This window comes from Flagellimonas amoyensis, from assembly GCF_003058265.1.
Classification (GTDB): domain Bacteria; phylum Bacteroidota; class Bacteroidia; order Flavobacteriales; family Flavobacteriaceae; genus Flagellimonas; species Flagellimonas amoyensis.
Genome location: NZ_QBUK01000002.1, coordinates 402,216 through 456,971, shown reverse-complemented (window position 1 = coordinate 456,971; position 54,756 = coordinate 402,216). Strand labels below are relative to the sequence as shown.

Annotated in this window: 60 protein-coding genes (1 of these 60 cut by a window edge); 22 read left to right on the top strand and 38 right to left on the bottom strand. The window is 45.8% G+C overall.

Annotated elements, in window-relative coordinates:
• Positions 1-51: 51 nt before the first annotated feature.
• Together traM and DB398_RS04570 are read left to right on the top strand one after the other, a co-directional pair.
• The gene (gene traM / locus DB398_RS04575) at positions 52-711 is read left to right on the top strand and encodes a conjugative transposon protein TraM (RefSeq protein WP_108423201.1); all 660 of its coding nucleotides are present in this window, start codon (positions 52-54) and stop codon (positions 709-711) included.
• Positions 712-713: 2 nt separating this feature from the next.
• Entirely contained in the window at positions 714-1,499 is a 786-nt protein-coding gene (locus DB398_RS04570; RefSeq protein ID WP_159076310.1) for a DUF4138 domain-containing protein, read from the top strand.
• Between the two features lie 48 nt (positions 1,500-1,547).
• Here the strand turns inward: DB398_RS04570 and DB398_RS04565 are convergent, their stop codons facing one another.
• Positions 1,548-1,859 (bottom strand): hypothetical protein, encoded by a 312-nt coding sequence (locus DB398_RS04565; protein ID WP_108423199.1) that lies wholly within the window; start codon positions 1,857-1,859, stop codon positions 1,548-1,550.
• A 10-nt stretch (positions 1,860-1,869) separates the two neighbouring features.
• Positions 1,870-2,250 carry a group III truncated hemoglobin gene (locus DB398_RS04560; RefSeq protein ID WP_108423198.1) on the bottom strand — a complete coding sequence of 127 codons (381 nt, stop codon included), beginning with the start codon at positions 2,248-2,250 and terminating at the stop codon, positions 1,870-1,872.
• 140 nt (positions 2,251-2,390) lie between these two features.
• On the opposite strand from DB398_RS04560, the gene DB398_RS04555 reads away from it, so the two are divergent.
• Positions 2,391-2,960, top strand: coding sequence for a 5-formyltetrahydrofolate cyclo-ligase (locus tag DB398_RS04555; RefSeq protein ID WP_108423197.1), 570 nt, complete (start codon positions 2,391-2,393; stop codon positions 2,958-2,960).
• A 47-nt stretch (positions 2,961-3,007) separates the two neighbouring features.
• Here DB398_RS04555 and nadB read toward each other — a convergent pair whose 3' ends face one another.
• Both nadB and nadA read right to left on the bottom strand, forming a co-directional pair.
• Positions 3,008-4,564, bottom strand: a complete 1,557-nt coding sequence (gene nadB, locus DB398_RS04550) for an L-aspartate oxidase (protein WP_313777780.1) — start codon at positions 4,562-4,564, stop codon at positions 3,008-3,010.
• Positions 4,561-5,487, bottom strand: coding sequence for a quinolinate synthase NadA (gene nadA, locus DB398_RS04545; protein WP_108423196.1), 927 nt, complete (start codon positions 5,485-5,487; stop codon positions 4,561-4,563). Before nadA ends, nadB begins: the two co-directional genes overlap by 4 nt.
• A 199-nt stretch (positions 5,488-5,686) precedes the next feature.
• On the opposite strand from nadA, the gene DB398_RS04540 reads away from it, so the two are divergent.
• Positions 5,687-6,130 carry an RrF2 family transcriptional regulator gene (locus DB398_RS04540; RefSeq protein ID WP_108423239.1) on the top strand — a complete coding sequence of 148 codons (444 nt, stop codon included), beginning with the start codon at positions 5,687-5,689 and terminating at the stop codon, positions 6,128-6,130.
• Between the two features lie 56 nt (positions 6,131-6,186).
• Here the strand turns inward: DB398_RS04540 and nrdD are convergent, their stop codons facing one another.
• From nrdD to DB398_RS04460, 16 genes are all read right to left on the bottom strand, one after another.
• Positions 6,187-8,031, bottom strand: coding sequence for an anaerobic ribonucleoside-triphosphate reductase (gene nrdD, locus DB398_RS04535; protein WP_234416055.1), 1,845 nt, complete (start codon positions 8,029-8,031; stop codon positions 6,187-6,189).
• Between the two features lie 8 nt (positions 8,032-8,039).
• Positions 8,040-8,489 (bottom strand): anaerobic ribonucleoside-triphosphate reductase activating protein, encoded by a 450-nt coding sequence (gene nrdG / locus DB398_RS04530; protein ID WP_108423195.1) that lies wholly within the window; start codon positions 8,487-8,489, stop codon positions 8,040-8,042.
• Between the two features lie 239 nt (positions 8,490-8,728).
• A complete protein-coding gene (locus DB398_RS04525; protein ID WP_199913349.1) occupies positions 8,729-9,052 on the bottom strand; it encodes a hypothetical protein in 324 nt (107 codons plus the stop codon).
• The gene (locus tag DB398_RS04520; protein ID WP_108423193.1) at positions 9,033-9,494 is read right to left on the bottom strand and encodes a hemerythrin domain-containing protein; all 462 of its coding nucleotides are present in this window, start codon (positions 9,492-9,494) and stop codon (positions 9,033-9,035) included. Before DB398_RS04520 ends, DB398_RS04525 begins: the two co-directional genes overlap by 20 nt.
• Before the next feature lie 7 nt (positions 9,495-9,501).
• Complete coding sequence (gene ric / locus DB398_RS04515) at positions 9,502-10,230, bottom strand: iron-sulfur cluster repair di-iron protein (RefSeq protein ID WP_108423192.1); 729 nt, start codon at positions 10,228-10,230, stop codon at positions 9,502-9,504.
• A 61-nt stretch (positions 10,231-10,291) separates the two neighbouring features.
• Positions 10,292-10,726 carry an RrF2 family transcriptional regulator gene (locus DB398_RS04510; RefSeq protein WP_108423191.1) on the bottom strand — a complete coding sequence of 145 codons (435 nt, stop codon included), beginning with the start codon at positions 10,724-10,726 and terminating at the stop codon, positions 10,292-10,294.
• Between the two features lie 133 nt (positions 10,727-10,859).
• Positions 10,860-12,062 (bottom strand): hypothetical protein, encoded by a 1,203-nt coding sequence (locus tag DB398_RS04505; RefSeq protein WP_108423190.1) that lies wholly within the window; start codon positions 12,060-12,062, stop codon positions 10,860-10,862.
• Between the two features lie 33 nt (positions 12,063-12,095).
• Entirely contained in the window at positions 12,096-12,878 is a 783-nt protein-coding gene (locus DB398_RS04500; RefSeq protein ID WP_108423189.1) for an ABC transporter permease, read from the bottom strand.
• The gene (locus tag DB398_RS04495) at positions 12,871-13,584 is read right to left on the bottom strand and encodes an ABC transporter ATP-binding protein (protein WP_108423188.1); all 714 of its coding nucleotides are present in this window, start codon (positions 13,582-13,584) and stop codon (positions 12,871-12,873) included. Before DB398_RS04495 ends, DB398_RS04500 begins: the two co-directional genes overlap by 8 nt.
• The gene (locus tag DB398_RS04490; protein WP_417935544.1) at positions 13,581-14,801 is read right to left on the bottom strand and encodes a nitrous oxide reductase family maturation protein NosD; all 1,221 of its coding nucleotides are present in this window, start codon (positions 14,799-14,801) and stop codon (positions 13,581-13,583) included. Before DB398_RS04490 ends, DB398_RS04495 begins: the two co-directional genes overlap by 4 nt.
• Positions 14,802-14,889: 88 nt before the next feature.
• Positions 14,890-15,189: a cupin domain-containing protein gene (locus tag DB398_RS04485; protein ID WP_108423187.1), complete on the bottom strand. Its 300-nt coding sequence runs from the start codon at positions 15,187-15,189 to the stop codon at positions 14,890-14,892.
• 18 nt (positions 15,190-15,207) lie between these two features.
• Positions 15,208-15,639 (bottom strand): nitrous oxide reductase accessory protein NosL, encoded by a 432-nt coding sequence (locus DB398_RS04480; protein WP_108423186.1) that lies wholly within the window; start codon positions 15,637-15,639, stop codon positions 15,208-15,210.
• 3 nt (positions 15,640-15,642) lie between these two features.
• On the bottom strand, positions 15,643-16,257 hold the full coding sequence (locus DB398_RS04475) for a hypothetical protein (RefSeq protein ID WP_108423237.1): 615 nt from the start codon (positions 16,255-16,257) through the stop codon (positions 15,643-15,645).
• 124 nt (positions 16,258-16,381) lie between these two features.
• On the bottom strand, positions 16,382-18,334 hold the full coding sequence (gene nosZ, locus DB398_RS04470) for a Sec-dependent nitrous-oxide reductase (RefSeq protein WP_108423185.1): 1,953 nt from the start codon (positions 18,332-18,334) through the stop codon (positions 16,382-16,384).
• A gap of 37 nt (positions 18,335-18,371) precedes the next feature.
• Positions 18,372-18,953 carry a fasciclin domain-containing protein gene (locus DB398_RS04465; protein ID WP_108423184.1) on the bottom strand — a complete coding sequence of 194 codons (582 nt, stop codon included), beginning with the start codon at positions 18,951-18,953 and terminating at the stop codon, positions 18,372-18,374.
• A 5-nt stretch (positions 18,954-18,958) separates the two neighbouring features.
• A complete protein-coding gene (locus tag DB398_RS04460; protein WP_108423183.1) occupies positions 18,959-19,471 on the bottom strand; it encodes a c-type cytochrome in 513 nt (170 codons plus the stop codon).
• A gap of 116 nt (positions 19,472-19,587) precedes the next feature.
• Between DB398_RS04460 and DB398_RS04455 the strand changes: the two genes are divergently transcribed.
• Complete coding sequence (locus DB398_RS04455; protein ID WP_108423182.1) at positions 19,588-20,019, top strand: RrF2 family transcriptional regulator; 432 nt, start codon at positions 19,588-19,590, stop codon at positions 20,017-20,019.
• 127 nt (positions 20,020-20,146) lie between these two features.
• Here the strand turns inward: DB398_RS04455 and DB398_RS04450 are convergent, their stop codons facing one another.
• From DB398_RS04450 to DB398_RS04440, 3 genes are all read right to left on the bottom strand, one after another.
• Complete coding sequence (locus DB398_RS04450) at positions 20,147-21,001, bottom strand: hypothetical protein (protein ID WP_108423181.1); 855 nt, start codon at positions 20,999-21,001, stop codon at positions 20,147-20,149.
• Between the two features lie 40 nt (positions 21,002-21,041).
• Positions 21,042-23,102 (bottom strand): TonB-dependent receptor plug domain-containing protein, encoded by a 2,061-nt coding sequence (locus tag DB398_RS04445; protein WP_108423180.1) that lies wholly within the window; start codon positions 23,100-23,102, stop codon positions 21,042-21,044.
• 88 nt (positions 23,103-23,190) lie between these two features.
• Entirely contained in the window at positions 23,191-23,568 is a 378-nt protein-coding gene (locus DB398_RS04440; protein WP_108423179.1) for a hypothetical protein, read from the bottom strand.
• A gap of 286 nt (positions 23,569-23,854) precedes the next feature.
• Here DB398_RS04440 and DB398_RS04435 point away from each other — a divergent pair, with 286 nt between their 5' ends.
• The 9 genes from DB398_RS04435 to DB398_RS04395 all read left to right on the top strand — a co-directional run bounded on the left by DB398_RS04435 (position 23,855) and on the right by DB398_RS04395 (position 32,614).
• Positions 23,855-24,943: a sensor histidine kinase gene (locus tag DB398_RS04435; protein ID WP_072880477.1), complete on the top strand. Its 1,089-nt coding sequence runs from the start codon at positions 23,855-23,857 to the stop codon at positions 24,941-24,943.
• Positions 24,944-24,945: 2 nt separating this feature from the next.
• Positions 24,946-26,277: a sigma-54-dependent transcriptional regulator gene (locus tag DB398_RS04430; protein ID WP_072880134.1), complete on the top strand. Its 1,332-nt coding sequence runs from the start codon at positions 24,946-24,948 to the stop codon at positions 26,275-26,277.
• A 210-nt stretch (positions 26,278-26,487) separates the two neighbouring features.
• The gene (locus DB398_RS04425; protein ID WP_108423178.1) at positions 26,488-26,937 is read left to right on the top strand and encodes a GreA/GreB family elongation factor; all 450 of its coding nucleotides are present in this window, start codon (positions 26,488-26,490) and stop codon (positions 26,935-26,937) included.
• Positions 26,938-26,966: 29 nt separating this feature from the next.
• Positions 26,967-27,329: a hypothetical protein gene (locus DB398_RS04420; RefSeq protein WP_108423177.1), complete on the top strand. Its 363-nt coding sequence runs from the start codon at positions 26,967-26,969 to the stop codon at positions 27,327-27,329.
• A gap of 135 nt (positions 27,330-27,464) precedes the next feature.
• On the top strand, positions 27,465-28,085 hold the full coding sequence (locus DB398_RS04415) for an MCP four helix bundle domain-containing protein (protein ID WP_108423176.1): 621 nt from the start codon (positions 27,465-27,467) through the stop codon (positions 28,083-28,085).
• Between the two features lie 230 nt (positions 28,086-28,315).
• Positions 28,316-29,608, top strand: coding sequence for a Glu/Leu/Phe/Val family dehydrogenase (locus DB398_RS04410; RefSeq protein ID WP_108423175.1), 1,293 nt, complete (start codon positions 28,316-28,318; stop codon positions 29,606-29,608).
• Between the two features lie 63 nt (positions 29,609-29,671).
• Positions 29,672-30,091 (top strand): GreA/GreB family elongation factor, encoded by a 420-nt coding sequence (locus DB398_RS04405; protein WP_108423174.1) that lies wholly within the window; start codon positions 29,672-29,674, stop codon positions 30,089-30,091.
• Positions 30,088-30,480, top strand: coding sequence for a hypothetical protein (locus tag DB398_RS04400; RefSeq protein WP_108423173.1), 393 nt, complete (start codon positions 30,088-30,090; stop codon positions 30,478-30,480). The genes DB398_RS04405 and DB398_RS04400 overlap by 4 nt, the downstream gene beginning before the upstream one ends.
• A gap of 250 nt (positions 30,481-30,730) precedes the next feature.
• Positions 30,731-32,614, top strand: coding sequence for a SulP family inorganic anion transporter (locus DB398_RS04395; RefSeq protein ID WP_108423172.1), 1,884 nt, complete (start codon positions 30,731-30,733; stop codon positions 32,612-32,614).
• A gap of 44 nt (positions 32,615-32,658) precedes the next feature.
• Here DB398_RS04395 and DB398_RS04390 read toward each other — a convergent pair whose 3' ends face one another.
• The 15 genes from DB398_RS04390 to DB398_RS04320 all read right to left on the bottom strand — a co-directional run bounded on the left by DB398_RS04390 (position 32,659) and on the right by DB398_RS04320 (position 44,590).
• Positions 32,659-33,252, bottom strand: a complete 594-nt coding sequence (locus tag DB398_RS04390; protein WP_108423171.1) for a Pycsar system effector family protein — start codon at positions 33,250-33,252, stop codon at positions 32,659-32,661.
• A 16-nt stretch (positions 33,253-33,268) separates the two neighbouring features.
• Positions 33,269-34,111: a restriction endonuclease gene (locus DB398_RS04385; protein ID WP_108423170.1), complete on the bottom strand. Its 843-nt coding sequence runs from the start codon at positions 34,109-34,111 to the stop codon at positions 33,269-33,271.
• Positions 34,112-34,121: 10 nt separating this feature from the next.
• Complete coding sequence (locus DB398_RS04380) at positions 34,122-35,015, bottom strand: hypothetical protein (protein WP_108423169.1); 894 nt, start codon at positions 35,013-35,015, stop codon at positions 34,122-34,124.
• Entirely contained in the window at positions 35,016-35,468 is a 453-nt protein-coding gene (locus tag DB398_RS04375) for a DUF2141 domain-containing protein (RefSeq protein ID WP_234416052.1), read from the bottom strand.
• Complete coding sequence (locus DB398_RS04370) at positions 35,465-35,857, bottom strand: hypothetical protein (protein ID WP_108423168.1); 393 nt, start codon at positions 35,855-35,857, stop codon at positions 35,465-35,467. The genes DB398_RS04375 and DB398_RS04370 overlap by 4 nt, the downstream gene beginning before the upstream one ends.
• Positions 35,854-36,621, bottom strand: coding sequence for an LOG family protein (locus DB398_RS04365; RefSeq protein ID WP_108423167.1), 768 nt, complete (start codon positions 36,619-36,621; stop codon positions 35,854-35,856). Before DB398_RS04365 ends, DB398_RS04370 begins: the two co-directional genes overlap by 4 nt.
• On the bottom strand, positions 36,621-37,742 hold the full coding sequence (locus tag DB398_RS04360) for an ABC transporter permease (protein WP_072880113.1): 1,122 nt from the start codon (positions 37,740-37,742) through the stop codon (positions 36,621-36,623). The genes DB398_RS04365 and DB398_RS04360 overlap by 1 nt, the downstream gene beginning before the upstream one ends.
• Before the next feature lies 1 nt (position 37,743).
• The gene (locus DB398_RS04355; protein ID WP_072880112.1) at positions 37,744-38,850 is read right to left on the bottom strand and encodes an ABC transporter permease; all 1,107 of its coding nucleotides are present in this window, start codon (positions 38,848-38,850) and stop codon (positions 37,744-37,746) included.
• 12 nt (positions 38,851-38,862) lie between these two features.
• Complete coding sequence (locus DB398_RS04350) at positions 38,863-39,591, bottom strand: ABC transporter ATP-binding protein (protein ID WP_108423166.1); 729 nt, start codon at positions 39,589-39,591, stop codon at positions 38,863-38,865.
• Complete coding sequence (locus DB398_RS04345) at positions 39,588-40,493, bottom strand: ABC transporter ATP-binding protein (RefSeq protein ID WP_108423165.1); 906 nt, start codon at positions 40,491-40,493, stop codon at positions 39,588-39,590. The genes DB398_RS04350 and DB398_RS04345 overlap by 4 nt, the downstream gene beginning before the upstream one ends.
• A gap of 42 nt (positions 40,494-40,535) precedes the next feature.
• A complete protein-coding gene (locus DB398_RS04340; RefSeq protein ID WP_159076309.1) occupies positions 40,536-41,408 on the bottom strand; it encodes a hypothetical protein in 873 nt (290 codons plus the stop codon).
• A 17-nt stretch (positions 41,409-41,425) separates the two neighbouring features.
• Positions 41,426-42,355, bottom strand: a complete 930-nt coding sequence (locus DB398_RS04335; RefSeq protein ID WP_108423163.1) for an HlyD family secretion protein — start codon at positions 42,353-42,355, stop codon at positions 41,426-41,428.
• A complete protein-coding gene (locus DB398_RS04330; RefSeq protein WP_108423162.1) occupies positions 42,336-43,676 on the bottom strand; it encodes a TolC family protein in 1,341 nt (446 codons plus the stop codon). Before DB398_RS04330 ends, DB398_RS04335 begins: the two co-directional genes overlap by 20 nt.
• Positions 43,673-44,278 carry a TetR/AcrR family transcriptional regulator gene (locus tag DB398_RS04325; RefSeq protein WP_108423161.1) on the bottom strand — a complete coding sequence of 202 codons (606 nt, stop codon included), beginning with the start codon at positions 44,276-44,278 and terminating at the stop codon, positions 43,673-43,675. The genes DB398_RS04330 and DB398_RS04325 overlap by 4 nt, the downstream gene beginning before the upstream one ends.
• Positions 44,279-44,398: 120 nt before the next feature.
• Entirely contained in the window at positions 44,399-44,590 is a 192-nt protein-coding gene (locus DB398_RS04320; RefSeq protein WP_108423160.1) for a LytTR family transcriptional regulator DNA-binding domain-containing protein, read from the bottom strand.
• Positions 44,591-45,984: 1,394 nt separating this feature from the next.
• Here DB398_RS04320 and DB398_RS04315 point away from each other — a divergent pair.
• From DB398_RS04315 to DB398_RS04280, 8 genes are all read left to right on the top strand, one after another.
• Positions 45,985-47,223, top strand: a complete 1,239-nt coding sequence (locus DB398_RS04315; RefSeq protein WP_108423159.1) for a site-specific integrase — start codon at positions 45,985-45,987, stop codon at positions 47,221-47,223.
• 225 nt (positions 47,224-47,448) lie between these two features.
• Positions 47,449-48,018: a BfmA/BtgA family mobilization protein gene (locus tag DB398_RS04310; RefSeq protein WP_108423158.1), complete on the top strand. Its 570-nt coding sequence runs from the start codon at positions 47,449-47,451 to the stop codon at positions 48,016-48,018.
• Positions 48,019-48,206: 188 nt separating this feature from the next.
• Positions 48,207-48,881: a response regulator transcription factor gene (locus DB398_RS04305; protein ID WP_036378998.1), complete on the top strand. Its 675-nt coding sequence runs from the start codon at positions 48,207-48,209 to the stop codon at positions 48,879-48,881.
• A gap of 11 nt (positions 48,882-48,892) precedes the next feature.
• Positions 48,893-50,146 (top strand): sensor histidine kinase, encoded by a 1,254-nt coding sequence (locus DB398_RS04300; RefSeq protein ID WP_470295052.1) that lies wholly within the window; start codon positions 48,893-48,895, stop codon positions 50,144-50,146.
• Positions 50,147-50,222: 76 nt separating this feature from the next.
• Positions 50,223-52,640 carry a TonB-dependent receptor gene (locus DB398_RS04295; RefSeq protein WP_108423157.1) on the top strand — a complete coding sequence of 806 codons (2,418 nt, stop codon included), beginning with the start codon at positions 50,223-50,225 and terminating at the stop codon, positions 52,638-52,640.
• A gap of 97 nt (positions 52,641-52,737) precedes the next feature.
• Positions 52,738-53,211 carry a PepSY-like domain-containing protein gene (locus DB398_RS04290; RefSeq protein ID WP_108423156.1) on the top strand — a complete coding sequence of 158 codons (474 nt, stop codon included), beginning with the start codon at positions 52,738-52,740 and terminating at the stop codon, positions 53,209-53,211.
• Positions 53,212-53,366: 155 nt separating this feature from the next.
• Positions 53,367-53,885 carry a hypothetical protein gene (locus tag DB398_RS04285; protein ID WP_108423155.1) on the top strand — a complete coding sequence of 173 codons (519 nt, stop codon included), beginning with the start codon at positions 53,367-53,369 and terminating at the stop codon, positions 53,883-53,885.
• A 73-nt stretch (positions 53,886-53,958) separates the two neighbouring features.
• Positions 53,959-54,756 carry the 5' end (the start) of an LTA synthase family protein gene (locus tag DB398_RS04280; protein ID WP_108423154.1) on the top strand. 1,179 nt of this gene lie beyond the right edge of the window, so the window shows 798 of its 1,977 coding nt (coding positions 1-798); its start codon is at positions 53,959-53,961; the stop codon falls past the right edge of the window.

Sequence of the window (54,756 nt, the reverse complement as noted above, 5' to 3'; positions counted from 1 at the left end):
TGAGTCGATCTCGTGCACTTGATTTGCACTGCTCACTTTCATCCGCCGCAGGTGGTATACATTGACCGCCCTATCCACATTATTGACAGTGTGTATCAGTCCGGAAATCTGGATCCCAAGAGGGTATCCACCACCTTGAAAAAAGCGGATGGCCTTGACCTGGAGCCACAAGGGGAAAAGACCGAGCATGATGAGCAAAAGAACGAAACCCCCATGACCACCAAAGCGTTGGGATTGGAGCATCAACTCTTTTTTGCCTCCAATCCCAAGAGCCAGACAGTAATGGAAGACGATAAGCCAAAGTTTCAAATATTGGCCTATGTGGATGGGAACCAGGTGGTCAGGGATGGGCATCGTCTGGCTGTGCGTATTGAAGAAGCTATTAAGTTTAATGGAATGTCCCTCGAAAAAGGTACACTGGTCCATGGGTTTGTAAAGATTCGGCCGAACCGGGTGATGGTCGAGTTTCCGGAAGTGGGCCATAACCCTATAAAGTTCAAAGCCTATGATTTTCAAGACGGTAATGTAGGAATCTATGTGGAGAACCATTTGAAGGGGGAGGTTTTGGCGAAGAGTATGGACGAGACCCTAGCGGAGATCAATATCCCCGGTGTACCCCAGTTTAATGGCATCAAGCGGATTTTCCAAAGGCACAACCGTGCCATCAAAGTGGAGATCAAGGACAAATATCAATTCATTTTAAAACCATGAGCATGCATTTGAGAGAAATAATAGTATTGATGATCGGTTTGACTTTTTCGGGTTTTGTGAGGTGCCAAATGACTTTGGACACCTTGGTTGCCAATGATCACAAAAACGTGGCCCTGTTCTTTCCAAATCCCATACGCCAAGCAATCGTTGGCAGTGAAGATTTTGTCTTTTCATACAACAGAGAGGAAGAAGGCTATTTTGGACTGTTGCAGGGTGTGGCCGGAAAAGATAGTGACTTATTGGTGGTCACCTCTGATGGCAATGTGTACGCCTTCATTGTAAAATATGGCGAGGAGCTATCCCGATTGCATTATTTTATCAGGGAGGACGATCGTATTGGTAAGGAACGCCCAGCGGTCAAGTCCCTAAAGAAACGGCCGAAAAACGATGTGGCTTCCTATGAAAATAGCTGTAAGATGCTTTTGCACAATGACTATCGGGCCATAGCGACCAAACGCAGTAGGGGAGTGCGGCTTCGTTTGGAAAACATGGTCTATGCAGGAAAGGAAGTGTATATGGTGTTCGAGATCCAAAACCGGTCCGAAATCGACTTTGAAGTGGATTTTCTGGAAGTCTTCCGGATCAATGGAAGTAAAAAGCGCAGGGCCTCCCATCAAGAAATTGGGATTGGACCCTTATACAGATACAAAAATCCACGTATTGTGCGAGTAGGGGAGGTCCAACGTTTTGTGTATGTGCTGCCCAAGTTTGTCTTGGGGGACAACGAAAGGTTGAAACTTTCTTTGCGTGAGCTACATGGTAATAGGAGGGTGGAGCTCTTCAAATAAAACGGGATACCTCCGTTTTGATTCGTATTGGGAACCGAAAAAGGTCCTTTAAAAATCAATGGATTTGGGAAAAACCAAAGCCCCGGATTCCATATCGTGGATTCCAGGCTCCAGTACCTTGTCCAGATACTCCCTTAGGTCGGTTTTAGTAAGAACCTGCCGATACCCGGACCGTATGTCGGGGGCTTGGGCATAGCATAGATTGTCCGCCCCAGTTTCCCTTTCCATGTATGCCAACCCCAAGTGTTTGGCCAAGCGCATCCCAAACTCGGTTTTGATGCCCAACTCCAACAGGGCCGTTTTGGTATAGCATACCGTATCGGTTTTGTATATGAATATTTCTGAAAGCTTTACGTGCATGGTATGGGGTTTATGTCCCTTTTTGAAAATATTCGATTTTCAATTGGAACATTTCCGCCATTTTTTCGGCACGGAACTTGGCCTCTGCCGCCTTTTCACCGATGAAATTTTCATCAACGGTCTGGATGAAGAGTTGTTTCCAACGGTCGAAGTGTTGCCCTTGGACCGGTAGCTTGGCATGGGGGGCGAAGGGGCTGTCATAATAGGTGTGCTCCCCCAATAGGACCGTTTGCCAAAAGCGGTACATTTTTTCCAAATGTGCCGGCCAATTGTCTTGGATCACCCCATGGAAAATATCCGCCAACAGACCATCTTTTCTGACTTTTCCGTAAAAGAGGTCCACCATTTCCTGAATTTCCCCCAAACCTGTAATTTCCTTTTTCCCTACCATTCCCTACTCGTTTTGGTGAAGCTCAAAAGTCCTTGAACTTTGGTTGGCCATCCTTTTTGACCAGCCCTAAAATTACAAGCAAAGATACGTCGATTCATAAAAATAACGGATATTTTTGTCCGATATAATCAATAGCTGGTATGAACCCTGTCCAGGCACAAAAAAAGGATATCAGAAATCGGTTGTTGGGCCAACGTGATCGTATGCCCCCTTCGGTGAAGGCGGCCTATGACCAAAGGGTCTGCCAATCCCTATGGGACCTCATGGAAGGGAAGGGATACCAAAGGGTGCACACCTACCTTCCCATGGGTTCCGAGATCGATATTTTTCCATTTATTGGGAAATGCCTTCAGCGCCAAAAAACGGTCATTGCCCCACAGACCTTGCCCGGGAGGAGGTTCAATAATTTGGTGCTTACATCCCTTCAGGATTTGGAGACGGGGGTATTCGGAACAGTGCACCCGGCCGGGAACAGGGTATTTGAGGGCCCCTATGACATGATCGTTCTTCCCGGATTGGCCTGTGATCTTGAACGGTACCGATTGGGGTATGGGGGAGGATATTATGATACCTTTCTCGCCGATTGGCCCAAAGCATACAAAGTAGGGGTCTTTTACCCCTTCCAACAGGTCGAAAAAGTTCCCCGTGAACCCCATGACATGCCCTTGGATGAGCTGTTGGTGGAAAGGGATGGTGTCGATTGGGTTTAGCTCAACAGTCTTTTGGGATCACCTTATCCGAGGGTCGTGTATATCGTTTACTTCAAGGCTGTTGGGTGTTCGGCATGATCCACATTGTAATATCCCCCTTTGTTCTCCTTTCGCTGCAAGGATTGGGATACGATCAGTTGGGCAACATCTATCATGTTCCCCAGTTCATAAAGGGAAGGGTCCACCGCTGATCTTGACAACAGTCCACTGACCTTGTCCCGGTGGGTTTGCAATTGTCGGGCAGCTTTTTGGAGATTTGTGGTGTCCCGCACAATACCGACCTTGTTCCGCATCAATGTTTGTAGATCATGGACATGCTGTTCAATCAGGCTGGGATCTACGGGAACTGAACGGTTTTTGTACCTCCTGCCCGGAATTTTCTTTGGTGGGGGTCCCAATGGATGGGAACTTAAACAGGTGTAGGTGTTGTGGGCGTATACCAAGGCTTCCAGCAGGGAGTTTGAGGCCAACCTGTTCGCCCCGTGAAGTCCGGTCCTTGAACATTCCCCACAGGCGAAAAGGTTTGCGATGGAGGTCCTTCCCAGCCCATCCACGGCGATGCCCCCACAGAGATAATGGGCGGCCGGTACCACGGGTATCCAATCCCTGTCAATGGGGATGTTATGGTCCAGGCATTTCCGATGGATTGTCGGGAAATGTGATTTGAAGGCGTCGGTGTCCAAATGGGTGCAGTCCAAAAAGACATGGGATTGCCCGGATGCCATCAGTTCAAATGCAATGCTCCTGGATACCACATCCCTGGGTGCGAGCTCGCCCCGCTGGTCATGGTCCAACAGGAACCGATGGCCCGTTGTATTTCTGAGATGGGCCCCAAAGCCCCGGACCGCCTCGGAGATCAAGAACGATTGTCCCGTGGTCGGATGGAAAAAGGCCGTTGGATGAAACTGCACAAATTCCATGTCCCGTACCAGAGCCCCGGCCCTATGGGCCATGGCAATGCCGTCACCGGTGGCGATCGGTGGGTTGGTGGTATGTCCGTAGATCCTACCAATGCCCCCTGTGGCCAAGAACGTTGCCCGTGCACCGATGACCTCTATGGTCTTGGCCAGTTGGTCATAGAGATAGGCCCCTTGGCAGGCCGATTCTTCCATAATCAGGTCGAGGGCAAAATGATGGCGCCACAGGACAATGTTCGGGAGGGAACCAGCGCGGTCCAATAGGACGTTTTCTATTTCGGAACCCGTGGTGTCCTTATGATGGAGAACCCTGTGCACAGAATGGCCGCCCTCCATTCCCAAATGGGGATTTCCGGTGGAGTCGCTATCAAAGCGCACGCCCCATCCGATGAGCTCACGTATGCGTTCCGGTCCCTGGCGGACCACCATCTCCACGATTTTGTGGTTACATAACCCGTCCCCGGCCTCCAAGGTGTCCTGGATGTGCTTTTTATAGGAATCCTTGCCGAAGTCCATGACCGTCGCCACACCTCCCTGGGCATATTTGGTGTTGGATTCCCGCGCATCGGCCTTGGTGGCGATAAGTACCTTGCGGTCAGGGAACCTTTGGGCCATTTTGATGGCGAACGACAGCCCTGCTATACCGGAACCGATGACCAGATAGTCCACTGGAACCATATCGCTCATCGTGAAAGTTCCAACATCCGTTCAATGGGTACCGAAGCCTTTTGCATGAGGGTTTTGGGAAGATCGATATGGGGCGTTTCATGGTACAGGCAATGGTACAGTTTTTCCAAGGTATTGGCCTTCATAAAGGCGCATTCGCTGCAACCACAGGTGTTGTCCTCATGGGAAGGGGCGGGGATCAACTGGGCCCCTGGGACCTCCTTCTGCATTTCGTACAGGATACCGGCTTCCGTGGCCACAATGAACTTGTCCTTGGGAAACTTCTTGGCATGGGCAATCATCCCTGCCGTAGATCCTATATAATGGGCGATCTTGAGGATGTGGGACTCGGATTCGGGATGTGCCATGATCTGGGCATCGGGATGTTTTCGGTAAAGGTCGAACAGCTTGTCCATGCTAAAGGCCTCATGGACGACACAGCTCCCATCCCAGAGCAATAGTTCCCTGCCGGTTTGTTGAATCAGGAATTTGCCCAGATTTTTATCCGGTGCGAAGAGGATGGGGCGGTCGGGAGGAAGGGACCTGATGATCTTTTCCGCATTGGAGGAGGTGCACACATAGTCGCTCATTGCCTTGATTTCCGCCGAACAATTGATATAGGTCACCACTATGTGGTCGGGGTGCGAATGGATGAAATCCCGAAAAGCTCCGGGAGGGCAGGAGTCCGCCAAGGAACATCCTGCGGTCAGGTCGGGCAGGAGTACCTTTTTTTCGGGATTGAGGATCTTGGCCGTTTCCGCCATAAAGTGTACCCCGGCGAAGACTATGATATCCGAATGGGTATCAGCTGCCCGTTGGGAGAGTCCCAAACTGTCCCCGATATGGTCCGCGACCTCTTGGATTTCGGGGCGCTGGTAATAGTGGGCCAGAATGACCGCATTTTTTTCTTTTTTAAGTCGTATGATCTTGTCCTGAAGGTCCATAACGTTCTTTCATTCCTATCTGTGCCATCGGTAAGGAAAGCACACTGTTTCTATTTCATGGCAATGGCCGTAGTTTTCGCTTTGATGGCCCTGACGGGCAAAACTATGGGGTGGCCGAAAACCACAACATGATTTTTGTCATAATAAACAATAAAATGATCTTTTTATTAGTTTTGTGTCCCCATCCAAAAATGACAACATGCTCACAAATGCCGGGAAATATGCCATACGAGCCGTGATATATTTGGCCATCCACAGCAGTGCCGACAAAAAATTGGGGGCCAAGACCATTGCCAATGCCCTGGAGATTCCCCAGGCATTTTTGGCACAATTGCTCCGAACCCTGACCGTGGACAAATTGATTTCCTCTTCCAAAGGGCCCGGGGGCGGTTTCTTTCTGGACGATGACGACAGGAAAAATACGCTTTGGCAGGTCATTGTGAGCATCGATGGGGAACATAGGTTCCAGGAATGTTTCCTGGGGCTCTCCAAATGTGACGATGCACATCCCTGTCCCGTGCACCATATGGTGTCCCCCTTCAAAAAGGAGATGCTGTTCAACTTCCAGGAGAGGACCATAGCCCAACTGATCGATGAGATCAAGGACAATGGCACAGTCGTATCCCTGAAGATGTCCCATTAAAGGGGGGGCAATTTGATTATTTTTCCGACTTTCATCCAGATGCCAAAGACCAGCGTTCAGGCTCTTGTCGTCTCCAATACATTTAAGGGTTCCAAGCTGCCGTTGGAGTTTTTGGGATATTTGTTTTCCCCGAGATGGTAATGCCGCAGTGTATGTTCCTTTTGCCTTCCCGAACTGAAATTGGACACCCGTTTGAGGTACCCGATGACCCGGGTGGCATGGTCCACATCCTGTGAATGGCAGGCACTGCATTCCCAAAGGGTGCGTTTGTCGATATGGGCACAATCGTTGCAAATGGTAATTCGGATATTGAAGCAAAAATAGTTGCATCCGGCATTGGCCGTGGCATGGATCAATTTTTTGAACCCTTCTTGGTTCGGGGTTTCCTCTAGGTTGAGATGGAGTGCCGACCCCCCGTCCAAATATTGGATGGTCTCCCTGCCGTGCAATATAATCTTGTCCAAGGCATTGGTCCGTTCATCCTCCACGACATAGAAATAGGAATTGTAGCAGTCCCGGGGGACAAAAAGTCCATCTTCCCGATCCCATTTGGCATTTTTGACGCCCAGGTTCTCAGCGGGGACGAATTCGGTGTTGAACATATACCCATAGGTTTCCCGGGCCTTTCTGTTCTCTTGGTAGATGGCCTTGAGATAACGGTTGACGAAGTCCTTGTACATTTCGTTATTGCCGACTTGGATGCCTTGGCTTTCCGCGGCCTCGACCATACCGTTGATGCCCACGGTCAGGAACTGCTTGTCCAGGGAGATCAATCCGGCATGGTACACCGGCAACATGCCCGCCCTTTCGTAATCATCGATGAGCTTTCTAAAGGCGACCTGGTATTTGTGGACCTTTTGGACCTCTTCCACAATATCCGCCCCTTGCTGTACCAAGCGGTTCATGTTCAGGGTGATGACATTGATGGAGCCCGTGGCAACCCCTCCGGCCCCTAGGGAATAGCTAAAGGTGTGGTCGCTGATCTCATTGCGCAGGCGGCAGCAGGAAGCCAGACTGTCCGCATTTTCGGATTGGTAGATAAAAAAGGAGTTCCCCTTGCCCAGTTCATGGGCACATAGGTCGGTAAACCCCGTATCGACAGGTGCCCCGTCCTTGGTCAACATGGCGGCGGTGACCACAGGGAAGGTGAGGACGGCCTTGGTGCGTTCCTGGTTGAACCAATCCATGAAGAAGGCCTGTAGCTTTTTGACACTTTCCCATTGGGGCCTGCCCATATCGGGAAAGACAAAATCCCCGAACATGTTGTCAAAGTAGGGTTTGTCATAGATGGAAATGTTCCAGAACACGGATTGGTAGCCCCTGGCCGCGGCGGGTTGGTTGATGGCGTAGACGACATGCTGCAAATGGTTGGCAATGATGTTCTTGTGTGTCACCAGATAGTCGGGCCCATAGTCCTTGGCCGCGAAGTGGTCAAAATACATCAAGAATTCCACGGTGGCCAAGGCCCCTGCGAATTGGGAGCTTACCGCAAAGACTAAATTGACGAATTCCCCGCAAAAGCTTTCCAAGTGTTTTGGGGCCAGACTTTCCCCGCCCAATTTGGTCAGCCCGTCCAATAGGAAGGGATACATGCTTATGGAGGCACAATAGGGTTTTAACGAGGTCTCATCGTGGGCGTAGATCTCGTGCGATTCTATCTGCCTCACATATTCGTTGGCCAGGTCCTTTCCGAAAAGGGAGGCGATCTTCTGTTGGACCAGGGCCCGGTTCACTTGGATATTGATGTCCTTGTTGAGCTCGGCCTCCATGGTGGCAATGTTCTTGGAGGTGACATTCGCATTGGCGTCGACCTTGGAGCCGTCCGCGGCATTGTTGGAATGCAGGTAATGGTCGATGAACGCCAGTTTTTTGGCAATCTGTTTGTCAGTAAGTCGTATCATATGGAAAATTATTTTCGGATAAACAAATGGTTGAGCACTCTGTTGGTCCCGACTTCACGGAAGATCTGGTTGGTGGTCTTGCACCCCAGTCCCCCAAGGTCCTTGTCCCACTTGCCCGTCTTGATATAGGTCAGGTGTTCGAGGATTTCGGGCGGGATCTGGTCGGCACCCGTATAAAGGCATGTCCTGTAGCCCTGTTGCCGGGCATGTTTCAGACGTTCCACCAGTGTCGCGGGATGCCATTCACCTCCCATGAAGAGCACACAGCTTGCAAAACCGGTATATTGGTCCAAGCGTTTTTGGAAATACTCGGATGTAAGCCTGGTACCGATTCCTTCCTTCCATAAAAAAGGGGAGTGGCAGCCCTCACAACGCAAGGGGCAGCCCGAGATGGAAAAACAAAGACTGATCTCCCCGGGAACCTCTTGGAGCACTACCTGAAAATCGTGACAGAACATATGCGGGACATTTGGGTTTTGATGTTGTATAAAATTAGACCAAGGGTTTTTTGCATGGGATCGATCCGTTGAAAGTTATAAAGGGAGTTATTAACAATAAAATGACCTTTTTATCATTTATTACCGAGAATTAACTTTTGAAGAGGATGCAAAATGGCCATGTCCCGTTCCCAAAGGTCAAATGGGAAGGGGAATGGCCAGTAGATCCATGGACCATAATACCATGAGGGGCCGGAAGCCTAAATGATATGGAACAGGATGACCAAGGTGTTGAACACCACGCTCATGATCAATAGATTAAAGGTGGCCAAAGGTTTTAATTGGGCCAATACCGCCCCGTTGAATGCCATGCAGAAGATGGTCACAAAGAAAAGCAGGATCATCTGGGCCGCTGTGTCCAGGGTTCCCATCAACAGTACCATGGCCGCTGCCGAGCCCAAACAGCTCTGACCTATGATGGCAATGGTGGCATAACCCATCTGACCTTTCCTGTATTCCAGGAACATGCGTTCGTGTATGCGCTTCAATGGGTTCGTCCTGTGCTCAGTTCCAGAATGGGTCATGGGTATTGTCCTTGAATTTTTCATGGTGATGGTGTTTTTCTATGATGTCCATTTGGGCCTCTTGGGCCACTTCTTGGAGGTGGTTGAACAGTTCGCGCTCCTCAAAACGGATATGGCGTTCCAATTCCTCCTCGATCTGCCCCAGTGTCTTTAGGGTGGCATGGGGCGAACTGAACAGCCGGGTCAACCTTCGGTGGTCGGCAAGGGCCCTCTTGATCCAAGGATGCTCCTGTCCCAGTATGGGGAAAATGTGCTGCTCTTCCAGCTCAAAGTGGGGGACCAGATAGGTCCTGTAAAACCAGTCCGTGTATTGTTTTATCCGTTCCGGTGCCACTTTTTTTGAAAGGCCCGTTCGAATTTTCCAACACAGGAGCAGGCCATGATGGTGTTCACGGCTAAGGCCCTGAAGGGCCTGGTGGCGTTTGATGGGGGTACGTGCCATCTCGTTTTTAGTTACTGAGCAATTTTTTTTCCAGGATTTCCGCCTTGGGGAACAGGATGTTGTTCTCCAAATGGATGTGACGGTGGAGGTCTTCCTCAAATTCCTGCAGTAGGGAAAAGGTGACCCGGTAGGTGTTACAGGCATCCGCAGGAGGGGTATAGTCACCGCTCAAGGCAGCGATTTTTCGGAACCGTTCCCCTTCGTTGTCGTGCTCCTCCATCATCATTTGGATGGGGTTGGCCACCGTACCAAATCGAGGTCGTTCCAAAGTCTTTCCATCAGGTGTTGCATCGACCAATTTACAGATCCAAGGGAAGAGGATCAGTTCCTCTTTTTTCATGTGCATGGCCAGTTCCCCGGCAGAACCGCTGAAATGTTCAAAAATCCCGAACAGCTCTGGATGTCGGTTACCGTGTACATGGCACAGCTTGTTGAGATACTGTTTTAAAATGGGGATTTGCTGTTCCACATAGCGATGGTGCTTTTTTTCGATGTAGTCGACCAAGAGGTCCAAGGGCCATGTATTGAAATCCGGCCCATCACCTTGGTCCCTGTTTTGGACCTCACCCAGTTCCTTCAGGAGGGTTTTCGTGTCCAGCCCTTTTTTTTCTGCAACTTCCTGGAGGGTCCGGTTGCCCTTACAGCAAAAATCGATCTTGTGGCTCTTAAATATCTGGGCGGTACGGTAATCCTCGGCCACCATCTGGCCCACTGTTTTTTCCAAGGTAGGGTTCATGATACTATAATTTATTATGTTATAATTCGGATAAAATTGTCCTTTATTTTTTTAAATTTTTTTAGCGCTTCAAATAGGTCAGTCCCACTTCCAATCCCGTTGCCAGTTCGTACAGGCTCGTGCTTTCCAACATCTTTTTCAGGTCGGTGCGGATGGCCACAAACTTATCATGCAGGGGACAGGGTTTTTTGGCATTACATTCCTTGAGGCCCAGACCACAGCCCACATAGATATCATCCCCATCGATGGCATGGACGATCATGCTCAATTTTACCGTATCCATGTCGGTCCGTTCAATTTCAAAGCCTCCCGTGGGACCCTTGACGGAATGGATGACCTTGCTTCTTGTGAGCTGTTGCAGGATCTTGGCAGTGAACGCAATGGGGGAATCGATTTCCTCGGCAATCTCATTGACACTTACACGTCTTCCCTCCAAGGATTGCAGCGCTACATAGACCGCTGCCCGAATACCATATTCACAGGCTTTTGAAAACATACAAATGTCTTTACGTTACAAAGATAGTAAATCACTTAATTCGGACAAATTTGTCCGAATTATAATTTTCCTAAAAGTTCAAAATCTCAAATATACGGGATTCTGTGAATATCGGATATAATGGACAAAAGGCCTAGGTCTTGGCACGGTTCCGTGCCAACATGATGAGCAGGCCCAATGGGATGAAAAGACTGCCCCATGCCAGAATTTCGGTATATCGGTTGAAGACCACCCAGTGTTGCCAGGCAGCGAGTCCTTTGTAAAAAATGAGGGATTCGGTGATCAGGAATCCCAATACATACAGGAGAAAGGGTCTTTTCGTTATTCGGAACAGGCCAAAATGATCCATGAAAAAGAAGAGCCCCATGCTGATCACCCCCAAAAAGGTCAGGTGCAGATACCCAATGGTAAGATCGAGATGGATGACCGCCATCTGGGCAAAATAGGGGAGGGAGGTCAGCAGTTGTAAAATTATTTTTATACCTACCAATACCATCACTGTCCGGAGCAGCAAATACTGGATTATTGATAACTGCTGAACAAGGTTCCCCTTTTTGGCCAGGACCCATAAAAGGACAAAGGCACAGCACTGGGCCAGGGCCCCGATTCCCCCTAGGACATAAAACCCCGGTGAGGGTCGTGTCCACAGTGTGGAGAGAAAAAAGGTGAGTACGACCCCTGCGTTCAATATCCAAAAAAACCGCATAAAACTTTTTTGGGGTATCGCCGTGCCGCACCGTTCCATCGCAAAGAGGAACAGCCCGATCAAGGCCAGGAGCATCCAACCATTGTATTGGAAATGGAGATAAAAATAAATGGCCAACCGGTACCAAATGGATTGGGCACCCAAAGTGGCCATGATGACCCCAAGGGCCCAAGGGCCAAAACTGGAGGTGACCATGTACCAAAGGGCAGCCTTGATGCACTTTAGGGCATTACTGTTCCCAAATTTTGGGTCGATATGCTTGGAGAAATGATGGAAGAACACATAGGACACGATCAGGAACAAGGTGGAAAAGATGATCGAGAACAGGGCATAGCCTTGGAACGGGAAGGTGAGCAACATCCCGATCAAAGTGATCTGGGTGGCCCAAAAGATGGTCCCATACCGCTTACTGGCAGCGTCCTTTTTCACAAAAGAACAGTGAATCAAGGTAGTCAGTGCCACATACACCCAACCCAATAACGCAATGTGTGAATGGGCATGGACCACATACCTGTAATTGAAGTCAAAAGGGATTATGGGGTAGAAGCGGAGCAGGATGCCCAACAGGGTGGCAATGGCAAAATAAACCATGGCGACCCGAATATGTCGTTGATATATGCTGTCCTTCATGCTGCTTCATTTATGAAAACCATTGTGTTGACCTTAAAAGTCCTTTCTCTTGGCCTTATGGCCCAGTCCCAAAATGGGCATCACGGTCCATAACAATAGGATGCCCATGGAGACCAGAAAGCCAAGGTCGGTACCGAAGAATTTTTTAAAAATGGCCCCGGTGTACCCCAACAGGGCAGAAATGTCCAATTTCAACAGTATCAAGATTCTCGAAAGATCAATGGGGTTGAGCATGGTCGCCACCAGGGAAAAGGTGTCCAAGGGATATTCCTCAAAAACGATGAGCGACATCAGGAAGAGCCCATCATAGACCACGGCCAAAAAGAGCCACAGCAGTACGGCGTACCCAAATCCCTTGATCTTGTTTTCGTTGGAAATGGCGATCACAAAGGACAGCCCCACAAAAATAAAGGTCAAAAAGGCACCGGTGACCAACAATAGGGTGAAATCAAAGATGGCATTGCTCCGCAAAAGGCCATAGAGCACAAAGGGAATGCCCAGGCCCAGGACAAGGCTCAGGGTCAGCGAGCCCGCCACCCCGAAATATTGCCCCATAAAAATGGAACTGCGTTTGATGGGCTGCGCCAAAAGGAGTTCCGTGAACTCCCGGGAATTGTAGTAGTACATCACCCCGAAAATCGTCCCTATCAAAGGGATCAGGACAATGATCACGTTCATCAGGGTGATCACGGCCTTGGAGACATCGTTGTTCAGGAACAACAGGACAAAACCCAAGGTAAGGTAGAACAAAAAATAAACGTAGCTCCAACGGCTGCGGATAAGGTCGAAAAAACTGTATTTAAGAATCTTAAGCATGGCTTCCAGTGGTTGTTAGGGCCGCAATGGCATGTTCAAAATCAGGTGCTCCCGTTTGTTCCAAAAGTTCCTTGATGTTCCCTTTGAAATAGATTTCCCCTTCCAACAGATACAGGATCTTATCAGCCATTTCCTCTACAAACTGCATGATGTGGGAGGTGATCAAGATGGTCTTACCCTGGGCCTTCTCCCGTTGGATCAATTCCTTCAAACGAATCAGGGCCATGGGGTCCAGACCCGTCGTCGGTTCATCGAGAATGAGCAAGGGGCTTTCGAACATAAAGGTCAGTACAATGTTCACCTTTTGTTTGGTTCCCCCGGAGAGGGTGGACAGTTTTTTATCCAGAAAGGGGCCAAGGCCAAAGAGGTCTATTAATTCCTTTTCAGCACTGGGACTGTTCCGTAGGTCCTTGATCATATGGATAAGCTCCTTCACTTTGATGTTCGGTGGAAAGTTGGCTATTTGGGGAAGGTAATCGATCTGCTTGCGGTACTTCCATTGTTTTTTGATAGGCTTGTCCAGCACAGTTATGTGACCCTTATCAGGAAGCACCATTCCCAGGATACTCTTGATCAAGGTGGTCTTTCCCGAACCGTTAGGGCCCAAAATGGCATAGATCTGGCCCTTGTCTATGGTCAGGTCGACACCTTTCAATACCTGGTTCTTGCCAAATTGTTTATGAAGGTCTTTTATCGTTATGGTCATGATCGTATTTTCATTAAAGGTTGGGCATCTTTTAAATTGTCCGGGGTGAACACCGGGGAGACCCTTTCGGAGAAATCAATGATATCCATGAAAAGGCTCCGCAACAGGACAATGGTCTCCGGTGTGCGGTTCACTACATACGAAAAGAGCTTGACCGGACGGTAGGGCACATCCCCGATACCATCCTTGTCCAGATCGTATCCGGTATAGCCACTCCAAAAGTTGCCCTCGAACACATTGTCGTTCAGTTTGCTGTTATAGGAAATGTCAAAGGAGTTGTACAGAAAATTGTTGCCCCTAAAACTATTGGTATAGCAGGCCCCTATCACCCTAATGGCCCAACCGTTTGCTATAAAATCGTTATTGGTGTACTCAATTCGGTTTGATCCCTCGATGTTGATTCCGATGGTGTTTTCCTCAAAGGTGTTTCCAACAATCTCTGCATCATTGATTTCCTTCAACAACATGCCGTAAGCAGCGGTTCCCCAGTTTTTTCGAAAAGTGTTGTCCTTCATGGTGATGAACTTGGAGAACATGACCGCAACACCGGCGCCGTTGTTTTCAAAGGTGTTTTGGGTATAGACATCATGGTTGGAAAACATGAAATGAAGCCCATATCGGAGATTGTCCATACTGGTGTTCTCCGTAATGGTGATCCGATCGGAAAACTCCAGATAAATGCCATCACGCGTTCCTTGGACATGGTTTTTGATCACTTCTATATCCGAGGAATACCACAACTGGATACCGTTCCCCGAATTGTATTCGTCCACCGCCTCTCCAATGATTCGATTGTGGTACACCTTTCCATGGGAAGATTTTTCCAGATAGATGCCGAAGAACAATTGTTCCAAAACCATGTTCTGGATACGAAAATCCTTGCTCCGGATCACCCGTATGGCCGCATTGTCCTTGGTATAGCTGACCCCCACATTGATAATGAACAGACCATCAAGGGTCACACCGTCCGATTGGATCTGGAAAATTTCCCCTTTTTTTTCACCATCCACAATGGGATAGTCCACTCCTTTGATGACCAAGGGTTTGTCCACCACGACCTCATATTCCCGATAGGTCCCCTTTTGGATCAACAGGGTGTCATGGGCATTGGCCAGTCGTATGGTCTGCTTGATGGAGCTGTGCTCACAGGTAGTGCAAATCGTCCAGGTTTTGGCCCAAATCCCTTGACATAGCAGGAATAGGACCACCCAAGGGATGTATTTGTGATATGGAGTCTTCAATTTTATATTGGTATTGTTTGGTTTGCCCAAAGGCGACCTTATGGCTTATGAAGCTATGATTTCTTTATCGGATAATCAAAAACTTGGCATCTGCAAGGGCTTTTACCCAATGTTCCACTTCCTTGGAAAAACCAAAGTGTTGCTGTGGCAATAAAGTGACGCTTTGGTTTTCGATGTGGAAATCAATGGAACCCTCCAAAACGACCAAATGGGCATCTTTAGGGGAAGTGTGCTTAGGAAAGATGGCATCCTTGGCCAAACTGATGCTCAAGATTTCCATAGATTCAGTTTTGGCCAGTTTTTCAATCTGTAGTCCGTCAAAGGGTTGTTGGGCAATGGTATTGTCTATATCTATTTTATACATAGTTGTGTAATTGTTTCACTATTGATATTGTTGTTTCAATTCATTCCAAGTAAGTAATTGCCCTCCATTGCCCTCCAGGGCATGCCGGGCAGCCCCTTCCTCTGCAAAGGCGCTGAGATAGGCGCCCATGGGGCTCGGGATGTTCTCGCTGATCAAATAGGTGGCACTGGTGGCATCGATCAGCTCCCCAGGCCGGTCAAAATCATTGGCCAAGAACAGGGCAATGGTGGATTCGTCCCAATCTTTTAACTGGTTCATCATGCACTCCACGGCATCGAAATTGAAGACCTTCCCCTTAGTGGTGACCAGCTGTGCGGCATGTTGTTTGTCCACAATGGTCATACTACAATAGTGGCAGGCTACGTGTCCATAATCAATCGGTTTGGGACCTACAGTGCATGCTATCAAAAGTACCAATGTCAGTATCAATGGCAATAGTTGTTTTTTCATGGGTCAAGTTTTAGTTTTCTTGTCTTTCCATCCGAGGAACCCGGCTGCCAAGGTCATCATCATGCCTAGGAACATCAGCCATGCACCTGTAGCGGGCAAAGAGGTAACATCAAAGTTCAACATCTTCACATGGCCCAACAATGGGGGTTTGTAGGTCATTGGGGTTCCATCAGGATTGGTCAATTTCATAATGGCATTGGGGTCCAAATTGGTGCCGTAGTCCACTAACCATTCATTGAAATCGTACATGCCCATGATGCCCATTAGGGACATCAATGCGAACCAACCCAAGAACCATTTGTAGCTTACCTTTTCCAGAAAACCTAATACGCCTATTAATACCCCAAGCCCAACCATGATTCCGATTATTATTGGAAAGGTTCCAAATTCCCACATATCCTCTACTTTGGGAAGTGTGTGCATGCCGATGTAGTGGTTCAATCCGTCAATGTTTTGAATGTCAAATTCGTTAACGCCCTGTAGCCCATTGATATGGATGTTCAAGCCCAATGGGTCGGGATATTGGGGTGCTCCCAACATGATATTCCAGAGTGGGAAGACATACAATCCCAATAAGAAGAACGGGCCAATGATCATTAATATACTAGCCTTTTTCATTTTTTTTGATTTAAGGGTTACAAACTGAGTTCGGTTTTTTGGTAGACGGTTGTTTTTCAATTTGTAAAAAAAGCGGGCAGGTCATGGACACAGCCCGCTTTGTTCATTGATGAGTCAATCCGAATCACTCACCAAGGGACCATTTAAGTTCCACGTTTGAATTGGCAGGGGATACCCTGACATATCCTTGCATCTCTTGGTGCAGAGCTGAGCAGAAGTCCGTGCAATAGAATGGCCATACCCCAACTTGTTTGGGCTCCCAGACCGAAGTTTTGGTTTGCCCCGGCATTACGAGCAGTTCTGAAGAGTTCTGGCCAAGAATGGCAAAACCATGGGGGACATCAAAGTCCTGTTCGTGGTTGGTGATGTGGAAATAGACCTTATCACCCACCTTGATACCTTCTATGTTGTCCGGTGTAAAGTGGCTACGTATGGTGGACATGTACACGTGAACCTCGTTGCCGTCCCGGACTACCTTGGCCCCATCCGCCGTTGTTACTGCGTAAGGGTGTCTGTTTTCATCCAAGCGATAGATTTTTTGTGACTTTGGCGCCAAAAGTTCCGCTGGACATCCTGCCGCATAATGAGGCTCCCCGTGGGTAGGGAAGTCATAAATCAATTCCATTTTGTCCCCGGAGATGTCGTAAAGTTGGGCAGAGTGTTCCATTTCAGGTCCAGTGGGCAAATAACGATCCTTGGTGATCTTGTTCATGGCCACCACATATTTGCCGAAAGGCTTTCTGGAATTACCACCGGGGATCATCAAGTGTCCCACGGAGTAATAAGTGGGCTTTCTATCGATAACCTCCCAAGTGCCCAACTGCCATTTCACGACTTCGGAAGAGATAAAGAACGTGGTATAGGCATTGCCCTTACCATCGAACTCGGTGTGTAATGGACCTAGTCCACCACTCTTTACCTGTCCGGCCAATACGTCCTCAAATTTTAGGATTGGAATGCCATAGGCTTCCCCATCAAATTTTCCCCCTTCTATAGCGGCAATCATTTTATCGAAGGAATGAACCGTCAGATCTGCTGACAGTTTTCCGTTGCCAATAATGTATTGTCCGGTTGGATCGACGTCACAACCATGGGGTGATTTTGGTGTGGGAAGGAAAAATACCGCTCCGGGCACCTTGGTGGGATCCACGGTAAGCACTTCATCCCTCATGGTTGTTGTCCCGGTATGGGAGTGTTCATCATACACGTTGTGGGCATAGTTGGCAGGCATTTTGGTGCCTCCACCGTTGTTCACATATTCCTCGATTTTTTTCCAGTTGATGGCAGCAATGAAATCCTTGTCGTTTTGGGAGGCGTTCACTTCCAAAAGAGTATTGGCCTCCTCTGTATTATAGGTTGTAAAGAAAAACCAGCCGTGAGACTTACCCCTTCCAGGGTGGGATAGGTCGTAGTTGAACCCTGGCATCAATAATTGGAACTTGATGGCCATGTGACCATGCTCGGGATCCACACTTATAAAGGTAAGGGCGCCCTTAAAGTTTCCTTTATATTCACTGATGGACATGTCCCGCTGTGGTACAGGTACGGCAAAGCGGGTACCGGCTACCACATATTCGGTGTTTTCCGTGATAAAGGAGGAACTGTGGTTACCCGCACTGTTGGGAACCTCGATAATTTCAGCAGTTTCAAAGGTGCCCAGATCCACCCTAGCGATACGAGGGGTATTGTTCCCGTTCACAAAGATCCATCTGCCATCCAATTCTCCGTTGGTCTGGGAAATATCAGGGTGGTGCAGGTCGTCCCAGGGCACAAATCCATGGGAAGTGTTCAACATGGGAATGGTCTCTTCGGAATAGCCATAACCCGATGTGGGAAATTGGGAGAAGACAGGGATTTCCTTGAACATCCGCCCTGATGGTAATCCATAAACGGTTAGGTTACCGCTATATCCTCCAGAAAGAAAGGCGTAGTATTCATCCTGCTCCCCGGGAGCTACATATACTTTTTCGGCGGCACTGGAGGATAGGGCCCCGTTGGAACTTTGGTTCTGTTGGCCGCAGGAAACAAGCATCAAAGCTGCTCCAAGTGCCGGTATTAAATGGTGTTTTACTTTCATTGTGTTAGGATTTATTCGTTTTTTTGGTGTTAATCAGTTATTGGGCAGGAGGTAGGATGACCTTGTCCACAACATGGACAATTCCGTTACCTGCAGGTATGCTGGCAATGATCTTGGCCCCTCCGACAAAGACATCGTCACCTTTGACCTCCACAGGGACATTTTGGTTGTTTGCCTGCCCCAGCTTCTTGAATTTTTTCAAGAAGTCCTTGGAATAGTTGCCCGGAGTCACATGATACTTGAGAATGTTGGCCAAGGCCTCCTTGTTCTCGGGTTTCAAAAGATCTTCCACAGTTCCTGCAGGCAATGAATCAAATGCGGCATTGGTGGGTGCAAATACCATAAGGGGTCCTGCGTTGACCAGGGCATTCTCCAATTCTGCGGCTTGGACCGCTGCAACCAAAGTACTATGGTCGGGTGACCCGATGGCGATTTGGAGAACATTGGGAGAGGAGGCATCATCTTCGATAAAGGCCTGTCCTTTGTTACTCTCAATAATTGCCCCTGATTCGTTTTGGTCAGAAGCGGTTGTTTCGTTTTGGGCCCTATCCTTACAGCTGACGTTGAGTACCAGTAATAAGATCAGCCCGAGTGCACTGAGTTTAATGGTTGATTTCATATGGTTTATTTTAATGTCCTGAAGTATTCAAGAATGGCACGGGCCTGTTCCTCTGTCAACCCTTGGTTGGACATGGGAGATCCGTTGAATTCCTGGAGCAACTCTTTGGCCAGGGGATCTTGTTGTACCATTTCCTGGGGGTTCAAGATCATGTTCATGATCCATTCCGGCGTCCTTCGTTCCAATACCCCATTGGGTGGTGGGCCTATAAATTTTTTACCCACTCTATGGCAGGCCAAGCACATTTGTTCATAGACTGCCTTGCCGTTGTCGGCCATGGCCTGATCGATTTCTGGGGCCAAGGTCACGGATTTGATGGGGCCGACACCCTTGGTGGACATATCCACCCGCTCGGAAGCCTTGGTCTCAGTGGAAGAGTTCGTCTCTACAGGCTGTTCCGTAGCGGCCTTTTTACGTTGGACGCTAAAGCCATCCTCTTTCTTTTCTTCTTGTTTGCCCCCGCAACCGATCATGATCAGTGCGAAGAGTAATGTTATTCCTTTGATTATCGTCTTCATGTGATAAATGGTTAAAAAATTTTTGTCAAATGTAACCAGGGTTACCTATCAAAAATATGATAAAAATCATTAAAAGGATAAAAATGTCTTTTAATCTTTGTTAGCATATTTAGCCCATGTTATCCAATTCATCCAAATATGCCATCAAGGGAGTCCTGTATTTGGCCCTGAACTCCGGTGAAGACCAAAAGATTTTGGTCAGGGACATGTATGAATCCATCCATGTGTCGGAAACCTACTTGGCCAAATTGTTGCAGGAGCTCTCCAGGCATGGTGTCATTTCTTCAACCCGTGGTCCCAAAGGAGGGTTCTACCTAAGCGAAGAAGACCGGAAAAGAACACTTATGGATATCGTAAAGGTCATCGATGGGGAGAAACGGGTGAAATCCTGTGTCATGGGGCTTAAGGATTGTGATATGGACCATCCCTGCGTACTCCATAAATTGGTGGGTGCCAACAAGGCGAAATTTATCAAAGTATTGGAAAGGACGACCATTTTGGACTTGATAGACGGAAAACAGGACATCGAAGAGTTTTTTCCTATTTGACCCGCCCCCAATCTTTTTATAGTCGGTTTCCAGAAACCTCTTAAACCCCGAACCTATATTCATAAAAATGGCCATCCGTGATCAGATAGCCATTTCCAACAAACAAATAACCTAAGATGCCATGGAATTAAAATTCCAGTTCAAAAAATAGGCTACTTTCTTCATTTTCCTCTGTAATGTCCTCACCTTTCAATATATCCCCGTTGCCATTGAGAAGTTTTAGGTTGATCTTCCAGTAACCGGTCATGGTCAGGGACAGTTTTCCATTGTAACTGCCCGATTCGGGATTAAAGACCAAATCCTCATTGTTCGGGGAACTGTGGTTGCCCATACTGGGCATTCGGGGATCTATGGTGATCGTGTAATCCGCAACCGGGGGAAAATTCATCATGGTCTCCATTTTGAAGAGTACAGCCGAAAAGTCGTTCACGGCGACTTCCGGGGCAAAGGGCATCATGGCCAATATGTATCGGACATCATCCGTTCCGGTAAACACATTGACCGTTTTCTTTCCGTCCACTGGGGCATTGACTACAATTTGTTCAGTGGCATTGTAGGTGGTGCCCCCGATACGATATTCCAGGCTCAGTTCCCAATATTCGTCAGTATTGCTGGCCATCTGGAAGACAATATAGCCCTTATAGACCGTAGCATCCCCTGTTGCTGTAATCTCAGATCTAGGGCAGGAATGGGTCTTGTCGGTCATATGCATGACGGGATTCCATGCGATGGTCACATCGGGAATGTAGCTTTCAGTGGAAAGGTCCTTGATACGGACATAGACCTCGTTATAGCCCAGGAAATAACCGTCCTGATCGGAATAGAGCTCCAGGACATGCCCATTGGCCTCAAAACTGGAGGTAAGGTTGAAGGCTTCAAGCGGATTGTCCGAAACGGGCATGGCATCATCCGTACTATCGGAGCAGGATACGATCCCCATGGACAAGAATAGAAGTGCAAATATGGATTTTATGGTTTTCATTGTTATGTATTTTTAATTGGATTGATAAAAAGTTTTAAGATCAATTGATGGCATAGGAAAGGGTCATGAAAAAGTTCCTTCCCATCCGAGGAATGTTGTTCCAGTCGGCATAAGTGGAATAATAGGTATCGAAGATATTCTCGATTCCCATCTTGGCATACAACCTGTCCTGGCCCATCGAAAAGGTTTTTCCCATGGACAGGGAGAGCAGGGTGTAGGCAGGGGTTCGGTCCTCACCAAAATCCGCACTAAAGTTGTTTTGCTCCAATGCTCCCGAAAGGGTAAGGGAACCGGAAAAACTTCCATCACCATAGGTGAATCGGGCACGATAGTCCACGGGACTTATAAATGGCAGGTTACGGCCATTTTGATCCGTACCCCTGTGATAGGAGACCAATCCGCTCCAATCCAGTTCCGATGTGAGTTGGTATACCATGTCCAAAGACACATTGTAAAGGTTGGCATATTCCAGATTGGTATATACCTTGACCCCATCGGCACCAATGGTCATAACGTCCAGTTCGGGATGGACCTCGCCGATGATGTAATCCCAAGTATGGAAATAATTGCCTTCCACGGCGATGTCCAGATTTTTTATGGGCCACGCCATTTTAAAATTGGCCTCTAGGGCCTTTTCATTCTTAAGGTCAGGATTTCCGATATAGTCATGGTTGTCAAAACTGTTGAATAGGTAAAATCCAAAACCTTCCGAAACCGATGGTGCACGGTCCCCATACGCAAGCCCACCACTGAGGTGAAGTGCCTTGAACTGTCTGTGGTAGTGCGTGGAAACACTCTTTAGTACCCGGGTCTGCCGTTGGGCCATATCAGGATAGAAGATCCGAAGGCTGTTCAAGCCGAAATCATCGGCCACGTTGAAGGTTTGGAGTGCCAAGCGTGTCGATAGCTTCACTGAACTTTCTTTAAGCGAAATTTTGTCCTCCAAATAGATGCCTGAGTTCAAGGTCCGTACGTCGGGCCAGGTCAACATGAACATGTCCTGCTCGTTGGGATCATTGGGATACATGGTCATCTCCGCCAGGGAACGGTTGTAATAGCCGTCGAGTTTACCTATAAGATGATGGTCATCCAAGATCAGCTCGGTCTGGGTGTAAAACCCATAGGTGTCGCTCCAACCGGGCATGTCCATCCGAATCGGTACATCGGGCCGTTGACTGTCGTCCATGATATGCGTAATGGTGTTCGCATAGAGTTTGGTCTCCCAATTCTCCAGGTCACCGATGAAACTGTCCTGTACCCAGCTCAGGGAGCCGATAAAGGCACGTGCCAGGGACACATCCATAGGCAGTGCGGGATACCCTACGTCCCGGGCTTCATCAAAGATGAAACTGGCCAACAGTTTTTGGTTTTCCGAAACTTTATATCCCGCATTTGTGGAGAGGTTGTATTTTTCAAATTGGGAAAAAGCAACTTCTTCACCTCCGCCGGCCGTATAGTTTTCCGCTTTGCGGTAAATCAGATCCGTATCCACATAGAAATGTTCGTTCGAAAAGTTGAGCTCACCGCCCACAATTTGGGCAGTATTGTTGCTCTCATAGCCAGTTTCCACTGCACCTGTCCATCCCAAGGGCCTAAAATTGCTCTTTTCCAAACGCATGTCCAGGGCGCCCCCGATCACATTGCCGTGCCGTGCCCCTTGTTGGCCGCTTTCCACATGGATATCGGAAAGGTTGGACACATCCACATAGGAGGTAATGGGATCCATTTTGTCGGTACAGGCCCCAAAGATCCGCATGCCATCTATTGTGATGGACAGCCGTTCGGAGGTCATGTCATTGAGCATGGGGTCCCAGGCATAGGCCCCTCGTTTGACCATGGAAACCTTTTTGGAAGATTCCAAATATTGGTCCAATGTGGATAGGGGCTTTGGTTGGGATTTGTGTTCAATCCCCCTGTTGAAGGAAGAAATGACGATGACTTCCTTTAAGTCAATAGGGAGAATAGAGTCTATGATAGGGGCCAAGATCGGTTCTTGGGCTTGGGCCTTTTGTGGGGACAATGGTATGACCCCCAGACAGAGGGCCAAAATCAAATGGCCCAAATAGCCCGACCATGCCCCATATGGATATGTGGTTTTCATTGAAAAATGTTTTGAATCAATTCAAAAGGGATTGGGGTACTGTCCCAACAAGTATTTTAAAGCGTCGGGATGTGTACAGGGAAGTTGTTCAGACCACTTCTGGGGGATGGGAAATGTCGGAAATGAACAATTGGGAATGGATTCCTTGATATCGAAAGGAATTCTTGTCTGGACACACCTGAAAAAGGGTATCGAGATCAAAAACCAACAAGGACTGAAAGAAAACCAGGGGTTGGATCTCCATTTTTGATCGTTGTTCCCCAAAGGGGTTCTTGTCCTGGTCTTTTTGCTGTTTCTCCAATTGTTTGGCGAGATAGCATTTGCCGTTGCAGTGCAATTGGGGCCTGTCCTTGTTCTCGCAGAGCACCTTTGCTATATAATCATAATTGGCCACATATTCGATGACCGGCCAAAGGGGTTTGACCAACATGATGAGAGCCACAAAAAGAATTATATAAGGTTTCATAGGAACAAATGTAGGGTTGACCAAAAAGTGGGGACATGATAATTGTCATAAAGAGGATAAAAATGTCTTTTTTATCTATTTTCGTTTTGTAAATAGGTTAAAAAGATGTTTGGGTAGGGGACAGGACAATTGTTTTAAATATATGGCGTGGGCTTTCATGATCGACCATGTTGTATTTTTGTCAATAAAGGGACAGATCGTTTTTATGAACCTTACCCACGCCCAGTATGCCATCATTAGGATTGGGAAATTGTTTTTTTAAATTGTAAAAATGATATATGGCTTTATGACAAATACAGAACAAAAATTAAAAGAACGTGTCAAGGAACTGACCTGTCTTTATGAGGTTACCTCCATTATTGTGAATTCAAATTATGATGAACTCGAGACCTCCCTTGAAGCCATTGCCCATTGTTTAAAACGGGGTTGGCAGTTTGCTGAGGCAGCAGCGGTCCAGATAACGATCGGGGATTACCAGGTACAGACCAAAAATTATGGAAACGATATGGTCTCCCATTCTTCCGATGTCAAGATATTCAACAAAGTAGAGGGGCGAATAACAGTGGGCTATCCTTCTGCCGAATTTAGCGTAACAGATTTTTTGGATGAGGAAAGGACCTTGCTCAAAAATGTCTGTTTGGCCATCGGTAATTTGATGGAACGCAAACACATCCGTGATTCGGAAGAGGAAACCAAAAGACAAATGGAACGAGCCGATCGGTTCCACATCATGGGTGAGATCACCGCGGGAATTGCACATGAACTCAATACCCCTTTGGCCAATATTTTAGGTTTTGCCGAACTGCTCGTGGAAAATACTGGAGATGAAGCCACAAGGAGAGATCTCCAGAAAATTATCGATAATGCTATTTTCAGTCGAGAGATTGTTAAAAAGCTCATGTTCTTTACTTGTGAAATGCCCCAAGAGATGGAACAGATTGAACTGAACGCAGTTGTGGAAAATGTTTTACGCTTGTTGGCACCATCCCTTAAGGCCAAACAGCTGAACATTGTCAAATCTTTTGGCCGGGAACATATCCAAATGCGGGCCAATACCGTTCAACTGACCCAAGTACTGTTCAACCTTATCATGAACGCAGCCTATTACTCCCCGCCGAAGGGGGCCATACATATTGAACTTGACAAATCAAAAGACAGGACCATTATCCGAATTGCGGATGAAGGACAGGGCATAGAAACAGAACATGCGGATAAAATTTTCGAACCCTTTTATACATCAAAACCAACAGGTGAGGGCACAGGACTGGGCCTAAGTGTAGTACACGGTATTGTGCGTAGTTACAAAGGAACGATCTCACACCGGCCCAATACCCCCAAAGGAACTATCTTTACCCTAGAGTTTCCCAAAATTTAGGTATGGCACTGCACAAAGAGAACATCTTAGTTGTCGATGACGACATTCACATCCTGGAACTTCTTTCCAGACAGTTGAAAGGACTCGATTACCATGTCTATAAGGCCATCTCGGTAAAGGAAGCACTGTATATTTTAAAGGATAGTGTTATTGATCTTTTGATCACCGATATCCAAATGCCCGAAGTGGATGGCCTACAGTTATTGAAATATGCAAACGAACATTATCCCCTAATGCCCAAATTGGTGGTCACGGGCTATCCTTCGGTGGACGGGGCCTTGGAAGTCATCAAATCGGGCGCAATTGATTATTTGACCAAGCCCTTTACCAAAGAGGAACTCAAACAATCCGTTGAAAAGGCCTTGTACAGCAAGGAGAAACAACCTTTGTCCATAAAGAAACAATCAACACCTGACATAAGTGATAACCGTTTTGAAGGAATGGTCGGCAGTTCGGACGCCTTTCAGAAAATCCTCAATATCATAGATCGCGTGAGGGACAATAGGGCCACTGTACTGATCACGGGGGAAAGTGGAACAGGAAAGGAACTGGTGGCAAGGGCCATTCATTATTCCGGTAAGTTTTCCAAAGGACCTTTCATTGCAGTAAACTGTGGTGCCATCCCCGAAAACCTCCAAGAGGCAGAACTCTTCGGATATGTAAAAGGTGCCTTTACAGGAGCCAATGAGAACCGCAGTGGATTCTTTCAGGCCGCTGAAGGAGGAACCCTTTTTTTGGATGAAATAGGAGCAGCTGGTTTGGCGGTACAGACCAAGCTGTTGCGTGCACTTCAAGAAAAGGAAATCACCAGGGTGGGGTCCCGAAAACTGGAAAAAGTGGAAATCCGCATTGTTGCGGCCACCAATGTGGATCTTTTGGAGGAGATCAAGAACAAGAACTTTAGGGAAGACCTATATTATCGACTTACGGTTGTGGAAATCAATGTGCCGCCACTTCGGGATAGAAAATCCGATATTCCTTTGCTGGTGGAAAAGTTTCTCCGAAAATATGGTGTTGAATATAAAGACCGTCTGCCAAGAATTAGCCCTGAAGCCTTAGGGATTTTGGAACGATACCACTGGCCAGGGAACATCAGGGAACTTGAAAATATAATCCAGCGCGTGGTAATCATGTCGGATGGCCCCATAGGGATTGAAGATATACCCGAGTTCTTGAAATACCGGATTGATTTCCCCCAAAAAGGTCTTGTACCCCTTAGGGAAATGGAGAAGGAATATATCAAAAAGGTACTCTTGCACACAAAGGGAAATAAGACCAAGGCCGCCGAAATACTGCAGATAGATCGCAAAACCTTGCGTGATAAGCTGGATTGAACCGGTTATAAAATAGCCGACTGGGGAAATATACCCCGTTTCCATTTCCACTCCAAAATTTTTAATATTCAATTGTGTATTGATAATCAGTTGATTACAATAACGTCTCCTTTTTTTTGAACATTGGGTACGGACTTTGCCCTTTGGATTGCCAAACGTGCCAAATCTGGACAATACCGGTTGACGGATTTGTGAAAATAAGAGAACCTTATGAAGTATGGCAGTCTCATTTTGGAGAAGAATGATTTTCTGATGACCAGAAAGTTCATGAAACAGAATTGTATATGGGAAGATTATATCCATACAGGTGTATTGGAGATCTTGGACCTGAATTTGAACTATGCTGTGGTGTTGGATGAGGGCCAGATGCCCTCTGACATTGTTCGACTGTATTCCGAGGTTACCCTTGTTGGTTCCTCGGACCATCGGGATTCCTTCCGGCTTGTACCTCCTGGCGAAGAAGATGCGACGACAAACCAAATTTCTGTGACTAGTAGTTTGGGCGCATCATTGATCGGTTTCTCCAAAGGTGACCGAATTACCTATGGCCTTCCCGGTAGTAAAATATCTTTTACGATCGAAAAAGTAAAGCAGGGTAGGCAAAAGGTCAAACTCTCCATTTCAGATGGTGACATGCAAAAGATGGTACCCGAACAGTAAGTGATTTATTGATTCTAAATATTATGGTTATGATTAAATATGTAATTGTCCTTTTGTTTTCTATAAACCTGTTGCATGCACAGGCCAATGCATCCCAAACGAACACAAAAGTCAAAGTCGGGGATGTATTCGAAATCGGGAAACCTGAAACGAACAAGTACAAGTATATTGACTTCCCCAAGGCGAACTTTATCATCAAAAGAGGGGGTATCGCAAACTACAAACGTGTGGAAGGGGAAAAAGTGGTGGTGACTTCCGTCAAAGAAAAAAAGGATGGATCCACAAAGATCAAGATCAAACGAGTTGATGGTAACAGGTTCTTTGGCAGTCATAGCATAGTGGCCGTCGACTTTTTTGGGGCAATGGAGTCCGGAGAGCTCCAAACCTTATAGTTGATTTATGATTGGTGGTTAGTTGATGATGTCCACCCGGTTTTCCAGAATTGTTATTTGCTCAACAAGGTAGTGGCCGGGTGGATTTTCGATCCAGAGGATAATTCTTTGATGTAATACCTAAATGATTAAAACATGAAAACTAAATTTTCAATAAAACAACGAATATTGGTCGGTCTGGTCCTAGCCACCGCTTTTTTTTTGGTACTGGGATCCAACCTGTTGGACCGGAAATATTTTTCCACAATACAAGCATCGGTCAAATCCATTTATGATGATCGCATAGTGGTGCAGGATTATATCTATCAATTACAGGATATGGCCCATGAGATGGAAGTGGCAGTCTTGAAAGGTGAGTATGTGCAGGGTAATGAAAGGTCTGAAAAAATCAAAGCTTTGTTGGCTGATTTTTCCAGAACCAAGTTGACACGGGACGAGGCCAGGCTGTTGGAGCGATTGGACCGTCAATTTTCCGATTTGGAACCCAGTGGGACAACCAATGCATCAAAAGAAGGGAAACCGTTGGCCGAAGCAAAAGTATTGCCACAATTGGCACAAATAAGACAAACCTTGGATGGCCTTGAGGAAATCCAATTGGAACAAAGTGACATGCTGACCCAGCTATCAGAAAAAACCTTGGGGGTCAATAGGATGTTGTCCAATTTGGAAGTGGTATTTCTGGTCATCATCGGAATATCGATTTTGGTACTGGCGTTCTATCCGGTAAAGGTGCTAAACCCTGTGCATTGGAATTAATACCCTAATCTCAATTAATAAAATTTAAAGAATCCATGAAAGAATTAGTACGGAGCCTATGCTCAACGTGCAGGCATGTGGCCTATTGTTCCTTAAGTACGGATAGGACCAATATCCAATTATGTAATGAATATGTCCATCGACTTGATGAAAGCGACGGACCGACCATAATGGTCACAAACGAAATGATGAGTAATTAAGCACACCTAGTGCAACCAAAATTTTATACAATGACAACAACGATAACATCGGAAAAAAAACAACTGAAACAAGGTATGTTGGACAATGTCATGAGACAGTTCAACAATGCAGCGGACATTATTGAACTGAACAAGAACATCCGTAAGATCCTTGAAGTGACGAACAACGAGTTTATTGTCCATTTCCCGGTCCGCATGGATAACGGTGAAGTAGAAATATTCACGGGGTATCGGGTTCAGCACAACAATGCCCTGGGCCCCTATAAGGGAGGACTTCGTTACCATCCTACAGTGGACATTGATGCTGCGCGGGCACTGGCCATGTGGATGACCTGGAAGACCTCATTGGCAGGATTGCCCTACGGGGGGGCCAAAGGGGGTATCCAATTGGATCCGACAAAGTATTCACAGGACGAATTGCAACGGATCACCAGACGGTTCACCTATGCCCTTGGGGACAATATAGGCCCAGAATTGGATATTCCGGCTCCGGACGTGAATACCAACGCCCAGACCATGGCTTGGATCTTGGACACGTATATGTCCACCAAATCTCCCAATGAACGTTCTAAGAACCTACATGTGGTCACTGGAAAACCTATAGGGGCAGGAGGCTCCGAAGGCAGGGACAGGGCGACCGGTTACGGGGTGTTCCTGACCATTAAATTTTGGGCAGAAAACAAAAAGGTCGATTTGAAAAACAAAAGGTTCATTGTACAGGGTTTTGGCAATGTGGGCTATTGGGCCGCACACTTTCTGGAAAAGGAGGGGGCAATACTCACAGCGGTACAGGATGCCTATGGAAGCATATATAACGAGGATGGCATCTCCACTGAAAAATTATTGGAATATGTACAGGCCAATAAGGGAAGTGTCCTTGGCTTTAGTGGTGCAAATACTATGGACAGTGCCGATTTTTTTGGTCTGGACTGTGATATCTGTATCCCGGCAGCATTGGGAAACCAGATCACTGTTGAAAATGCCCCGAAGATAAAGGCCCGTTTGATCGCTGAAGGAGCCAATGGACCAACCGATGTAAAGGCCGAGGAAATCCTTTTGAAAAGGGGAGTCGATATCATTCCTGATATCCTCTGTAATTCCGGAGGTGTAATCGGAAGTTATTTTGAATGGTTGCAAAATCGCAACGGAGAAATATGGCATTTGGATGAAGTATTGGAAAAATTGGAAAAAAAGATGAGAGAATCCTTTGGCAAAGTAGTCCATAAGGCGAAATCCAAAAAAGTGGATATGCGCACAGCCGCCTTTATCATTGCCATTGAGCGACTTGAGGAAACGTATGTCCAAAGGGGTATTTTTCCATAATCCAATAATCCATTTAGGGTTCCATTTGAATGTGATGGAGGCTAAAACATAAAACGAAAAATAATGAAATACGGTAGTTTGGTAATTGAAAAAAAAGAATATGTCCTTTTGAAGCGGTTGATGAACCTATCAGGATACTATAAGGACAATACCCTTAGGAGCTCGGTAAAAAAGCTCGTGGGTGAAATGGAAACAGCACGGATATTGGATGAAGCGGAAATGCCGGATGATGTCATCCGGTTCAATGCCGTGGTGACCATAATTTCCGAAAATGGATGGCACAAAAAATTCAAATTGGTACTTCCTAGTCGGAGTGATGTGAAAAACAACCATATTTCAATCCTGACCCCCATGGGGGCAGCGGTCATGGGGTATGCCAAAGGGGATTCCCTAGTTTGGGAGTTTCCTTCTGGAAACCAAAAATTGAGCATTGAAAATGTGGAACAGGAGAATGAACCCATAAACCTAAATATGGTATTATGAAGCAGGTGAACAGACCCTATTTTCACGAGTCCATAAGCCAGATCATAGTTAAAAAGGACAAGTTGGAGATTTCCAATTGGACCGAAACCATGGAGTTGATGAATAATGAACTGCAATATTTGATTTCATTGGAAAAACGCCTATTGGGAAACCCTGCGGTAAACCAAAGCCTTTTGGCCATCCAGCGGGATAACCAACTTCGCTTGGGCACCCTGTATCGATATGAAAGGACAATGATAAATGCCATTGAGTGTGATACCACGGAATGTGACGCCTATTATCTGAACACCCATGAGAAAAATAGGGATAGTTATATGGACCATATCAAGACCTATACCAAGATCAAGACGATATTGCTTTCAAAAATTTTGGAAAGGTATCAAAGGTAACCTGGATGATCAATACGTAAGAATTAAAATTTAATGAAGAATACGGTTTTCACCCTTTGTTGGTGAAACAGGGAGGGAACGACCATTGCCACCAATGCCAATGGTCCATTCTGAAAGTACCTTGGCCATTACTTGGCGACCCCTACCCAAGGATCGGTAGCACGTTAGTACAAAAATTCAATAATGTCTGGTTGTAGTTATCTGGGCGTAAAAAGTACCGGATTTGGATTTAAAAAACCATACAAACAACATGAAGAATTTTTTTTCCAATTTACGAGGAGATATATTTGGAGGGCTCACAGCAGGAATTGTAGCCCTCCCTTTGGCGTTGGCGTTCGGTGTCAGTTCTGGGATGGGTCCCAGTGCAGGACTCTATGGAGCCATCTTCATCAGTTTTTTTGCGGCACTTTTTGGAGGGACCAATACGCAGATTTCTGGTCCAACGGCCCCTATGACAGCCGTCAGCATGGTCGTGGTAACAAGCATTCTGGCATTCAATGATGGTGATTTTGAGAAAGCTTTGCCAGCAATACTTATGGTCTTTTTGATGGCAGGACTTGTCCAAATAGGATTGGGACTTGTAGGCATCGGAAAGTATATCAGATATATTCCCTATCCTGTTGTTTCCGGTTTTATGACCGCCATAGGGATCATTATCCTTGTAACCCAGATTTTGCCTTTGGTGGGGTATTATCCCAAAGAGGACATGGCACTTGTGGATCAGTATAGGCCCATGGCCCAAGAATCAATTTTGAGAAAAATCCTTAAAGAGGAATCTAGGGAAAGTATGCTTGTCCTCGAGGATTTCCAAGAAACCATCGACCGATCTGAAGAAGTTTCAGAGGAAAATATTTTGAAAGAGGCAAAGGCACTGGCAGGAAAGGATACTTCTGGTGTGATGGGTGCCATCAATATGCTTCCAAGGGCATTACAACATATCAATTGGCTCGAATTGGCCTTGGCCTTTGGCACGATTGTTATTATTTATGGGTTTAAAAAAATAACGACGTCCCTTCCCAGTGCACTTGTAGCTTTATTGGTCGTTTCAGGTGTAGCTTATGGTCTTGGACTGGACTATAGACCCATCGAACAGATACCTGGAGGCTTTCCCATAATTCACTTCGATATGTTCACACAATTTAGGCTGGATTCCATAACACCGTATGTATTTACGGCATTTACACTTGCTTTATTGGGAGCTATTGACTCTTTGTTGACCTCGGTGGTCGCGGACAACATGACCAAGACCCAGCACAGGCCGAACAGAGAATTGATCGGGCAGGGAATAGGAAACAGTATTGCGGCATTTTTTGGTGGGTTGCCTGGAGCAGGGGCCACCATTCGGACTGTGGTGAACATCAATGCAGGAGGTAAAACCAAATTATCTGGAATGGTAGCCGGAGTACTCTTGTTGACGGTGTTGTTGGCATTGGGTCCAGTGGCATCTAAAATTCCAGCGGCAGTTTTGGCAGGCATCTTGGTAACAGTCGGAATTGGGGTGATAGATTATAAGGGGCTCAAGGCCATTCCGTTTCTACCTAGAGACACGAAAATTGGCCCCTTTAAGGTTAGTTCAGAAGTGATCATCATGCTCGTGGTTATGGTGTTGTCCACTGTTTGGAACTTGGTGTACGCAGTTGGCGTTGGCTTGGTATTGGCATCATTGATGTTCATGAAAAAAATGGGGGACTTGACCGCGGAACGCTCCGATGTGAAGACCCTGGAGCAAGAGAAGGGTTGGGCGGATGAAGCTGCGTTTCCGGAAAGCCTAAAAAGAAAGGTATTTATCAAACATTTGAAAGGACCTCTGTTTTTTGGATTTACCAGTGAGTTCCAGCAATTGGCCAAACAGATTCCACGCTCTGCATCAACGGTCATTATCCGCATGGACCGTATGCAATATTTGGACCAATCGGGACTCTACACCTTAGAGGATATATTGATCGATCTCAAAAATTCAGGAATCGAAGTGTTGTTTGTTGGATTGTTGGAACAGCCCAGGTACATGATGGAACGCGTTCGGTTGATTCCTTCATTGATCTCGGAGAACCGCATATTTATCGACTTTAAAGCATGTACGGCGTATTTAAAAAGCAACTTGGATCAAACAGTTGATGTATCGAAGGAAAATTAGATCTGCCAGTGGTTCAAACGACTAGAATTTTTTGGATAGACTTGTCAGTTCAAAATAACGGTGCCCGTGATCAATGAATATGCAATCGTTGCTATTATGCCTATCAAAAGGATTCCGGATGATATCAAAAGCAAACGTTGTTTTTTTGCTATGGCCTTGCCCAAGAAGTAAAGATCGACCACCATTTCATCATAGGTGTTCTGTCCACTTTCCATTATGCGGTTCAATTCTTCCTTAAACTCGACGAGGGATTGGTTGGCAAAATTGTCCGCATAGAGGGTACCCTTATAATTGCTGGCCCTGAATTCCTTTCCAATGTACCGATGGGGCAACATGCTGAATATGGCGAATATCATGGAGAACAGACTACAAATGACCAAAATCCGGGTTCCGATGGTAATGGTGAATTCCCCATTTGCCGGAACAAGGACCAGGGCTCCCAGCAATAGGGAGGAGATGATGGAATTGACCGTGAGCATGATCCTGGCCTTGTTGTCGACCATTTTCAGAAGATTGTAATGGTTCCGGGACAGTGTTCTGAAAAGGGTCTGCACCCCGCGGGAATCATACTTTTTCAATTTTTCCATCCATTGATCCCTTGGCAAGGTTTTCTCTGATATTGATTCGGTATTTTTCATAACGTTCATTCTTGGTTCACAAAAGACACAATTGATGCACCTCGGACAATACCTCCCTGGTTTTTCTGGAAGAAAGATGTAGTGGTTGCAACACTTCGGGTCGTTGTTCGATTTCCAAGGTCAGGATGACGTCCCGATCTAGAAGCTGACGCTTTTCGTGCTTGGACAGTGTGGTCAGTGCGGTGATGGGATAGAGTCCGAATCGGTCCACATGCTTTGGGATACCGTTGTCCTTGGGATAGTCCCAGCTTAACAGTGTTAACCCGATGCAGTTTCCATAGTTGATTGCATCGGCGGTGAACTGGGTATTGGTGACCAGCCAACCTTGTTTTAAATGGGTGCTTTTTTCCGGATCGGCGTTCCATTTTTTTTGGACATCCAAAAACCTGGAATTGATGTATAGCGGGATCTTGACATTACTTGAGAATTTGGTGTCGGAATGGAACTTGCATTCAATGGCGTAGACATTGCCCTGTTTTTCTGCCAATACGTCTATCTCATGATCCACACATGCACCCTTTAGGACAACACCTACCTTGGTATTGTACCCTTTTTGCCTTAGAAGGGCACCGACCATTCGTTCAAAGGGATAGCCTGTGGGTCCTAGGTCAAAGATGGCCCGTTTCAAGCTGTATTTGGATGCACGGACGCGGTTTGCTTTTTTTAAAAAGGAAAAAACCCTTCTGTGAATCTCATCGGTCGAAATACCATCATAGATCCAAGGCTCAATGTGGGCTGAAACTGCAGCAATTTCTTGCGGTGTGGCCCCACATTTTTGAAGGGAATGTTCCAATTTGGCAATTGAAAAATCTTCCAGTTCCCCGGAATATTTCTTTACCTTAAATGTTTGTTGCTCCATGCTTATTGCTTTAAAATCGTAGCACCTCGGTCATGATGCCAAAACGGATGACATCAAGACGGTGCTGGAAATACATGTTGTAATAATCCGTGCCGTGGTAGTATTCCATAAAAAATCCAATGTCCTCCAAAAATTTGGGATGGTAGTACACGGTCAATCGCGTATGCAATCTTTTGATGGTGAAGAGGTCCCAATCGTTTAATTGGTCCATGAACCAAGTGGCTTCCAATTTCAGGGAGAAATCTGCCTTGATGGAACCTCGGTGTCCCATTTTCACCGGGAGCTTGTACGCGTAAAAGGCATTGTGCCAGCGCAAACCGCTATAGTGCCCCTGTAGTTCCTCCAGCATCCAGCTCTTTGGATGGATTTCCAAGGATGTCTTGAGGAATTTTGTCGCATTCACGGCCTTGTCAAAGGATGTATGGACCAGTCCCAGTTCAAAATAATTGGTGGCAAAGTTTCCCGACTCCAAGTTGACGGTACCATCTGTGTTGTAAAAGGCCCCATTTTGACCATTGGAATGATGGGCCAACTTTCCAAATAGGGCCATTCGAGTGCCGGTGGCACCTTTGGACAGCAAATAGTATGCGGCAATTTGTGGGATATAGCTTGGGGTCTTTACCGGGTAGGAAACGGCATTGTACATTCGGATGATAATCTGGGGGGTCAGCACCCCCATCAATTTGGAGTCCATACGTTTCCGTATGATAAAACTGGGGCTGACATTGGCCTCGAACATCAAGGGTTCCAAATTGCCGATGTCCATGGGAAATGTAATGTAGCTTTCCCGTTGGTTGACCAGAGCGACCTTATCCAAGTCCATACCGGGCCAATCCTTGTCCTGTCCATACAAGATTTGGAAGCAACAATGAAAAAGGGCCAATATGGGAAGGGAAAGCCGCATCTATTTATAGATCATGTTCACCACGATAGTACTGTCCTTGATCAGGATAAAACTTGCCTTGCTGAAATTGGGACGATTGGACAGGCCAATCGTTTTGAAATTGGAAAAACCGATTCCTTCTTTGGGCAATAGCAATCCCATTTCAATCTTACCGTTCTTGTCCTCATCATGAAGCACACTGATGGCATAGGTACCTGGTGTAAGGTCGGAAAAGGTTGTGGAGGACTTTCCATTGGATATGGACGACGTCCTTATTTGATGGTATTTTTTGAACTTTTGATCGGGAAGTGATCCTTCCCGATCGTACAGTGCATATTGTACCACGCCCCTTGAGTTCCGCAAGCCTTCCACGTTTATGGTCAGGGAAGGGTTCATATTGGAGTGTGCTCGATCAAAGGTCATGGATGTGGACAGTACAAATGATGTGAAACTGATGAGGAGTATATTTTTCATAACTGGGGTTTTGTTGTAACATAGGTGCCCAAGGAAAAGAAAAGGGTCAGGATAATTCTCAGGAACAGGGCGGTGATGGTCTTGTCTTCATATGGACCCCCATCCAAAATATGGATCAATAGGCCCGTAAATGCTCCCATCAGGATGAACAATGCCACCACTAAGGGAACAACGGACCATTTTTTATGGGAAAACAATCCAAAGAGGGATAGGCTATAGAGCCAGCCACACAGGAAGTTGCTCCAAATGACCAGGGGGACATAGTTGCCCTGATGTTCCCGGATCCCGAAAAGGTCCAATAGAATGGAAGTGCTGAGGAACAGGGTGATGGCCGTAAACAAGACCAATCCGCCCAAGGTAATGGTTTTGACAATGCTTTTTTGCTTCATGGTGATAAGCTTTTGAAGATTCCCTGGACCTTTTGCTCCCCAAACCACCATTTTGGTCTTTGGGGTTTACGGGTCAGGTTGAACTTTTTGATTGCGTGGGTCTTTATATGTTCCTGCATCTCTTCAATGGAGTCCGTTACAAAGAGTAGTTTCATATCCTCAGATCCAATGCTCTCGTTGGCTGCCATCAGCTTGATATGGTTACAGAGTTCGCTATGGTACTCCGATCCAAATATGACCACGGGGAAATCCTGGATCATTTTGGTCTGTATCAGGGTGAGCGCCTCGAAAAGTTCATCCAGGGTTCCAATTCCCCCTGGCATGACCACAAAGGCGTAGGAGTATTTCATCAACAGGAATTTCCGGACAAAAAAATAAGGGATGTCAATCCACTTGTGGAGATAGGGATTGGGCTTTTGTTCAAAGGGTAAAATAATATTGCAGCCCACTGAATATCCCCCTGTTTCAAAGGCTCCTTTGTTGGCTGCTTCCATGATGCCCGGACCTCCACCGGTCATGACCGTGAACCCTAGACCGGCCAAGGCGGCACCCACTTGTTCCGCTTGGACATAGTAGGGGTTGTCAGGTTGAAATCGGGCCGACCCGAACACGGTCACACAGGGTCCCATAAAGTGCATCTTCCGAAATGCCTTGATAAAACTTCGTTGTACCCGAAAGGTAAAGGCAAGCTCCTTGAACCGTGACAAAGGTCCTCGAAGGAATTTGGATTCCGATCGTCGCAATGGATGGTTTTGTGTATTCATCAACTGATTTTTTTATAGCTCCATACGGCCATGGCATTCATGATCACAGCATAGAGGGTTGTTTTGACAAGCTGGGGCAAAATATCGGTAAGACCGGAGCCTTTGAGCATGACCATCCGCATGATTTCAACAAAGTATTTGATAGGGTTGAATTCGGTCAGGAACTGGGCCCATTTGGGCATACTTTCGATAGGGGTGAAAAGACCGCTCATCAGGATGAAAATGACCACAAAAAACCAAGCGATGAACATCGCCTGCTGTTGGGTATCCGTAAAATTGGAGATGAACAGACCCATACCCAAAATCACCAGTATGTAAATGGAGGTGTAAAAGTACATGAGGGCCAGACTTCCCAGCATGGGTGTGGCAAAAATGAGTTTGGCCAATACCAACCCAATGGTCAAAAGCCCCATGCCGATGACCCAAAAAGGAAAAAGCTTCCCAATGATAAAGTGGTGCTTTTTGATGGGGGTGACATTGATCTGTTCCAAGGTGCCTATTTCTTTTTCCCGGACAATGTTCATGCCCGAAAGGAACAAGGTGATCATGGTCACCAACAGCACTAGGATCCCGGGGACCATAAAGGTTTTATAGTTCAAGGTTTTGTTGTACCAAAATAGTGGGATGCCCTCGATGAGAACGGGTCGTACCGTGTTATTGGACAGCTGGACCATGTCTACAGACAGATTCTTGTTGAATGTTTTGATTATCTGGGTGATATAGACATTTTCAACCCCTGCGGCAGCTCCGTCGATGGCATTGATGGTCACCCCAAGATCGATATTTTTGTCCTTCCACAAATCCCGTTCAAAGTGCTCGGGGATGGTCAATACCACATCGACCTCCCCTTGTAACATGGCCAGGTCGCTTTCTTTTGGATGGGGGAATACCTGGGAAACATCAAAAAAGGTGGAGGCACGGAACTTATCTATCAGGGCGCGGGAGGTATGGGTGTGGTCATTGTCAACATATCCAAAGGAAATGTTGTTGATCTCATAGGTGGCCGCATTGGAAAGAATGACCAATTGCAGTAGCGGCAGTATGAAAATGATGGGCAACATGCCCTTGTTCCGAAAGATCTGCCTGAATTCTTTGTTTATGATATATAGGATTACCCGCATGCTATTCCAATCTTATTTTATATTTTCTTACACTAAGTCCAATGAAAAGAAGGGTCATCCCCAAGAGGACCAAGGTTTCTTTCCAAACAATGCTGATGCCCACACCTTTGAGCATGATTCCCTTAACAATGATGATGAACCATTTTGCCGGTACGATATTGCTGATGACCTGAAGGGGAACGGGCATGCTGGAAATCGGAAATATAAAGCCCGATAAAAGGATCACCGGTAACATCAGCCCCATCAAGGAGATCATCATGGCCGTTTGCTGGGTGGCCGAAATAGTGGAGATCAATATCCCCAGTGCCAAGGAGGTGACAATGAACAGCACACTTTCCAGGCCCAACAGGAACAGACTGCCATTGACGGGGACATGGAAGACGAAAATGCTCAGTATGACAATGGCGGCAGCATTGATGATGGAGAGAAAGATGTAGGGGAACACCTTTCCAATGATTACCTGAAAGGGGTTCAAAGGGGATACCAATAAAATCTCCATAGTGCCCAATTCCTTTTCCCGGGTTATCGAGATCGAGGTCATCATGGCCGATACCAACATGAGGATGACGGTCATGACCCCCGGTACGAACATATAGACACTTTTCAGTTCCGCGTTGAAGACCATCCGGGATTGGGGAACGATCTGATAGTCCAACGTTATGGCCCGGTTCTGTTCCTCTTGGTAATTGGAAAGGATGGAATTGATATAGTTACTGATGGTGTTGGCCACATTGGGATCGGTCGCATCCGTCACAATTTGAACCTTGGCCGTGTGTTGTTTGATCAGTTTTTTACTGAATTCCTTTTCAAAATAGAGCACGGCCTTTACCTTCCCTTTTTTAAAAACTTCCTCAATCTCCGCTTCCTCCTTTATGTGTTGGAGGATACTGAAATACTCCGACGACGATATTTTTGAGATGATCTCTTTGGTAGAGGCATCCTGGGACCGATCTAGAATCGCGATGTCAACATTGTTGATCTCATTGGTGATGGCAAACCCAAAAAGCATGATCTGTGCGACGGGCATCCCGAATAGGATGAACAGGGATCTTCTGTCCCTGAAAATATGGTAAAATTCTTTTTGTACGAACCCGATAAAGCGTTTCATATGGTAACCTGTTTAACTTCTTGCCAATTTTAAGAACACATCGTTCATGGAATCCGAACCAAAATGGGTCTTTAGGTTTTTTGGGGTGTCCAAGGCCTCGATATTGCCATCCACCATGATGGATACCCGATCGCAGTATTCTGCCTCATCCATGTAGTGGGTCGTCACAAAAATGGTCGTGCCATTGTTGGCCGCCTTATAGATCATTTCCCAAAATTGCCTTCGGGTAATGGGATCCACCCCTCCTGTGGGTTCATCCAAGAAAACAATTTTTGGGTCGTGCAATAGGGATACCGAAAATGCGATTTTCTGTTTCCATCCCAACGGTAAGGATCCCACCAGACTATGGGCGACTTTCTCCAGGCCCAACTCCTCAATGAGCAGGTTCGATTTTTGGGAGATCCTATTCTTGGACAACCCATAGATACCCCCAAAAAAACGAATGTTTTCCTTGACGGTCAGATCATCGTACAGCGCAAATTTTTGACTCATATACCCGATGCTTTTCTTGATGTCCTCTGTTTGGGTATATACATCGAATCCCGCCACATTGGCCGAACCCGAACTGGGAGCGGAAATGCCGATCAGCATTTTCATGGCAGTGGTCTTCCCGGCGCCATTGGCCCCCAAAAAACCAAAGATTTCCCCTTTCCTGACATGGAAACTGATCTTGTTCACCGCGGTGAAATCACCAAAAACCTTGGTGAGTCCCTCTACTTTTATTACTGTTTCTTCCTTCATTGTTTTGCCAATTCCATAAATGTGTCCTCAATCGTTGCCTTGGTCCTTTCGATATGGATGTTCTGCAGCCCTTCATTTTTTAAGTATGCCATGAGCTCCAAAGGATCAAACCCATCCCGTTGATCCGTATAGTGGATGTATTCCCCAAAGGGAAATACACTGTGTTTATGGGCATAGGCGTTCAATTTTTCGATCAATAGGTACGTGTTGTGGGCCCCAACGTCGAAAATGGGTTTGGGATAGTGCTCCACAATGGCTTTTGGGGTGTCGATTTCAAGGATCTTTCCATCTTGGATGAGTGCGATCCGATCACATAGGGCGGCCTCGTCCATATAGGGGGTCGACACGAGAATGGTAATTCCCTTGTCCTGTAATCTTTTGAGCATTTCCCAGAATTCTTTTCTTGAAACCGGGTCAACACCCGTTGTGGGTTCGTCCAGGAACAGCACCTTGGGTTTATGGATCAAAGCACAGGAAAGTGCCAATTTTTGCTTCATGCCACCGGACAATTTGCCCGCCCTTCGATTTTTGAAAGGTTCTATCTGAACATAGATGTCCCGGATCAAATCGTAATTCTCTGCGATGGTCGTCCCAAAAATCGTGGCGAAAAAACGAAGGTTTTCCTCGACCGTGAGGTCCTGGTATAGTGAAAATCTCCCGGGCATGTATCCGACCTGTTTTCTAATGGCCTTAAAATCGGCAATGATATCGTACCCTGCAACGGATGCCGACCCGTGGTCGGGCAGGAGCAAGGTGGTCAGTATCCGAAAAAGGGTGGTCTTACCAGCACCGTCAGGTCCGATCAGCCCAAACAGTTCCCCTTGGTCGACCTGAATGGAAATGTCATCCAAAGCATTGACCTTTCCGTAGGATTTGCTGATATGATCTATACGAATGGACATGGGTATGGGTTGCTATTGTTTTGGTTTCCTAAATCTGGACAGCTATTCAAAAAATTCATAGTAGCCATTTAAATGCTGTTCAATATCATGTACCCTTTGAACCCCTGATGTCTCACTGTCGGTATTTTGCAGGGCTTCGATTTTTTCGATCAATGGATGGAGCCAGACATGCAAATTGTCATGGGAAGGGCCGGTCATGGTACATTCCTTTACAATGGTATTTTTAAGGTCGTTGAGGTCATCCCCCAATGCTTGGTACGCTGATACGGAACCGCCGTTGAAGCCGTTCAGGGCAGTGAGCATCTTGGATACCCCCAGGGTGGTCTCCGCATTCGCCAGCCATTTGGATCCATGGTCCAGTTGGATTTCATTGATCCATGCATCATGGGCGATCATCGGTACATTTGGGGAGGCTTCCTCGACCTGGATTTGATCTGGATTGCTTTGGGAATCTGAGCTTTGCCTGTTCGGATTATTTTTGCAGGAATGGAGGATAATGGTTGTTGCACCCAACAGCACTGCCATGCCTCTCCAACCCCTGGTCTGTAGATTTGATTTTTTGAACGAACCCCATTGGATGAGTAAGAATACCAGTGCCCAAATGATGGCCCGGATTTCCATGGCCCTAATGCTTTCTTTGGCCACATGGTTTGTAAACAATACGAGGAAGATCAGGACGGAGATATGGGACAACAATAGCAGGAGTACAGAACTTGAGGTCGACCTAGATCGATTCCAAATAAGGTAAGCTACCAGTAATGACAGGGCACCTAGCACGATATTATAGACCAACAGTCCCTTTAGGACAACATGGCCTGCTTCGTGGATGCCGAGAAGTAGCAAAGTTCCCATTATCAAGGAAACGGCGCCCAACAGAAATACTAGGATCATTGCAATAAAATGTTGTAGTTTCATAGGATGTCTTTTTTGGATTAAATAGATTGGTTCGCAATCCACATTTCGGCGGGCATGCCAATTTTGAGGCTTCCATCATTTTTGACCTTTACCTTTACAGCGTACACCAAGTTCACCCGCTCTTCCTTGGTCTGTATGATCTTGGGCGTGAACTCCGCAGATGCGGATATCCAGGATACTGTGCCATCATAAGATCTCATTGAATCCACATCATCGATCTTGACCGTGACCGATTGACCGATCTTGATGTTGGGCAGTTGTGTTTCGCTGATATATACACGGAGTTCCATTTCATCAAGGTTGGCCATTTTGAACAAGGGCTTACCGAAGATTGCGACTTCACCAGGTTCGGCATATTTGACCAATACCGTACCGTCCAATGGACTTTTCACGATACTTTTTTCAATTTGGTCTTCAATCTGCTCGATCTGGACCTCAATGCCCTTGACTTCATTGATAATGGGGGCGTTCTGGGTTTCGACACTCTTGATCTGTTGCTGTAGGATGCGTACCTTGCCCTGGATGTCGTCCAATTGCTTTTGGGTGGCCGCATTCTCCTTGATCAAGCTTTCAATGCGCTTCTTGTCGTTTTGCGCTACCTGCAATTCCTCTTGTAACACGTCCCGCTGGGAGAGCACGTTTGTTGATTTTGAGTAAATGGTTTGTTTTGCGGCCTTCAATTGATCGCGTTTCAACGATAATTGGATGGTGTCGATGACCCCGACAACTTCATTTTTTTCAAGGAGGTTTCCTTCCGCCACATCCAGAAATTGAATTTTACCGTTTGCTTCGGCGGAAACGGTGGTCTCCGTTGCCTCAAAGTTTCCATAGCCATCAGCGAGATCCCCTCCACCATTGCAGGATGTAAGGGAAATGACCAGGGCGAAAATGGACAATATTGTTAGGTCTTTTTTGGTCATAGGGACCTTAGTTGCTGCTCTTTTCATAAGTACCTTGTGTAATTTGATATTGAATCTGGTTCAGTAGTTTTTGTGTTTTGTGAAAGGCAAGGTTGCTCTTGGCCTCATATAAATTTGTGAACTCGGTGATATAGGCCGAGGAGGTGATCACACCGTTTTTTAGTTGGGATTCTGCCGTCTTGACCATTTTTTCAAAGCGGGGAATGATCTGTTCATCATATCGGATCAACTCCTCCATTTTGTCTATTTCGGATTGTAGGTTGACCAGTTCCAAGCCATTGTTCAGTTCAAAGGTTTCCTTTTGGGTATCGACAATGCTCCGGTCAATCTGTGAAGACTGTCTCTCTTTTCGGTTTTTGTTCCAATCAAATACATTCCAATTGAGTTTTACACCGGTCATGAAAAAGGAGTTGAAGGTATTGTCCAGCATATTGAGCCCTGGATTCCCATATCCGCCCTGTGCAAAAGCACTGATCTTTGGAAGTTTGGACTTTTCCAAAAGTTCGGATGACAGATCGACCTGGGATTTTTGAAGCTCAAAAAGTAGCAGTTCCGGTCTTTTGGATGTCTGATCGGGAATCACGGGAAAAACCTCTGGCCGCTGTAACAAGACTTGAGGTTGCAGTTCGGTACCGATTATCAGTGAGAGTTGCTGAAGCAAATCCAATTTTGACAGCGCAAGTTCTGTGTTTTGCTGATGGATCTTGATGAGTGCTACTTCCAACGCATCCGCTGATGATGAAAGCAAGGTGCCATATTTCACCCCGGCCTGGACCTCTTCTAGCCTTGCGGTCAATTGGGATTCCTTTGCTTGCAACAAATCCTGGTTTTCCTGTAACAACAGCAAGGAGAAATACAACTGGTTTACACGGTTTTTTAGTCCATATAAGGAAATTTCCACTTCCTGTTTCCCAATGGCAGCTTTGGTCTCCTTGGCTTTGATTGAAGCATCGATCAAACCTCCATGGTAAATCAGTTGATTGGCATCCAATGTCGTACGGTATTGGTCCTTATTTGGGGGGTCAATGGTAACATTTATCAATTGCCCCCCAAGACTTGTTACTTCGGACTGGTAGGTGGCTTGACCATTGAGATCCAATTTGGGCAGGCGATCCTTCTTGATCGCATCAATGTCAAGTTCCAGCTGTTCGGACAACAATGAGGTCTTTTTGGCCAATGGATAATTGATCTGGACCAGTCTCAGGCATTCGTCCAAGGAAATGGTCTCTTGGGCCTGGACCATAAATGGGAAGGAAAGGAGGATCAATAACAAGAGCGAACCCTTGTTTAGGGAAGGGAATATTTGCTTCCATGATACATGTTGTATGGTGTCACTTAGATGTTTCATTGTACTTTGATTGTATTAATGATCATTTCGGGAATCAATTTTTTTCGCTCCTCCATGAGGGCTTTAAAAGCGGTTTCATCCAAACCTAGAATACCTGTGACCAGGCCTTTCCCTACAAATGGAAATGCGGTCATGGAGATGAGGTTCAATAACAATTGCCTTGGGTCAATCGGCTTGATGACACCTTGTTCCACAGCTTCGGCCAATTGTTTTTGAAATGTGGATGGGTCGGGCATTACCTGATTTGCAAAGAATGTCTTGCCGAACTGTGGGTTAATGTTCACCTCTTGGATGATAAAGGTGGGTAGATAGGGATTGTCGGTCACAAAGGCGATGTAGCTATCCACAAATTCCCTGATTTTTTCGAAAATGGGCTTATCTGAATTGAATATGGTGTTCAGAAGGGGAGCCAATTCCCTAAACGCCTGCAGAAAAACCGCTTCGAACAATTTCTGCTTGCTCCGAAAGTAATAGTGGAGCATGGCCTTGTTGATGTTGGCCTCATCCGCTATTTCCTGCATCCGTGCCGCAGCGAGGCCCTTTTTGAAAAATACCGTCTTTGCGGCCTGTAATATCGATTTTTCAGTAGCTGTGTGTATCATGGACAAATATATTAACCATCAAATTTAACCAAATGGTTAATGAATATAAAACTGTTAACATAAATTTTGCAATTTATTGTAAAAGAAGCTTTTGGGTTAATATGGGAATTGAATCTACGTTCAGTCGATACCTGGCCGTTTAAGACATGTTTCCTTGAAGCTCTCCCTGATGGGAATTCGGATGTCCCAGATGATAATCTTGTTGCGCTGGACGGCCGTTATGCAGGCGACGTTCACGACAAAGGACCTGTGCACTCGGAGAAATTGATCGACAATCAAATTTTTTTTTGCTGAAAAAAGTGAAAGCCACATGGAGGACTACCATGTCCCGGATGATGCTGAATGGGATTGCATTGCGCTTATTATGGGTTATGACCATTATTTTTTTAATGATACACTTCGATTGTCCCACATCAGTGTTCATTGAATATTGTTGGATTTTGAAACCACGGAGGATTTCTTTTACGACACAAGTTCAAGGAGGTACGATACCATCGCCATGATTACCAAATCCTTTATCCCTACCTTATGGGTGAGCATTCCCGTCATATATCCATTCCTAGATCATTCGGTGCGGATATTTTTGTTTTGCTAAATGAAAGTCCATCTCCGGGGATGAGGATTTTGTCGAACAGTTCAAGGGTATTGTTTTAAGTCCATTGGCCAATGGCTATTCAACAGTGATCGGGTTTTCAAAAAATACGGAACGGACCATGTTGCGTTTTCATTATTCGCTTCCAGAAGAATTTGACGATGGTGATGAAGATGATGGGCCAAACCAATACAATTACTGCATCACCTTACTCTCTTTTTGAAATCGTAGTGAATACAGGGTCCAACATTGGAAAAAACAGTGACCTAGGGGGTTGGGGGTATGACCTTCAATCCGATTACTTGATCAATACCCAGAGCCTAGCTACCTTTGCGGGCATTCCGGAAAACATTTTTTTTGTACGATTGATGGTTGTTCCATTATGGCGGGAATCAGGATACCATTGTCCAGACCACGAATATCAACCCTTAATTTGTCCTATATCAGAAATCAATACGGGGCATCCCAAGGAATCTTGGTTGAAGAGACTTTCAATACATTTAATATAAATCTTAGCTTTGGTGATATTTGGTTTTTGAAACGCAAAATCAATTAACCTTGGTTGGAAAGCTTCCATCCTTCCAATTCTACTATTTTCTCTTGGACATTCAACTATTTCGTAGGAAGTTCAGAACTTACCAAGTTGAAAGGAAACAATATTGGTTAGTGAATTACTTTATGGAAGGAAAATCTATGTTTGACCTTTACATCCAATTGTATTGAACAATTATTTTTTGTATATAAATTGACATGAATTCCCTACATTTACCCTGTGAAAATCATTATTTCGCACGAAGATGTCCTATGGGATGTCCTATTTTGGGAAATTTGACATAATATTCTGGAAATTAATGGGTTGTGTCCTCTTCATGAGGTCAGTCATCCCGACTTACCTTATTTAAGTAAAATCAAAACACTGTTAATCTTATGATTTTCAGTGTTTTGTGTTTTTAGGCATATCATCTAAAATCAATTAAAACCATCTAAAATCATATAAAGGGTGTTCTTATCGGGAGCAGAATATTACACTTTATGTTGTAATTTTAGATGACTTCTTAAAGCATTTTGCTTGTGTTTTGACTTTCGCAGTATTAACAGTTTAAAACGTTGCAACATGCAGAAAAACAATCGTTTAACAATTAATTTCTTTACTAGGAAACACAGGATTCATTCTGAGAATCTTATAGTTTACTGTAGGATTACCATCGATGGTGAACGCACCGATTTTAGCATAAATCGGGAAATAAAGGCCAATTTATGGGACAATAACCGTAAAAGGGGCAAGGGTTTTTCCAGTTATGTGATTTCCCTGAACAAGTACCTTGACCAAATTTATACGGGATTATATGAAGCCCATAGATTGATGATGGCAGAGGAGAAAGCAATCACTCCACTATCTATCAAAGCAAGATTTTTTGGGGAAGATGAGGGCGGAAAAACATTGAAACAATTGATTGCCTATCATAATGGAACCATGCACACCTCTTTACGTCCGGGAACCAGAAAGAATTACCACATCACCGAACGATGTGTGGGCTTATTTTTAAAAGAAGAATATGGGATGGAGGATATAAAACTCAAAAAGTTAAACTATCGTTTTATATCGGACTTTGAGCAATATCTGAGAAAATACAGACCATCTACACGAACCAAATGCACCAATAACGGGGCTATGAAACATATGGAACGGTTAAAGAAAATGTCAAGGTTGGCAGTGAGGTTGGATTGGATAACAAAAGACCCTTTTGAAAACTATAAACTACGTTTTGAGAAAACCGAACGGGAATATTTGACAAAACGGGAATTGAGGTTGATTGAGGAAACCACTTTTAAAAAGGAGGGGGTTGAAAAATGTAAGGATGTCTTTCTTTTCTCTTGTTATACAGGCCTATCATATATTGATCTCAAAGCATTGACACCTGTCCATGTTCTTAAGGGAATAGACGGAAATGATTGGTTGTTTACCAAAAGAATAAAGACGGACGAAAAACTTAAAATCCCATTACTTCCACAGGCAATGGAAATTATCAAGAAATATGATGATTCCGCTGAAAGAAATGTGATGAATGTCCTTTTACCTGTTTACAGTAATCAAAAGGTCAATTATTATCTAAAGGAAATCTGCAAGGTTTGTAAAATTCACAAGAAGGTTACATTCCACACTGCCAGACACACTTTTGCAACCACCGTAACTCTCTCCAACGGTGTTCCAATTGAAACAGTGTCAAAGATGTTGGGACATACCAAATTGTCCACTACTCAAATCTATGCAAGGGTTCTGGAACATAAGATAGGAGAGGACATGCAGAACCTAATAGATCATATGCAGACTAGCCGATCAGCCGAAGGATGATCAGGTAGTATTTATTCGGTCCCGCTTGCGGGACGAAGGAATAGCAAGAGGATAGCGCGCTAAAGCGACGCTATTGATTCATTTTCCTTCGGAAAAGCCCTGTTTATAAGGGTTTTTGGAAATGTTTGATTTTAGGAACTGCAAAATTTATTGTTACAATAATGCTTGGGTTTCCTGTAATCACTGAAAAGAATTGTAACAATTGTACCCCTTAAAACTTGAAATATGGATGATTTTAGAGCAGTTAGGATAAAGAAAAGGACTTTGTCCAGATTTAAGGTCTTTTCTAAAAAGGTGGGCAAGAGTTATTCCCATACCTTGGATATGGTCATGGATTTTTTTGAGTGGCATGGGTTTTTACCATCGGAACGGTTTGAAAAGAGCATAGGTCAAGAGATCATCAAGAATAGGAAACGGACGGATGCTGTCATTGCCATTATTAGGGACATTGAAAAGAACCAGACACTTCCCACCATCGGTATGATGCAGGCTTTGTTCAATCAGGAGTTGGACAATGATGAGGAAGGGGATGATTTTCTTAAGGACATGATCGAGAAGAATCCACCAAAGCCATACCCAGTTTATGAGGGCGAGGTAACGGTTCCCAGAATCAAATATGAACATTTGGAGGAAAAGGCAGCCGCACTTCAAACAGATTTAAATGATATCCTTGATAAGGTCAAAGTGGTCAAGAGCAGTTTTGGGAAGAGTTATCTGAAGCTTGAAATAACGGAAGGGAGGTTGGAAAGATATAAACTCGAAGTCAATAGACCTTTGGATTCTCAAACACTATGAGAAGAATATATCCAATCGATAGATAAAGTTGCCTCGCTCAGTAGTATTAGTTTGGTAAGTTTTGGGACGCTTGCAGCACTTCACTACGTTCCGCTCGCCTAATTCAAATTTTTATTATTAAGTTACTTTCTAAGGGCTTTAGAATTCCTAAAGATTTGGAATCTATTTTTATACCTTAAATTTAAGGTATGAAGATCCTTATTGCAGAAGACGAGACAGAACTCCAGAAATCCATTGCCACTTATTTGGAAAGGGATGGCAATGTCTGTGAAATGGCTTCAGACTACCACGAGGCCCTCTATAAGATCGACCTCTATGAATACGATCTGTTGGTCCTGGACATCAACCTGATCACCGGTAGTGGATTGGATATCCTAAAACTGTTGAAGCGCAACCGTTCGGAAACCCCGACCATCATCATCTCCGCCAACAATTCCTTGGACGATAAACTGGAAGGATTGGATCTGGGTGCCGATGACTATTTGACCAAACCCTTTCATTTGGCCGAACTCAATTCGAGGATAAAGGCGGTTTTGAGAAGGGGCAAGTTTGGGGGCAATGACCGTTTGGAGTTCCACGAGATTTCCATTGATACGCGCTCTAGGACCGCTTATGTCAATGAGCAAGCACTTTCCTTGACCCGTAAGGAATTCGATCTCTTGCTTTTTTTTGTTACCAATAAGGGACGGGTGCTTTCCAAAGAGATCATCGCCGAACATTTATGGGGGGACCATAGTGATCTTGCGGATAATTTTGATTTTATTTATGTCCATATCAACAACCTGCGCAAAAAATTGACCGAAGCCGGGGCAAAGTATATCAAAACGGCCTACGGAAGTGGGTATAAGTTCGTGGAAGAGTGATCGTGGATACCTTGAAAAAAATACGATTGATCCGAAAGACCTCCAAAACTTTTTTGGGGATCAGTGCCCTGTTGATGTTGGTCAGTACGGTGGCCCTTTATTTTTATTTGAGGAACCTGCTCCAGTCTGAAGTGGAGGAAGAGCTCCGTTCGACAGAGGCACGGATCGAAAGTTCCCTGATCGAAAATCCGGAGCCTTTTCAATTGTCCCCGGTCGTCGAGATCCAAACGGTATCCCGGTTGGGCAAGGAGGTGCTAAAGGATACCATCATCTATGATCCCTCTCAAGATGAAATGGAGGAGTTCAGGGAACTGTCCACCTTCTCCGCCATCAATGGTGAAAATTATAGGATCACGGTTCGCGCACTCGTGGTGGAATCGGAGAACATCCTGATCGCCGTGGTCATTTCCTATTTGGTGATCATTCTTTTAGTGTTCCTGTTCCTGTTTTATGTGAATCGTTCGAGGAACCAAAAACTGTGGACCCCTTTTTTCCACAACCTGGAGCAAATGAAACGGTTTTCGCTTAGCTCCGATGCTCCCATCGCCCTGATGGACAGTGAAATTCTGGAGTTCTCTGAATTGAATACAGAGATCAAGCTCTTGACTAATAAGGTCCGTTCGGATTATCGGAACCTGAAACAATATACGGAGGATGTATCCCATGAGATGCAGACCCCTTTGGCCATTATTCAGGCGAAGATTGAGAATGTGATCAATATGGAGGAACCATTGGACGACCAGCAGTTCGAACAACTCACCTCCATCCAAAGGGATATACAACGACTCTCCCAAATGACCAAGCGCTTGACCTTGTTGACCAAGATCGAGAACAACCAGTTCGCCAACGTCGAGCAATTGGATATCACGAGGCTCATGGCGGAAACGGTCCAGGACTTTTGTGAGATTTCCAACAATGCGATCAAGGTCGATTTCGAGCATCCCATTAAGGTGGACATGGATCCCTATCTCGCATCGGTGCTCTGTAACAATTTGGTCTCCAATGCCATCAAATACAATATTGCCCAACAAGATATTGTCGTGGGCTCGACGGTGGATGATATTTCCATTTCAAATGCGGGTACAACACCCCTGAAACACCCCGACAGTCTTTATAACCGATTTTATAGGGAGTCCGATGGGGTCAAGGCAACTGGGCTCGGCCTGGCCATTGTAAAACGGATCTGTGACCTTTATGGTTTTGGGATCGATTATCGATTTTCAGGGGACAGGCATATGTTCACCATCCATTTTGGGAAGAAATAAATCAGGGAAAATGTAAAACTTTAAATTCCCTTAAGGTTTCGATCCTAGATTTGGCATTTAACTTAAAACGTTTTCCATGCGAAGCATATATGCCCTGTTATTTTCCTTTATCTTTTCTTGCCCCTTGTTTTCCCAAGAGACCATTACCATTTCCGGTCAGATCTTGGATGCCGAATCCAAGGAACCCTTGGCCTTTGCCAATGTGGCCGTACACGAATTGGATACCAATGCCCTGGTGACCGGGGCGATCAGTGATGAACAGGGGAGGTTTACCATCGATGGCGTGGTATTGGGGGAATATGCACTCTATTTTTCCTTTATCGGATTTGCCACCTCGGAGCGGACCGTAGTAGCAGGGGGATTGAACAACGTGTTCGACCTAGGTAAAGTGGAATTGCTGCCCAGTGCCCAAAGTTTGGGAGAAGTGGAGGTAGTGGGCCAACAGGCCACCACCAATGCCGATCTCAACACAAAGACCTTTAACCTTGAGGATAATATAGCCCAATCAGGAGGGTCGGTCATGGATGCCATGAAAACCCTGCCAGGGGTCACCTTTGACCAAGAGGGGAAGGTCGTCCTCAGGGGCAGTGACAAGGTGGTGGTCCTTATCGATGGGAAACAGAGCAGCCTTACGGGGTTTGGGAACCAAAAAGGGCTGGCAAATATCCCCGCGTCCAACATTGAAAAGATCGAGATCATCAACAACCCTTCGGCAAAATATGATGCCAATGGGTTTGCGGGTATCGTGAACATTATCTATAAAAAGGAACGACAGGCCGGGCTCAACGGGGACGTGGGGTTATCGTTTGGTCTCGGTGCCCTGGGCAAACGACGGGCCGATACCCCAACGGATCTGGGCAGCTACTCGGTCAATCCCAAATTGATCCCGAGCCTCAATCTCAACTATAAAAAAGGAAAACTGAATTATTTCCTGCAATCGGAATTTATTCTTCAGGAAGCCCTACCGAACAATGAATTCACCACGAGGAATTATGATGACGGCCGTAATATACTTTCCCAGGTGCCCGAAAACCGGAGACAGTTTCGATCCATCATCAACGGAGGGGTCGATTATGATTTGGATGACCACAACAGTTTAACCTTTTCCGGTCTATATGATCGCGAAAAACATATTGATACCGCCCAAGTGGCCTTTATGGATATGGATGCCAACCAACGGAACCGATTTTATAGTTGGCAGGAAGAGGAGGTCACCCGTTTCATCAACGCCACGGTGAACTATAGGCATTCCTTTGCACAACCGGGACATACCCTCAGTGCCAGCGCCCAATATACCCAGGGGTTGGAGGATGAGACCTATTCCCTGAACGATAGTTCTGCGGTGCGCATCGGTACGGACAAAACCAATATCAGGGCAATTGAGAACACCACCAGTATATCCACGGACTATGTGAGGCCTTTACGGTCGGGCCGGATGGAACTGGGGGCCAAACTGCGGATAAGACGATTGCCCGTGGACTATACCATCACACCGGGGAACCAGTCCATCATCTATCCCGGTCTGGGCAGTTTTTCGGATTGGGGGGAGAACCTTTATGCCGGGTACGCCAACTATGTCCTTGAAAAGGAAACGTTCGATATCGAGACGGGGCTCCGTGCCGAACAGACCGATGTTTTCTACGACCTGGACCCAGTCAATAGTTATTATCCCAATAATGACAAATACGATTATTTCGAACTGTTCCCCAGTGCACGGTTTACCTATAAATTGGGGGGGCACAACAAATTGTCGGTTTTCTACAACCGCAGGATCGACCGTCCGGGGGAACCGGAACTCCGAATTTTTCCAAAGTACGACGATCCCGAACTGCTCAAAGTGGGCAATCCCTATTTGCGGCCACAGTTCACCAATGCCCTTGAGTTGGCCCATAAATATAGCTGGTCCACAGGATCCATTTTTACGGCAGTGTACCACAGGATGATCAAGGACCAGTATATGAGGGTCTACAGCATCGATGCTTCCAATCCGGACTATGACATAGTCAACCGCATTTACCAGAACACGGGAAGTGCCACCAACACAGGGGTCGAGCTGTTGTTGGCCCAGGATATTTCCGACAAGGTAAAGGTATCGGGTACTTTTAATTGGTACTCAAATGCCATTGATGCCTATCAGGGAACTTTGCTATTCCCCTACGAAAGGACTTTTACGGTGGAGCAATCCACAGCGGATGCCTGGAATGCCAAGTTGAATGCGGAGTTTTTGTTGGAACATGATCTGGCCATCCAATTGACAGGGATCTATTATTCGGACAAGAATATTCCACAAGGCAAGGAACTCTCAAGATCTTCAGTGGACCTAGGCCTCAAAAAGAGTTTTTGGGACAAAAAGGCGGAACTGATCTTCTCCGCCACCGATATCTTCAATCGGTTCGGAATCCGCCAAGAAGTAACGGACCAAGGATTTACGGCCCTGTACCAAAACTATTTCGAGACCCAGATTTTCAGATTGGGACTTCGGTATAAGATATAGGGAGGTAAATGAATGGCGATGGGGCCATCTTTAGATTTGCTTTAAACCAACTTTAGAATTGGATTGTAGTTTTAAGTCAGATATAAAAATTGGAACCATGAAGAACAAAAAAATTATTATCGGATTACCCCTCGCTGCCCTTTTGGGACTTGCACTCTTTGCCTTTGCAAGTAACCGTTCCGTGCCCCTTCGGGTAAAGGCAGCCTTTGTCAAAAAGTTTCCCCAAGTGAAGAAAGTGAAATGGGACAAGGAATTGGATGCTGAATGGGAAGCTGAATTCAAAATGGACGGTATGGAATATTCAGCGAATTTCCTGGAAGATGGGACTTGGAAGGAGACGGAACATGAAATTGAACAAAAGGATATTCCAGACGCCGTCAGGGCTACCTTGGACAATGAGTTGCCCGGGTATGAAATCGAAGAGGCGGAAATTTCCGAGACCGTTGATGGCCTGACCTATGAAATTGAAGTGGAAAAAGACGAACAAGAACTGGAAGTAAGTATCGATGTCCATGGAAAATTGATCCATAAACAGGTCGTCGATGAAGAAGGGGAAAAGGATAAAGACTAAAGTTTAGGTTTGAGTTTGAGTTGGTTTTTGATGGAGGTCGGGAGTTCATGCTTCCCGACCTTTTTCAACTAGTGGAATCCCATGGGTACTGTGGGTTTTCCTAAAATACCTTGAAGACCATGGAGTGGAAGATTCAATTTTATAAAATGTAAGGAATGAGGATTTTATGGATTACAGGGGCAAGAGGTAAGCGTTGGCTTGACCAAGTGAATTTGAGTTCGGGAAGGCTTCTGGGATGTTTGCTGCTGCTGGCAGTGGCCTGTACCAGAAAAGTACCTGATACCATCGATAGGGCCTTTACCTCCAAGTTCTTGAATGCAAGGGATGTCAAATGGCGTTATACTCCTGATGGCCATTGGCAGGTAAATTTTTATATGGAAAAATTCGACTATATGAGTGCGAGCTATACTTTGGATGGCCTGTTGGAATATTTTGAGCTGGAGCTGCATTGGGAAGAAGTTCCCAAGCAGCTGATGGATAGGGTCAAAAACGCCTATCCTGAAGGTGACGTATATGAGGTCTATGAGCGGAACCGGGGAAATTCGGCAGAGTACATCTTTGAACTTGTGGACCACGGAAGCCTTTTTGGGGTCGATTTTTTTGAGGATGGCCAAAGCCAGATCATTCCCTTCGATGACTATCGCTTTACTTCTAGGATTTTGGTAGGGGATTAACCTAAAATTTACAAAGGGGTAACTTTAAATTTCCTTAAGAATTGGATCCTACCTTCGATTTTCAAAAAGTACCATGTTGACCAAAATCTTTCCGGCCCGGTATGCATTGTTGAGGGCTTTCGTTCTTATTTTTTTGTCCATTTCCCTTGTGGTTCGGGGCATATTGTTGGTTTGGGACTTTCAGGAGACCGATTCCGGTCCCTTGTCCCTTGTTTGGACGTTTGTGGTCGGTTTTGTGTTTGACTTGGCGACACTATCCTTTTTTGTGATCCCCTATCTGGTCTATCTTGTGTTGGTGCCCTCCAAATGGTCCGGTTCCCTCTTGGATCGCGTCCTGACCTTCTTTGGGTTCTTTTTGGGCATCTTTATCCTATATTTTTCGTTTCTGGGGGAATTTACCTTTTGGGATGAGTTCCATAGAAGGTACAATTTTATAGCAGTGGATTATTTGATCTATACCTATGAGGTCGTGCAGAACATCAATGAATCCTATCCCTTGCCCTTGCTGATCGGGACCCTTCTGGGACTGGTGGCGGTGACCTTTTGGTTGTTGTTCAGGTTTGGGGTCTTTCAAAGGACCTTTTCCACCGGCACCCATTTCGCACAACGGTCCTTATCCGCTGTACCATGGTTGGTTGTCTTGGTGCTCTCGGTATTTTTATTGACCAATGAACAGGCGGAATGGTCAAGCAATCGCTATAACAACGAAATTTCCAAAGCGGGTATCTATTCCTTTTTTGCGGCCTTTCGGAACAATGAACTTTCGTTCCCGGATTTCTATATGACCGTTGAAGATAAAGAGGCCTTTGCCCGTGTGAAAAGTGAACTGGCCATGGAGGGGACAACTTTTGTGCACCCTGATGCGGATGAA

What these genes read in the sequence shown, in the direction of transcription:
- DB398_RS04570 (WP_159076310.1), top strand. Translation starts at nt 714, where the DNA reads ATGCATTTGAGAGAAATAATAGTATTGATGATCGGTTTGACTTTTTCG.
- DB398_RS04565 (WP_108423199.1), bottom strand. Translation starts at nt 1,859, where the DNA reads ATGCACGTAAAGCTTTCAGAAATATTCATATACAAAACCGATACGGTA.
- DB398_RS04560 (WP_108423198.1), bottom strand. Translation starts at nt 2,250, where the DNA reads ATGGTAGGGAAAAAGGAAATTACAGGTTTGGGGGAAATTCAGGAAATG.
- DB398_RS04555 (WP_108423197.1), top strand. Translation starts at nt 2,391, where the DNA reads ATGAACCCTGTCCAGGCACAAAAAAAGGATATCAGAAATCGGTTGTTG.
- nadB (WP_313777780.1), bottom strand. Translation starts at nt 4,564, where the DNA reads ATGAGCGATATGGTTCCAGTGGACTATCTGGTCATCGGTTCCGGTATA.
- nadA (WP_108423196.1), bottom strand. Translation starts at nt 5,487, where the DNA reads ATGGACCTTCAGGACAAGATCATACGACTTAAAAAAGAAAAAAATGCG.
- DB398_RS04540 (WP_108423239.1), top strand. Translation starts at nt 5,687, where the DNA reads ATGCTCACAAATGCCGGGAAATATGCCATACGAGCCGTGATATATTTG.
- nrdD (WP_234416055.1), bottom strand. Translation starts at nt 8,031, where the DNA reads ATGATACGACTTACTGACAAACAGATTGCCAAAAAACTGGCGTTCATC.
- nrdG (WP_108423195.1), bottom strand. Translation starts at nt 8,489, where the DNA reads ATGTTCTGTCACGATTTTCAGGTAGTGCTCCAAGAGGTTCCCGGGGAG.
- DB398_RS04525 (WP_199913349.1), bottom strand. Translation starts at nt 9,052, where the DNA reads ATGACCCATTCTGGAACTGAGCACAGGACGAACCCATTGAAGCGCATA.
- DB398_RS04520 (WP_108423193.1), bottom strand. Translation starts at nt 9,494, where the DNA reads ATGGCACGTACCCCCATCAAACGCCACCAGGCCCTTCAGGGCCTTAGC.
- ric (WP_108423192.1), bottom strand. Translation starts at nt 10,230, where the DNA reads ATGAACCCTACCTTGGAAAAAACAGTGGGCCAGATGGTGGCCGAGGAT.
- DB398_RS04510 (WP_108423191.1), bottom strand. Translation starts at nt 10,726, where the DNA reads ATGTTTTCAAAAGCCTGTGAATATGGTATTCGGGCAGCGGTCTATGTA.
- DB398_RS04505 (WP_108423190.1), bottom strand. Translation starts at nt 12,062, where the DNA reads ATGAAGGACAGCATATATCAACGACATATTCGGGTCGCCATGGTTTAT.
- DB398_RS04500 (WP_108423189.1), bottom strand. Translation starts at nt 12,878, where the DNA reads ATGCTTAAGATTCTTAAATACAGTTTTTTCGACCTTATCCGCAGCCGT.
- DB398_RS04495 (WP_108423188.1), bottom strand. Translation starts at nt 13,584, where the DNA reads ATGACCATAACGATAAAAGACCTTCATAAACAATTTGGCAAGAACCAG.
- DB398_RS04485 (WP_108423187.1), bottom strand. Translation starts at nt 15,189, where the DNA reads ATGTATAAAATAGATATAGACAATACCATTGCCCAACAACCCTTTGAC.
- DB398_RS04480 (WP_108423186.1), bottom strand. Translation starts at nt 15,639, where the DNA reads ATGAAAAAACAACTATTGCCATTGATACTGACATTGGTACTTTTGATA.
- DB398_RS04475 (WP_108423237.1), bottom strand. Translation starts at nt 16,257, where the DNA reads ATGAAAAAGGCTAGTATATTAATGATCATTGGCCCGTTCTTCTTATTG.
- nosZ (WP_108423185.1), bottom strand. Translation starts at nt 18,334, where the DNA reads ATGAAAGTAAAACACCATTTAATACCGGCACTTGGAGCAGCTTTGATG.
- DB398_RS04465 (WP_108423184.1), bottom strand. Translation starts at nt 18,953, where the DNA reads ATGAAATCAACCATTAAACTCAGTGCACTCGGGCTGATCTTATTACTG.
- DB398_RS04460 (WP_108423183.1), bottom strand. Translation starts at nt 19,471, where the DNA reads ATGAAGACGATAATCAAAGGAATAACATTACTCTTCGCACTGATCATG.
- DB398_RS04455 (WP_108423182.1), top strand. Translation starts at nt 19,588, where the DNA reads ATGTTATCCAATTCATCCAAATATGCCATCAAGGGAGTCCTGTATTTG.
- DB398_RS04450 (WP_108423181.1), bottom strand. Translation starts at nt 21,001, where the DNA reads ATGAAAACCATAAAATCCATATTTGCACTTCTATTCTTGTCCATGGGG.
- DB398_RS04445 (WP_108423180.1), bottom strand. Translation starts at nt 23,102, where the DNA reads ATGAAAACCACATATCCATATGGGGCATGGTCGGGCTATTTGGGCCAT.
- DB398_RS04440 (WP_108423179.1), bottom strand. Translation starts at nt 23,568, where the DNA reads ATGAAACCTTATATAATTCTTTTTGTGGCTCTCATCATGTTGGTCAAA.
- DB398_RS04435 (WP_072880477.1), top strand. Translation starts at nt 23,855, where the DNA reads ATGACAAATACAGAACAAAAATTAAAAGAACGTGTCAAGGAACTGACC.
- DB398_RS04430 (WP_072880134.1), top strand. Translation starts at nt 24,946, where the DNA reads ATGGCACTGCACAAAGAGAACATCTTAGTTGTCGATGACGACATTCAC.
- DB398_RS04425 (WP_108423178.1), top strand. Translation starts at nt 26,488, where the DNA reads ATGAAGTATGGCAGTCTCATTTTGGAGAAGAATGATTTTCTGATGACC.
- DB398_RS04420 (WP_108423177.1), top strand. Translation starts at nt 26,967, where the DNA reads ATGATTAAATATGTAATTGTCCTTTTGTTTTCTATAAACCTGTTGCAT.
- DB398_RS04415 (WP_108423176.1), top strand. Translation starts at nt 27,465, where the DNA reads ATGAAAACTAAATTTTCAATAAAACAACGAATATTGGTCGGTCTGGTC.
- DB398_RS04410 (WP_108423175.1), top strand. Translation starts at nt 28,316, where the DNA reads ATGACAACAACGATAACATCGGAAAAAAAACAACTGAAACAAGGTATG.
- DB398_RS04405 (WP_108423174.1), top strand. Translation starts at nt 29,672, where the DNA reads ATGAAATACGGTAGTTTGGTAATTGAAAAAAAAGAATATGTCCTTTTG.
- DB398_RS04400 (WP_108423173.1), top strand. Translation starts at nt 30,088, where the DNA reads ATGAAGCAGGTGAACAGACCCTATTTTCACGAGTCCATAAGCCAGATC.
- DB398_RS04395 (WP_108423172.1), top strand. Translation starts at nt 30,731, where the DNA reads ATGAAGAATTTTTTTTCCAATTTACGAGGAGATATATTTGGAGGGCTC.
- DB398_RS04390 (WP_108423171.1), bottom strand. Translation starts at nt 33,252, where the DNA reads ATGAAAAATACCGAATCAATATCAGAGAAAACCTTGCCAAGGGATCAA.
- DB398_RS04385 (WP_108423170.1), bottom strand. Translation starts at nt 34,111, where the DNA reads ATGGAGCAACAAACATTTAAGGTAAAGAAATATTCCGGGGAACTGGAA.
- DB398_RS04380 (WP_108423169.1), bottom strand. Translation starts at nt 35,015, where the DNA reads ATGCGGCTTTCCCTTCCCATATTGGCCCTTTTTCATTGTTGCTTCCAA.
- DB398_RS04375 (WP_234416052.1), bottom strand. Translation starts at nt 35,468, where the DNA reads ATGAAAAATATACTCCTCATCAGTTTCACATCATTTGTACTGTCCACA.
- DB398_RS04370 (WP_108423168.1), bottom strand. Translation starts at nt 35,857, where the DNA reads ATGAAGCAAAAAAGCATTGTCAAAACCATTACCTTGGGCGGATTGGTC.
- DB398_RS04365 (WP_108423167.1), bottom strand. Translation starts at nt 36,621, where the DNA reads ATGAATACACAAAACCATCCATTGCGACGATCGGAATCCAAATTCCTT.
- DB398_RS04360 (WP_072880113.1), bottom strand. Translation starts at nt 37,742, where the DNA reads ATGCGGGTAATCCTATATATCATAAACAAAGAATTCAGGCAGATCTTT.
- DB398_RS04355 (WP_072880112.1), bottom strand. Translation starts at nt 38,850, where the DNA reads ATGAAACGCTTTATCGGGTTCGTACAAAAAGAATTTTACCATATTTTC.
- DB398_RS04350 (WP_108423166.1), bottom strand. Translation starts at nt 39,591, where the DNA reads ATGAAGGAAGAAACAGTAATAAAAGTAGAGGGACTCACCAAGGTTTTT.
- DB398_RS04345 (WP_108423165.1), bottom strand. Translation starts at nt 40,493, where the DNA reads ATGTCCATTCGTATAGATCATATCAGCAAATCCTACGGAAAGGTCAAT.
- DB398_RS04340 (WP_159076309.1), bottom strand. Translation starts at nt 41,408, where the DNA reads ATGAAACTACAACATTTTATTGCAATGATCCTAGTATTTCTGTTGGGC.
- DB398_RS04335 (WP_108423163.1), bottom strand. Translation starts at nt 42,355, where the DNA reads ATGAAAAGAGCAGCAACTAAGGTCCCTATGACCAAAAAAGACCTAACA.
- DB398_RS04330 (WP_108423162.1), bottom strand. Translation starts at nt 43,676, where the DNA reads ATGAAACATCTAAGTGACACCATACAACATGTATCATGGAAGCAAATA.
- DB398_RS04325 (WP_108423161.1), bottom strand. Translation starts at nt 44,278, where the DNA reads ATGATACACACAGCTACTGAAAAATCGATATTACAGGCCGCAAAGACG.
- DB398_RS04320 (WP_108423160.1), bottom strand. Translation starts at nt 44,590, where the DNA reads ATGTGGCTTTCACTTTTTTCAGCAAAAAAAAATTTGATTGTCGATCAA.
- DB398_RS04315 (WP_108423159.1), top strand. Translation starts at nt 45,985, where the DNA reads ATGCAGAAAAACAATCGTTTAACAATTAATTTCTTTACTAGGAAACAC.
- DB398_RS04310 (WP_108423158.1), top strand. Translation starts at nt 47,449, where the DNA reads ATGGATGATTTTAGAGCAGTTAGGATAAAGAAAAGGACTTTGTCCAGA.
- DB398_RS04305 (WP_036378998.1), top strand. Translation starts at nt 48,207, where the DNA reads ATGAAGATCCTTATTGCAGAAGACGAGACAGAACTCCAGAAATCCATT.
- DB398_RS04295 (WP_108423157.1), top strand. Translation starts at nt 50,223, where the DNA reads ATGCGAAGCATATATGCCCTGTTATTTTCCTTTATCTTTTCTTGCCCC.
- DB398_RS04290 (WP_108423156.1), top strand. Translation starts at nt 52,738, where the DNA reads ATGAAGAACAAAAAAATTATTATCGGATTACCCCTCGCTGCCCTTTTG.
- DB398_RS04285 (WP_108423155.1), top strand. Translation starts at nt 53,367, where the DNA reads ATGAGGATTTTATGGATTACAGGGGCAAGAGGTAAGCGTTGGCTTGAC.